This is a genomic window from Hungatella sp. SL.1.14, assembly GCF_024460495.1.
Taxonomy (GTDB): domain Bacteria; phylum Bacillota; class Clostridia; order Lachnospirales; family Lachnospiraceae; genus Hungatella; species Hungatella hathewayi.
Window position 1 is genome coordinate 173,015 of record NZ_JANFYJ010000003.1, and the last position, 57,671, is coordinate 230,685.

At 48.1% G+C, this 57,671-nt stretch carries 51 protein-coding genes and 1 riboswitch (2 of these 52 running past the window's edge); of the genes, 42 read left to right on the forward strand and 9 right to left on the reverse strand.

What is annotated here, in order from left to right:
* The 15 genes from NE473_RS04705 to NE473_RS04775 all read left to right on the forward strand — a co-directional run.
* On the forward strand, positions 1 to 195 hold the final stretch of the coding sequence (locus tag NE473_RS04705; RefSeq protein ID WP_118076704.1) for a carbohydrate ABC transporter permease. It extends 663 nt beyond the left edge of the window; 195 of the gene's 858 nt are visible here — the last part of the coding sequence; the start codon falls outside the window, past its left edge; the stop codon is at positions 193 to 195.
* 14 nt (positions 196 to 209) lie between these two features.
* Positions 210 to 1,493: an L-cysteine desulfidase family protein gene (locus NE473_RS04710; RefSeq protein ID WP_055649323.1), complete on the forward strand. Its 1,284-nt coding sequence runs from the start codon at positions 210 to 212 to the stop codon at positions 1,491 to 1,493.
* Positions 1,494 to 1,502: 9 nt separating this feature from the next.
* Entirely contained in the window at positions 1,503 to 2,681 is a 1,179-nt protein-coding gene (locus tag NE473_RS04715; protein ID WP_006774296.1) for a metal-dependent hydrolase family protein, read from the forward strand.
* Positions 2,682 to 2,744: 63 nt separating this feature from the next.
* The gene (locus tag NE473_RS04720; protein WP_039891871.1) at positions 2,745 to 3,401 is read left to right on the forward strand and encodes a GntR family transcriptional regulator; all 657 of its coding nucleotides are present in this window, start codon (positions 2,745 to 2,747) and stop codon (positions 3,399 to 3,401) included.
* Positions 3,402 to 3,426: 25 nt separating this feature from the next.
* Positions 3,427 to 4,404 carry a uroporphyrinogen decarboxylase family protein gene (locus tag NE473_RS04725; RefSeq protein WP_055649324.1) on the forward strand — a complete coding sequence of 326 codons (978 nt, stop codon included), beginning with the start codon at positions 3,427 to 3,429 and terminating at the stop codon, positions 4,402 to 4,404.
* On the forward strand, positions 4,394 to 5,809 hold the full coding sequence (locus NE473_RS04730) for a family 4 glycosyl hydrolase (protein WP_055649325.1): 1,416 nt from the start codon (positions 4,394 to 4,396) through the stop codon (positions 5,807 to 5,809). Before NE473_RS04725 ends, NE473_RS04730 begins: the two co-directional genes overlap by 11 nt.
* Positions 5,810 to 6,125: 316 nt before the next feature.
* Entirely contained in the window at positions 6,126 to 7,016 is an 891-nt protein-coding gene (locus NE473_RS04735) for a sugar phosphate isomerase/epimerase family protein (protein WP_055649326.1), read from the forward strand.
* Between the two features lie 4 nt (positions 7,017 to 7,020).
* On the forward strand, positions 7,021 to 7,791 hold the full coding sequence (locus tag NE473_RS04740; protein WP_055649327.1) for an SDR family oxidoreductase: 771 nt from the start codon (positions 7,021 to 7,023) through the stop codon (positions 7,789 to 7,791).
* A gap of 11 nt (positions 7,792 to 7,802) precedes the next feature.
* A complete protein-coding gene (locus NE473_RS04745) occupies positions 7,803 to 9,203 on the forward strand; it encodes an ABC transporter substrate-binding protein (RefSeq protein WP_055649328.1) in 1,401 nt (466 codons plus the stop codon).
* Positions 9,204 to 9,266: 63 nt separating this feature from the next.
* Positions 9,267 to 10,175, forward strand: coding sequence for a carbohydrate ABC transporter permease (locus NE473_RS04750; protein WP_055649329.1), 909 nt, complete (start codon positions 9,267 to 9,269; stop codon positions 10,173 to 10,175).
* A 10-nt stretch (positions 10,176 to 10,185) separates the two neighbouring features.
* The gene (locus NE473_RS04755) at positions 10,186 to 11,010 is read left to right on the forward strand and encodes a carbohydrate ABC transporter permease (RefSeq protein ID WP_055649330.1); all 825 of its coding nucleotides are present in this window, start codon (positions 10,186 to 10,188) and stop codon (positions 11,008 to 11,010) included.
* A 40-nt stretch (positions 11,011 to 11,050) separates the two neighbouring features.
* Positions 11,051 to 12,103, forward strand: a complete 1,053-nt coding sequence (locus NE473_RS04760) for a glycoside hydrolase family 130 protein (protein WP_055649331.1) — start codon at positions 11,051 to 11,053, stop codon at positions 12,101 to 12,103.
* Positions 12,104 to 12,125: 22 nt separating this feature from the next.
* Positions 12,126 to 13,898 (forward strand): sensor histidine kinase, encoded by a 1,773-nt coding sequence (locus NE473_RS04765; protein WP_055649332.1) that lies wholly within the window; start codon positions 12,126 to 12,128, stop codon positions 13,896 to 13,898.
* Positions 13,885 to 14,706, forward strand: coding sequence for a response regulator transcription factor (locus NE473_RS04770; RefSeq protein WP_006774309.1), 822 nt, complete (start codon positions 13,885 to 13,887; stop codon positions 14,704 to 14,706). Before NE473_RS04765 ends, NE473_RS04770 begins: the two co-directional genes overlap by 14 nt.
* On the forward strand, positions 14,707 to 16,641 hold the full coding sequence (locus tag NE473_RS04775; protein ID WP_055649333.1) for a glycoside hydrolase family 127 protein: 1,935 nt from the start codon (positions 14,707 to 14,709) through the stop codon (positions 16,639 to 16,641).
* A 63-nt stretch (positions 16,642 to 16,704) separates the two neighbouring features.
* On the opposite strand, the gene thiT is transcribed toward NE473_RS04775, so the two are convergent.
* Positions 16,705 to 17,376: an energy-coupled thiamine transporter ThiT gene (gene thiT / locus NE473_RS04780; RefSeq protein ID WP_055649334.1), complete on the reverse strand. Its 672-nt coding sequence runs from the start codon at positions 17,374 to 17,376 to the stop codon at positions 16,705 to 16,707.
* Between the two features lie 49 nt (positions 17,377 to 17,425).
* A riboswitch (TPP riboswitch) is annotated at positions 17,426 to 17,528 on the reverse strand.
* A gap of 138 nt (positions 17,529 to 17,666) precedes the next feature.
* Between thiT and NE473_RS04785 the strand changes: the two genes are divergently transcribed.
* From NE473_RS04785 to rlmH, 7 genes are all read left to right on the forward strand, one after another.
* Entirely contained in the window at positions 17,667 to 18,092 is a 426-nt protein-coding gene (locus NE473_RS04785) for a DMT family transporter (protein ID WP_022033606.1), read from the forward strand.
* 255 nt (positions 18,093 to 18,347) lie between these two features.
* Positions 18,348 to 19,115, forward strand: coding sequence for a helix-hairpin-helix domain-containing protein (locus NE473_RS04790; protein WP_055649335.1), 768 nt, complete (start codon positions 18,348 to 18,350; stop codon positions 19,113 to 19,115).
* Positions 19,116 to 19,135: 20 nt separating this feature from the next.
* The gene (locus NE473_RS04795; RefSeq protein ID WP_006774316.1) at positions 19,136 to 19,840 is read left to right on the forward strand and encodes a response regulator transcription factor; all 705 of its coding nucleotides are present in this window, start codon (positions 19,136 to 19,138) and stop codon (positions 19,838 to 19,840) included.
* A 162-nt stretch (positions 19,841 to 20,002) separates the two neighbouring features.
* Positions 20,003 to 20,494, forward strand: coding sequence for a GNAT family N-acetyltransferase (locus tag NE473_RS04800; RefSeq protein ID WP_256265168.1), 492 nt, complete (start codon positions 20,003 to 20,005; stop codon positions 20,492 to 20,494).
* Positions 20,495 to 20,560: 66 nt separating this feature from the next.
* Entirely contained in the window at positions 20,561 to 22,417 is a 1,857-nt protein-coding gene (locus NE473_RS04805) for a DUF6320 domain-containing protein (RefSeq protein WP_006774318.1), read from the forward strand.
* Between the two features lie 82 nt (positions 22,418 to 22,499).
* The gene (locus NE473_RS04810) at positions 22,500 to 23,531 is read left to right on the forward strand and encodes an alpha/beta hydrolase (RefSeq protein WP_022033603.1); all 1,032 of its coding nucleotides are present in this window, start codon (positions 22,500 to 22,502) and stop codon (positions 23,529 to 23,531) included.
* A gap of 11 nt (positions 23,532 to 23,542) precedes the next feature.
* Entirely contained in the window at positions 23,543 to 24,022 is a 480-nt protein-coding gene (gene rlmH / locus NE473_RS04815) for a 23S rRNA (pseudouridine(1915)-N(3))-methyltransferase RlmH (RefSeq protein ID WP_006776113.1), read from the forward strand.
* Positions 24,023 to 24,164: 142 nt separating this feature from the next.
* On the opposite strand, the gene NE473_RS04820 is transcribed toward rlmH, so the two are convergent.
* Complete coding sequence (locus NE473_RS04820) at positions 24,165 to 25,283, reverse strand: M14 family zinc carboxypeptidase (protein WP_055649337.1); 1,119 nt, start codon at positions 25,281 to 25,283, stop codon at positions 24,165 to 24,167.
* A gap of 169 nt (positions 25,284 to 25,452) precedes the next feature.
* Positions 25,453 to 27,567, reverse strand: a complete 2,115-nt coding sequence (locus tag NE473_RS04825) for a PTS sugar transporter subunit IIC/EAL domain-containing protein (protein WP_055649338.1) — start codon at positions 27,565 to 27,567, stop codon at positions 25,453 to 25,455.
* Between the two features lie 218 nt (positions 27,568 to 27,785).
* On the opposite strand from NE473_RS04825, the gene NE473_RS04830 reads away from it, so the two are divergent.
* On the forward strand, positions 27,786 to 29,240 hold the full coding sequence (locus NE473_RS04830; RefSeq protein WP_055649339.1) for a DUF362 domain-containing protein: 1,455 nt from the start codon (positions 27,786 to 27,788) through the stop codon (positions 29,238 to 29,240).
* A gap of 30 nt (positions 29,241 to 29,270) precedes the next feature.
* Here NE473_RS04830 and NE473_RS04835 read toward each other — a convergent pair whose 3' ends face one another.
* On the reverse strand, positions 29,271 to 29,495 hold the full coding sequence (locus NE473_RS04835; protein WP_055649340.1) for a hypothetical protein: 225 nt from the start codon (positions 29,493 to 29,495) through the stop codon (positions 29,271 to 29,273).
* A 192-nt stretch (positions 29,496 to 29,687) separates the two neighbouring features.
* Here NE473_RS04835 and NE473_RS04840 point away from each other — a divergent pair, with 192 nt between their 5' ends.
* The 5 genes from NE473_RS04840 (at position 29,688) to NE473_RS04860 (ending at position 33,691) form a co-directional block, all read left to right on the forward strand.
* The gene (locus NE473_RS04840; protein ID WP_022033599.1) at positions 29,688 to 30,710 is read left to right on the forward strand and encodes an aromatic acid exporter family protein; all 1,023 of its coding nucleotides are present in this window, start codon (positions 29,688 to 29,690) and stop codon (positions 30,708 to 30,710) included.
* 157 nt (positions 30,711 to 30,867) lie between these two features.
* Complete coding sequence (locus NE473_RS04845) at positions 30,868 to 31,521, forward strand: class I SAM-dependent methyltransferase (RefSeq protein ID WP_055649341.1); 654 nt, start codon at positions 30,868 to 30,870, stop codon at positions 31,519 to 31,521.
* Positions 31,522 to 31,651: 130 nt separating this feature from the next.
* On the forward strand, positions 31,652 to 31,930 hold the full coding sequence (locus tag NE473_RS04850; RefSeq protein ID WP_006776122.1) for a CD3324 family protein: 279 nt from the start codon (positions 31,652 to 31,654) through the stop codon (positions 31,928 to 31,930).
* A gap of 161 nt (positions 31,931 to 32,091) precedes the next feature.
* Positions 32,092 to 32,808, forward strand: coding sequence for a DUF1062 domain-containing protein (locus tag NE473_RS04855; RefSeq protein WP_055649342.1), 717 nt, complete (start codon positions 32,092 to 32,094; stop codon positions 32,806 to 32,808).
* 103 nt (positions 32,809 to 32,911) lie between these two features.
* Positions 32,912 to 33,691, forward strand: a complete 780-nt coding sequence (locus NE473_RS04860) for a Uma2 family endonuclease (protein ID WP_006775706.1) — start codon at positions 32,912 to 32,914, stop codon at positions 33,689 to 33,691.
* A gap of 81 nt (positions 33,692 to 33,772) precedes the next feature.
* On the opposite strand, the gene NE473_RS04865 is transcribed toward NE473_RS04860, so the two are convergent.
* Positions 33,773 to 35,380, reverse strand: a complete 1,608-nt coding sequence (locus tag NE473_RS04865; RefSeq protein WP_055649343.1) for a response regulator transcription factor — start codon at positions 35,378 to 35,380, stop codon at positions 33,773 to 33,775.
* Positions 35,377 to 37,251, reverse strand: a complete 1,875-nt coding sequence (locus tag NE473_RS04870; protein ID WP_022033594.1) for a sensor histidine kinase — start codon at positions 37,249 to 37,251, stop codon at positions 35,377 to 35,379. Before NE473_RS04870 ends, NE473_RS04865 begins: the two co-directional genes overlap by 4 nt.
* 201 nt (positions 37,252 to 37,452) lie before the next feature.
* Between NE473_RS04870 and NE473_RS04875 the strand changes: the two genes are divergently transcribed.
* From NE473_RS04875 to NE473_RS04900, 6 genes are all read left to right on the forward strand, one after another.
* Positions 37,453 to 38,385 carry an ABC transporter permease subunit gene (locus NE473_RS04875; RefSeq protein WP_070102759.1) on the forward strand — a complete coding sequence of 311 codons (933 nt, stop codon included), beginning with the start codon at positions 37,453 to 37,455 and terminating at the stop codon, positions 38,383 to 38,385.
* Between the two features lie 15 nt (positions 38,386 to 38,400).
* A complete protein-coding gene (locus NE473_RS04880) occupies positions 38,401 to 39,294 on the forward strand; it encodes a carbohydrate ABC transporter permease (protein ID WP_055649345.1) in 894 nt (297 codons plus the stop codon).
* Between the two features lie 94 nt (positions 39,295 to 39,388).
* Positions 39,389 to 41,116, forward strand: a complete 1,728-nt coding sequence (locus NE473_RS04885; RefSeq protein ID WP_039892612.1) for an extracellular solute-binding protein — start codon at positions 39,389 to 39,391, stop codon at positions 41,114 to 41,116.
* Positions 41,117 to 41,140: 24 nt separating this feature from the next.
* On the forward strand, positions 41,141 to 42,925 hold the full coding sequence (locus NE473_RS04890) for a glucosidase family protein (RefSeq protein ID WP_006775699.1): 1,785 nt from the start codon (positions 41,141 to 41,143) through the stop codon (positions 42,923 to 42,925).
* An 82-nt stretch (positions 42,926 to 43,007) separates the two neighbouring features.
* Positions 43,008 to 45,407 (forward strand): glycoside hydrolase family 31 protein, encoded by a 2,400-nt coding sequence (locus tag NE473_RS04895; protein WP_055649346.1) that lies wholly within the window; start codon positions 43,008 to 43,010, stop codon positions 45,405 to 45,407.
* 70 nt (positions 45,408 to 45,477) lie between these two features.
* The gene (locus NE473_RS04900; RefSeq protein ID WP_148509368.1) at positions 45,478 to 47,247 is read left to right on the forward strand and encodes a glycoside hydrolase family 36 protein; all 1,770 of its coding nucleotides are present in this window, start codon (positions 45,478 to 45,480) and stop codon (positions 47,245 to 47,247) included.
* A 14-nt stretch (positions 47,248 to 47,261) separates the two neighbouring features.
* Here the strand turns inward: NE473_RS04900 and NE473_RS04905 are convergent, their stop codons facing one another.
* Together NE473_RS04905 and NE473_RS04910 are read right to left on the reverse strand one after the other, a co-directional pair.
* Complete coding sequence (locus NE473_RS04905; RefSeq protein WP_006773492.1) at positions 47,262 to 48,140, reverse strand: AraC family transcriptional regulator; 879 nt, start codon at positions 48,138 to 48,140, stop codon at positions 47,262 to 47,264.
* A gap of 64 nt (positions 48,141 to 48,204) precedes the next feature.
* Entirely contained in the window at positions 48,205 to 49,329 is a 1,125-nt protein-coding gene (locus tag NE473_RS04910) for a C45 family autoproteolytic acyltransferase/hydrolase (RefSeq protein WP_055649348.1), read from the reverse strand.
* Positions 49,330 to 49,507: 178 nt separating this feature from the next.
* Here NE473_RS04910 and NE473_RS04915 point away from each other — a divergent pair, with 178 nt between their 5' ends.
* Together NE473_RS04915 and NE473_RS04920 are read left to right on the forward strand one after the other, a co-directional pair.
* Positions 49,508 to 50,167 (forward strand): pentapeptide repeat-containing protein, encoded by a 660-nt coding sequence (locus NE473_RS04915; RefSeq protein ID WP_055649349.1) that lies wholly within the window; start codon positions 49,508 to 49,510, stop codon positions 50,165 to 50,167.
* A 71-nt stretch (positions 50,168 to 50,238) separates the two neighbouring features.
* Complete coding sequence (locus NE473_RS04920; protein ID WP_242866077.1) at positions 50,239 to 51,183, forward strand: AraC family transcriptional regulator; 945 nt, start codon at positions 50,239 to 50,241, stop codon at positions 51,181 to 51,183.
* A 163-nt stretch (positions 51,184 to 51,346) separates the two neighbouring features.
* On the opposite strand, the gene NE473_RS04925 is transcribed toward NE473_RS04920, so the two are convergent.
* The gene (locus tag NE473_RS04925; protein WP_022033584.1) at positions 51,347 to 52,042 is read right to left on the reverse strand and encodes a GntR family transcriptional regulator; all 696 of its coding nucleotides are present in this window, start codon (positions 52,040 to 52,042) and stop codon (positions 51,347 to 51,349) included.
* Positions 52,043 to 52,427: 385 nt separating this feature from the next.
* Between NE473_RS04925 and NE473_RS04930 the strand changes: the two genes are divergently transcribed.
* The 6 genes from NE473_RS04930 to NE473_RS04955 all read left to right on the forward strand — a co-directional run.
* Positions 52,428 to 52,778, forward strand: coding sequence for a cupin domain-containing protein (locus tag NE473_RS04930; protein ID WP_022033583.1), 351 nt, complete (start codon positions 52,428 to 52,430; stop codon positions 52,776 to 52,778).
* 21 nt (positions 52,779 to 52,799) lie between these two features.
* Positions 52,800 to 53,723: an isocitrate lyase/phosphoenolpyruvate mutase family protein gene (locus tag NE473_RS04935; RefSeq protein ID WP_006773500.1), complete on the forward strand. Its 924-nt coding sequence runs from the start codon at positions 52,800 to 52,802 to the stop codon at positions 53,721 to 53,723.
* A complete protein-coding gene (locus NE473_RS04940; RefSeq protein WP_006773501.1) occupies positions 53,720 to 54,619 on the forward strand; it encodes an isocitrate lyase/PEP mutase family protein in 900 nt (299 codons plus the stop codon). Before NE473_RS04935 ends, NE473_RS04940 begins: the two co-directional genes overlap by 4 nt.
* 60 nt (positions 54,620 to 54,679) lie before the next feature.
* Positions 54,680 to 56,311 (forward strand): ABC transporter substrate-binding protein, encoded by a 1,632-nt coding sequence (locus NE473_RS04945; RefSeq protein WP_022033582.1) that lies wholly within the window; start codon positions 54,680 to 54,682, stop codon positions 56,309 to 56,311.
* 85 nt (positions 56,312 to 56,396) lie between these two features.
* Positions 56,397 to 57,347 (forward strand): ABC transporter permease, encoded by a 951-nt coding sequence (locus NE473_RS04950; protein WP_039891595.1) that lies wholly within the window; start codon positions 56,397 to 56,399, stop codon positions 57,345 to 57,347.
* Positions 57,348 to 57,352: 5 nt separating this feature from the next.
* A protein-coding gene (locus tag NE473_RS04955; protein WP_006773504.1) for an ABC transporter permease crosses the window boundary here: on the forward strand, positions 57,353 to 57,671 show its beginning. 554 nt of this gene lie beyond the right edge of the window; only the first 319 of its 873 coding nucleotides appear in the window; the start codon lies at positions 57,353 to 57,355; the stop codon falls past the right edge of the window.

Sequence of the window (57,671 nt, forward strand, 5' to 3'; positions counted from 1 at the left end):
CTGATCTTCTTAAATAATCCCCTTCAGTATCCAGTGGCTTACGCCCTGAAGCTGTTTGCAGATCCGACGGCAGGATCAGACTGGGGTGCAATGTTTGCCATGGCTACACTGTCACTGGTCCCCATATTTATTATTTTTCTGACAATGCAGAAATATTTGGTGGAGGGGATTGCATCCACTGGAATTAAGGGGTAAGAGGAGAAGATACAATGAAACGTTATGAAGAGTTATACGACGTCCTGAATAAGGAATTACAGCCTGCTCTGGGCTGCACAGAACCGGCGGCTGTTACATATGCCTGTGCGGTGGCAGCAAAAGCACTGGGTGTGCCTGCAGAAAAAGTGGAGATCGCAGCCAGTAAAAATATTCTCAAGAATGTTATGGGGGTGGGGATTCCCAATACGGACAGCTATGGAATCACTGCCGCGGCGGCTATGGGCGTACAGCTTACAGATATTGATAAAAAACTGATGATTTTAAATGATGCTACCCCCGATGTCTGTAAAAAGGCCGGGCTGATGATGAGGCAGAACCGGATTGAAGTCTGTGAAGCCAAACACAGCAGCAGAATTCATATCGAGGTAATCTGCCGTGGCGGAGGCCATGAATCTAAGGTTATCGTGGATGGACTGCATACAAACATTGTTTCTGTCATGAGAGATGGAGCGGAACTGAAGGTGCCCGGGCAGGAAAAAGGTTCTGCAGATGAATCGGTGAAGACAGATTTGAGAGGGTATACCATTCAGGATTTTTGTGAATTTGCCTCTGTGGCTGATGCCAGACGTCTGGCATCCACCAGGAAAGCAGTAGAACTGTCTAAGAAGCTCTCTGATGAAGGACTGAAGGGGAAGTATGGACTGGGTGTCGGGAAGGCTTTAAAAGAAATGGCGGTACAGGGAGAACACGGTCTTGTCAATGAGGTAAAATATATTACTGCAGCCGCAGCGGATGCCAGAATGGCGGGGTGTGAACTTCCCATGATGTCGCTCTGCGGAAGCGGTAACCAGTGTATCGAAGCGACGCTGCCGGTGGCCGCCGCGGCTGTAAGAAGTGGCGCTTCTGAGGAGAAGATGATTTGCGCAGCTGCACTGAGCCAGCTGATTACCGTGTATACCAAGCAGTATACCGGGCGTTTATCACCGATCTGCGGCTGTGGATTGGCGGCGGCTATTGGAGCGGCAGCCGGCATTACATGGATGAATCATGGAACTGTTCCGATGGTAGAAGCAGCTATAAAAAATGTGGCAGCAGATCTTTCCGGTATGATCTGTGATGGTGCAAAACCCGGTTGTTCTTTAAAACTGGCTACAGCTGCGGGGACTGCAGTTCAGTCGGCTATGCTGGCTCTTAAAGGAATATCTGCCACTGACCGGGATGGAATAGTGGAACAGTCGGCGGAAAAGACCATCCAAAATCTGGGGATTCTGGATAAAGACGGGATGAACTGTACCGATCAGGTGATTTTAGATCTGATGCTGGGACAGTATGCATAGGAGGTAAGGATGATTACATTATTTAAAAATGGAATGGTGTGGGAGGAAGACCATTTCTGCCGGAAAGATATAGCTGTGGAGGCGGAGCGGATTACCATGACAGGGACTGCACCGGAAGGCTTTGTGTGTGACAGAACCTTTGATGTAGAGGGAAAATACCTGGTCCCGGGGGTTATAGACTGCCACGCGCATGTTACAATGGTAGGCGGAGATCATCATATGGCGGTTTTCTTTCAGGAGAATACAGCGGAGCTGACAATGGAGGGAGTAATAAATTGTGAGCGGATGGTTTCTCATGGGATTACGACAGCCAGAGACTGCGGCGGAAAGTATATGGAAACACTGGCTATCCGGGATTTTATCAGGAAGGGAAAGATTAAGGGGCCAAGACTTTTGTGCAGTGGGACTCCGCTTAAAGTGGTAGGTGGCCATGAACCAGGCTTTGATATTACAGGACCTATAGAAGCAAGGAAGGCGGTGCGTCAGTTTCTGTTCGAAGGTGTTGATTTTATCAAGGCCATGGTAACCGGAGGTTTGGGAAAGGCTGGAGAAGATCCGGGGGCTGTGGAACTGGAGCTTAATGAACTGGCGGCCATGGTGTCTGAAGCCGCCAAACACGGAAAAAAAGTGGCCTGCCACTGTCACAGCAGGGCAGGAATGGAAATTCTGCTTAAGGCGGGTGCTGCCTCTATCGAGCATGCCACTTATTTAGATCCGGAGATTAATGAGCAGATTATCAGACAGGGCGTTTATGTAGTTCCAACGTTTACGCCCTATGAGATTGCTGCAGCCAGTGAAGTGGGATGTGGAATTGTTCCGGACGCTATCTTTGCTTCCCGCGCTATGATAGGCGATAAGAGGAAGCGTTTTAAAGAGGCGTATGATCAGGGGGTATTGATTGCATTTGGGCGTGACAGCGGCGGGTTCTTTATGGATCAGGGGGAGTTTGCCGACGAGATGCTCTATATGGAACATGCCGGCATGGCAAGAAAAGATATTATTAAAAGTGCTACGGAACATGCCGCCAGGCTTTTAGGAATATGGGGAGAGACAGGCAGCCTCGAAGAAGGCAAATGTGCTGATATTCTGTTCCTGAATTCTAACCCGCTGGAGAACCTGGCAGCATATCGAAACGACTTGCAAGAAGTTTGTGCGAATGGTACACTAATACTTAATAAATTAGGTTAGTTTTATTAATTAAGAACGGAAAAATGGCGGGATAAAGAAATAGATATTCGGAGGAAAATGGTTATGGCAGCTAAAAAAATGAGTTTAAAAGAACAGGTATATACGAAAATTTTTAATGATTTGGTTGTTGAGCGTTTTCCACCCGATGAGTTCCTCACAGAGAAGCAGTTTATAGAATTATATGGAGTAAGCAAGGCTCCAGTGCGGGAGGCCTTAATAGAACTCTGCAATGAGGGAATTTTGCGCAGCATTCCCCGCCTGGGATACCAGATTATCCCTGTGACCCAAAAGGATATTACGAATTCTACGGAACTGAGACTTTTAATCGAGATGAATGCATTCCGGAAGATGTCAGAGTCTTTTAATGAAGAAATGCTTGAAAAAATACGGACGCTGAATAAAAACTGGATGGAAGATGTGATTACGGGCAATATTGACGTACAGAAGCGTTGGATGCATAATACACTGTTTCACACTACAATGTGCTCTTTTGGCGGAAATGACCTTGCTGTGGACGTAATCGCCAAGCTGATTAAGCTGGAATGGCGTGCCTATGCCCACATGCTCAGTACGCCGGAAAAACAGGATAAATTTTTTAATAATTCTGAGAAGAAATATCATATCGAAATTGAGCATGCGCTGATGGAACGCAACTTTGAAAAAGCGGAACAGCTGCTGCACGATGACATTGCCACGATTGGGAAGGAGCTGTTTCTTTAACCGACGCCTTTGGAAAGGACAGGTTATGAACCGCAGAGAACGGATAACAGCAGTATTTAAGGGAGAAAAGCCAGACAGGACGCCGATGGGCTTCTGGATGCATTTTCCCACGGAGCAGCATCATGGGGAGGAGGCCCTTGCTGCACATTTAAAATATTTTGAAGAAACAAAAACTGATATTTGTAAGGTTATGAATGAAAATTTATACCCCGTCCAACACCCAATTATGGAGGCTGCGGACTGGGCTGATGTGAAAGCGTGTGGAAGAAACCATCCGTTTATCCGTTCTCAGGTGGAACTGGTTAAAAGGATCGTAGACAGTACCGCAGACGATACGCCTGTGATTGCCACGGTACACGGGATCGTGGCATCGGCTTCCCATGCGCTGATGCAGTGTTCCAGATATGATAAGGTGGGGCGTTACGCCCAGCTGTATCATCTGCGTACAAATCCCGACAGTGTATACAGTGCTTATCAGGCGATTGCCGAGTCTCTGACGATTCTGGCAGAAGAGTGTATTGCAGCGGGGGCTGACGGGATCTACTATGCCGCTCTGGGCGGAGAACGTGATGGATTTACCGCCGAAGAGCATGCACGTTATATAGCGCCCCTGGAAGAGCAGTTGATGAGAGAGATTGACCATGCGCCTATCGGTAATATTCTGCACATGTGCAAACCGCTTGTAGATTTAGAACGCTACGTGGATTATCCGTGTGAAGCGGTAAACTGGGGAATATTGGAGAGCGGTGTGAAGCTTTTTGAGGGAAGAAAGCTGTTTCCGGGGAAGGTGATCATGGGAGGCATGGATGACGGCAGCCAGATCCTGATTTCCGGAAGCCCGGAAGAACTGGAACGGGAAGTCCATAATATCCTGGCGGAAAATGATTATCCGGGTTTTATTCTGGCCAGTGACTGTACACTGCCCGGTAATCTGCCCTATGAGAGGATACGTATGATGGAAAAAGCCTGTGAGACGTATAGAGGAGGCAGTTATGAATTATGATGAGAAGCAGAATGCGGTTTCAGATCTTCAGATCGCATATATAGGAGGGGGCTCCAGAGGCTGGGCATGGACATTTATGACAGACCTGGCTATGGAAAAAAATATGTCCGGTACAATCCGGCTGTATGACATTGACATGGAAGCGGCCGGCCATAATGAAAGAATCGGCAATGATTTAAGTACAAGAGAGGACGCATCCGGCAAATGGAATTATGAGACATACAGCAGTCTGGAGTCTGCTCTTACGGGTGCTGACTTTGTAGTGATTTCTATTCTGCCGGGAACGTTCGATGAGATGGCTGTGGATGTACATACACCGGAACGTCTGGGAATCTGGCAGTCAGTGGGGGATACGGCAGGGCCGGGAGGAATTATGAGGTCTTTGAGAACCCTGCCGATGTTTGTTGAGATTGGTGAGGCAATTAAAAAATATTCTCCGGACGCATGGGTAATCAATTATACCAATCCAATGACGCTGTGTGTGAAGGTGCTTTATTGCGTATTTCCTGAAATTAAGGCCTTTGGATGCTGCCATGAAGTGTTTGGCACTCAGCGTGTCTTAAAGGGTATTACAGAACAGATGCTTGGCCTGAAGGATATTGAGAGAAGCGATATTCATGTCAACGTATTGGGGATCAATCATTTTACATGGTTTGACTATGCGTCATACAGAGGAATTGACTTATTTCCTGTATACAGAGATTATATTGACAGTCATTTTGAGGAAGGGTTCCAGGAAAAGGATAGAAGCTGGATGAATTCTGCGTTTCACTGCGCTCACCGGGTGAAATTTGACTTATTTAAGAAGTATGGTATGATAGCGGCCGCAGGTGACCGCCATCTGGCTGAGTTTATGCCTGGCGATCTCTATTTGAAGGATCCGGAGACGGTAAAGTCGTGGAAATTTGGCCTGACCACAGTGGACTGGAGAAAGAATGATTTAAAAGAACGACTGGAAAAGAGCCGGAAGCTGTTTGAACGGGAGGAGCAGGTGGAACTGAAACCGACAGGAGAAGAGGGAATTCTGCTGATCAAGGCGCTGTGCGGTTTGGGACGAATGGTCTCGAATGTTAATATACCCAATACAGACGGACAGATCAGTAATCTGCCGGTCGATGAGGTGGTGGAGACGAATGCCATTTTTGACAGGAACAGTATCCGGCCGATTATGGCGGGAAGTCTTCCTCAGCCGGTCTTAGACCTGATAATGCCTCACGTTCGTGTACATGATAAGACGATGAGAGCGGCTCTCAGCCCGGATTTAGAACTGGTTGTTGAGGCTTTTCTGGAAGATCCGAATGTGAAAGCGAAAAAGCCATCTGAAAAAGATGTGCGCTCGCTGGTGATCGATATGCTTAAGGGAACAAAGGCGTATCTGCCGAAAGAATGGGAACATTGGATTTAAAGATACATAAGAATGAAATACGCAGGAGGATGCAATATCTTTCTGCGTATTTTTTATTGCAGAAAAGGGCTCCTATAATATAAAAATTGCAGCATAACACCTAAAATAAAATCAAAAACCGAAGAAAACTATATAAATATGATATATTTTGGATTTAGTATCCCGATACCGTTGTATATAATAAATATAAAGGCGGCGGATATCAATGATTGGTTTGGATAAGAATATCCGCGCGGCCAAAGACGATATTCCGGAAACGTCGTCAGGAATCTGATTATGAAGCTGAAATTGAGTATGAGAGGTGGTTTTAACTGATATGAAGTATGGAATACATTTTGGACACTTGGGAAGCTGGTATGATGAACTGGGGGTGCGGGAGTGTTTAAAGCAGGCAAAGGAAGCCGGTTCTGATGTATTTGAATTTTTTCCTACGAAAGAGATGTTTGACATGGAAAAGGATAAAATTCGAGAACTTAAAATGTATATGGAAGAGATTGGGATTGAACCGGCCTTTACGTTCGGCTATCCTGCAGGCTGGGATATGGCTGGCGAAGATGAGGCGAACAGAGAAAAGGCAGTAGAGCATTTGAAACGGATTATTGAGAGTATGGGGGTGCTTGGAGCAACCGGGATTGGCGGAATTGTATATTCCAACTGGCCTGCCGATTATTCGTTACAGGTGATTGAGCCTGATGATAAAAAGAGGAGAAAGGACAACTGTATTGCCGGCTTAAGAAAGGTGATGAAGACGGCGGAAGATAACAATGTAACCGTAAATCTGGAAATTGTCAACCGGTTCGAGCATTATCTTATGAATACAGCGGCAGAAGGAATAGAGGTCTGTAAGGCAGTGGGAAGCCCAAACTGTAAGCTGCTGTTAGACTGCTTCCATATGAATATTGAGGAAGACAGTTTACCTGAAGCCATACGTAGCGCCAGGGGCTATCTTGGACATTTTCATGTGAGTGAGCCTAACAGGAAGGTTCCCTATCATACAGACAGAATTCCATGGAATGAGGTGGGACAGGCACTTCGGGACATTGGCTATGACAAAGCTGTAATTGTAGAGTCTTTTTATAAATTCGGCGGCGTTCAGGGACATAATATGAGGATGTGGCGTGATCTCGATCCGGATCTGTCACTGGAATCCCGTCTCAAGCTGGCCCGCCAGGGAATTGAATATATTCGCGGACAATTTGGAGGTTGAGAGAATGATTTTAGAAGAAATGAGGCTATGCGGTAAAACCGCTCTTGTGACAGGTGCGGCCCATGGAATCGGAAAGGCTTGTGCTCTCGCTTTAGCGGAGGCCGGCGCTGATGTTGCGGTCGTTGATTTAAAAGATGAGGTATTTCAGACTGCAGAAGAGATCAGGAAGACAGGGAAACATGCCCTGGCGTTTCAGGCAGATATTACGGCAGAGGAAGAGATTCTGGCTGTGGTTGAAAACGTGGCGGCTGAATGGGGAAAACTGGATATCTGCTTCTGTAATGCCGGTACGTTCCAGGATATTCCGGCAGAGGACATGCCGTTAAAAGAATTCAAACGGGTGATAGAGGTAAATCTGACAGGAGCCTTTATAACTGCAAGAGCAGCAGGACGCAGTATGATAGAAAATCATATTTCAGGTTCCATAATTCTGACTGCTTCCATGTCAGGGCATATCGCGAATATCCCACAGTGCCAATGCGCGTATAATTCTTCCAAGGCAGGGGTGATTATGCTGGGGAAGAGTCTGGCTGTGGAGTGGGCCAGACATGGAATACGGGTCAATACCGTAAGTCCCGGCTATATCAGGACGTGGAGTGATACACCGTTAAAGCCGGAGGAAGTGGGACAATCCAATTTCGAACAGTGGACACCTCTGCGCCGTTTCGGTCAGGCCGATGAACTTAAGGCTCTTATTGTATACTTGGCAGGAGATGCATCAGGTTTTGTAACCGGATCAGACTATGTAATTGATGGCGGATATACCGCGTTTTAAGGAGGAAACTTATGAGAAAAACAGGAAAAAAGGTATTGGGTATTGTTTTATGTGCAGCCATAGCCGGCAGTCTGCTTGCAGGATGTGGGAAAAAGCAGGGAACGGAAGCTGTCGGCGGTGGTCAGGAAACTACTGCAGCTGCCCGGGAACAATCGACAGAACAGGAAAAAACAGCCCAGAAAGGGAACGTTCCAACGATACGCCTGGTCAGCTGGCAGACACCTTCTGATCCAAAGACAAAACCGGTTTATGATGCCATAGACCAGTTTGCCAAAGAACATGCATCTGAATTTAAACTGGAGCACGAGAATATTCTGGGTGATGAATTAAAAGCTAAGATAAAGACTGACGTGGCCAGCAATACGGTACCGGATGTATTTCTTTACTGGGGAAGCGGCGGCAATTCCGCCATGCTTCTGGATGCAGACGTCATCATTCCCTTTGACGAGTATCTGGATGCATCCCAGAACATCAAGAGGGAACTCTTTCCGCAGGATTCCTTTGACAGAACGTCAGCCAATGGAACTCTGGCTACCATTACCCTTGGACTGGAGTACGGGGTATGGTTCTGCAATCAGGAGTTATTTGATCAATATGGTCTGGAACTGCCGAAAACGCTTGATGATATGATTGCAGTGGGAAAGGTATTTAATGAAAACGGTATTGTTCCTTTTGCCATGGGGTCTAAGGGCGGAAATCCTGCTCATGAGTTTGTTGCCGAAATATTAGGACAGATGCCTGACTGTCAGGAAGATTTCAGAAAGATAAATGAAGAGTATACTGTAGATACACCGAATATCAGAAAGACTCTTGAAATCATTGAGACTATGAGGGAGAATAAGCTGTTCCCGTCTGATACGATTTCCATTGGAGACTGGAACCAGCATTTTGCCATGTATAACGAAGGAAAAGCAGCCATGATCTATGCGTGGACATGGCAGTTGTCCAATATGTCTAAGGAGATGGCAGATAAGACTGTTATTATTCCGGCCCCGGGTATGCCGGGCGGAACAAGGGATACGTCGAATTTTGCACGGTCAGGAGGAGACATGGGGTATGTAATTTCCAGAAGTGCATGGGAGGATCCGGATAAAAAAGATGCGGTGATCGAACTGATGGATTATCTTTATTCACGCGAAATTCAGGAACTTACTCTCTACAGCGGCGGAGGTATCCCTTCCAGACTGGATATAGAAGTCGATGCGGATAAGGTTGAAAAACAGAAACTGGCTGAAGTGATTGAATTTGCAAGAGGAAAAGAATCCTGTCCCAACCTTCCGCAGGCGTGTCCAAAAACGGAGTGCTGGACTGACTTTGCTGATGGAATTGATGAATTAATGGCGGGAATCAGCACGCCGGATCAGGTGATTGAAAATATCAACAAGTCTCTGACAGCGGCAAAGGAAAATTAACAACTGAAAGATCCGGGAATCTTTGCATCCTGATTCCCGGATCTTCTGTGAAAGGGGGTTGCCATGGAACTTAGAATGAAGAAAAAAAATAATATAAAGAAGGGAAAATGGATTTTTTCTATCTGTTTCCATATTCCATCGTTTGTCTTATACACAATATTTTTAATTGTCCCCATGATTACATCGTTGTATTTTTCCCTTTTAAAATGGGATGGCGTTACTCAGTCAAAATTTATCGGGATGGCTAATTTTGTGGATCTGTTTACCAACGACAGATACTTTAAGAAAGTAATTTTCAATACTTTAAAAAGCATGGCGGCTGGTGTCTGCATTCAGCTTCCTCTGGCTCTGATTCTGGCATACCTTGTGTACCGCACAGTTCGTGGCTTCCATTTTTTCCAGTCCGTGTATTTTGTGCCTGTGGTTATCTCGGCTACCGTAATCGGTCTTATGTTTTCTCTGTTTTTTAACCCGGCCTTTGGCCCGGTAAATGCATTTTTTGAAGCGATGGGCTGGAAGGGTATGATTAAAAACTGGCTTACTGATCCAGGGGTGGTATTATTTTCCGTTATTATGCCTGGAATCTGGCAGTACATCGGTTACCATTTTATCATTCTTCTGGCTGGAATGCAGTCTGTTCCCAAAGAATTAATCGAGAGCGCTTACATAGACGGAGCCAATACCGTTGATATATTTTTCCGTATTATGATTCCCAATATTAAGGCAATGATCCAGGTATGTGTTGTTATCTGCCTGACAGGTTCCATTAAGACTTTTGATATTCCTTACCTTATGACCCAGGGAGGACCGGGGGCGGAGAGTACATTTCTCTCTATCTACATGTATAAGGAGGCTTTCGTGGATTCCTCGATCGGGAGGGGAACTGCGGTAGCTGTCTGCATGCTGATTCTGGCGCTGGCCGTTACAATGATTGTAAACCGTATCTTTGCATTCATAAACAGAAATGATTAGGAGGCCGGTTATGCATAAAAAATTAAATCCTTTTAGAATACTGCGATATGCAGTACTTGTCTTTATGACGTTTATCACACTCTATCCCCTGTTCTGGATTGGTTTATGTTCTCTTAAATCGAGCGAGGAAATCTATGGATCGCCCTTTGGGATACCGAGACAGCCAGAGTGGGAAAATTATGCGGAAGCCTGGCAGGTGGCAGATATTCCGGTTCATCTGTTAAACAGTATTTTATATGCCGCCGCTGCCGTGACCGTTGTAGTGATCTTAAGCGCCATGAGTGCGTACATTATTGCCAAGGTATGGAAGAACAGGGGACTGTATCATTATTATTCCCTGGGAATTATGATTCCGATTAATGCCATTATTATCCCTTTTATTCTGATCTTCCGCAGAGTAGGGATATTAAATACCAGAGTGGGTGTCATACTGGCGTTTATTGTCACGAATTTAGCTTTCAGCATCTTTATTCTGGTCCCGTTTATGATGGGGCTGCCGGATGAACTGGAGGATGCGGCGAGAATTGATGGCTGCAACAGACTGCAGACTTTTTTAAAGATTATGCTGCCGCTATCGAAAGCAGGGCTGGCCACAGTGGGAACCTTTGTACTCATTAATTGCTGGAATGATCTTTTTTTAAGCCTTCTTATCATATCCAGACAGAATCTGATTACTCTAAACCAGGTCTGTTATAATATGAGGTCTCAGTATGCGGCCGATTACGGGTTGATTACGGCTACGGTTATGATCATGGTGATTCCTGTCATCATCTGTTACGCCATGTTCCAGAAACAGATTGTAAAAGGAATGACGGCCGGTTCCATCAAGGGCTGAATGCAGCCTGACAGAAAAAGAAAAATAGAGGAGGATACTTATGCTGAAGTACAGCGAAGAATTAGCAAAGAGTGGTTTTTATGTAACCAGATACGAGGATCGTTTTTTCTGGGATACGCCGGAAAATCTGGCGGTTTACCCATATGGAACCAGTGATGGGTGGAGAAAATATGAGAAAAACCCGGTGCTGGGCGGAGAATATGGAACGTGTTTCGATTTATCGGTTCTTCACGAGGACGGAATTTACAGGATGTGGTTTTCCTGGCGCCCGCACGAGTGCATTGCCTATACGGAAAGTGAAGACGGGCTGAACTGGAAAGAACCGGTGGAAGTTTTAAGGCCGAATCCGGAATCACTGTGGGATGCGGATGAACTGAACCGGCCCAGTGTGATAAAAAGAGACGGCATTTATGAAATGTGGTATTCCGGACAGATGAAGCCATATACGAATGAAGGCCGTTCCTGTATCGGGTACGCCTCCAGCAGGGATGGAATTCACTGGGAACGGTTTAACACCCCGGTTCTTGTGCCGGATCAGCCATGGGAGCAGAAGGCAGTCATGTGTCCCCATGTGATATATGAGGAGGAGACGGGAGTATATAAGATGTGGTACAGCGGAGGCGGAAACCATGAACCGGACGCCGTTGGATATGCCTGGAGCCGTGATGGAAGAAACTGGGAGAAAGAGGTGTCAAATCCTGTTCTTCGTAAGGAAGAGAAGAATCCATGGGAAAGAGAGAAGGTAGCAGCCTGTCAGGTACTGAAATGGAAGGATTACTATTATATGTTCTATATCGGTTTTATCCATGTGGACCGGGCAGCCATCGGACTGGCCAGATCAAAGGACGGGATCAGCGGCTGGGAGCGGTATCCGGCCAATCCTATAATTGCTCCGGATGTGGATGGCTTTGATGAAAAAGCCGTCTATAAGCCGTATGTTCTTAAGGTGCAGAATGGGTGGATGATGTGGTATAATGGTGCAAAATATATTCCGGATAAAGAAAATCTGGTGATCGAACAGATTGGCGCAGCATTCCTGGACCGGGAAGAATTTTGGGTTGAACAAGAGGAATCATATACAGCAGCAGAATAGAAGATGACAGGAGGGCCGCTTTATGCAGAAAACAATCAGATCCGATATGATCCGTTCCAACGTGATATTGATACTGCTTGTTACAGTCTGTTTAAGCGGTCTTCATCTTTATCAGATCTACCGATATACGATCCTGCAGAATCAGGAAGAGATCATAAAAATGTCGGAACAGGCCAGGAACAGCTTAAATAATATGTTAAATCAGCTGGACGTGCTGCAGTACCAGATTGTGGACAGTCTGACCCAATCCGAGGAATATGATCGAATCCGTCCGGTCTGGACAAAAGAGGGGATTGACTTTTTCAAAAACACGGAGAACCAGTTTCAGACGTTTCGCAGGGCCGTTCCTTTTGTCACCAATATCTACTGGCTGGATAATTATGACCGGCTTTATACAACGGATTCTAATGTGAGCCGGGAACATTTCTATGGAAACAGCAGGATATCCCTTTTGGAAGAGAGCGGTGGTGATGACTGCTATGTGCCGCCCTCTGTACCGGAATACCAACTGGTTCCCGATTCGGATGAGGTATTTTCCTATCTGAAAAATGTCTACCGTCTGAGACAGGGAAAGGAGCGCAGAGGCGTTCTTCAGATTGATATGCGGGCATCTTATATGGAAGAAATATTAAAGATGATTAATTTAGACCGATACTGTCTGGCCTATGTGACGGCCGGAGACGAAACTATATTCTGGTTTCCGGACCGCTCTTTTATTGGAGAAAAAACGGACCGCATTGTTTATAAGAATTTTGGCTTTGGCGATATGGATTCCGGTTACCATCTGGTCTATCCGTTAAATAACGGCTGGAATCTCCAGGTCAGATACAGCAACGCGTTTGCCTTAAAAAGCTTAAAGGACAATCTGACCTCCTCCATCATTCTTTTGCTGATTATCATGCCGGTATCGGTTTGGAGTGTATATAAGTATGCAGGCTATTTAACCGGGCCGCTGCAGAAGCTGACGGGAAGAATGAAGCGGCTGGAATCAGGGGAACTGGTGGAGATTCACACCATCAGCCAGTTTGAAGAGATACGTATTCTGGAACAGGGATATAATTCCATGATCTCAAAAATGGATGATATGATGACAAAGATGACTGAGATCAGAACCGAAAACATCAATGCAAAACTCCTGGCGCTTCAGGCTCAGATTAATCCCCATTTTCTGGCTAATTCCTTTGAACTGATCCGGGGGCTTGCTATTCGGGAACATAATGGAGATATAGAAAGCATTGCGGAAGCCCTGGGGATGATGTACCGGTATATTTTAAGTGACGGTAAGGAGAAAGTGACGCTGGAGGAAGAACTGACCTATGTGAAAAACTACATCCGGATACAGGAATATCGTTTTCAGCGGTCTATTCAGGTGCTTTATAACATCGACCCGCGTTCCAGGGAATGCAGAATGGCCCGCCTGCTGATTCAGCCTCTGGTAGAAAACGCCTTTATCCATGGCCTTGAACTGAAAAATGGATTAAAATGGATTATGATTACCTGTTCGGTAAACGGCGAGACGCTTTACGTAGAAGTGAAGGACAACGGGCTGGGAATCGAGGCGGAACGGCTGAAAGAGCTTTCCGGGGATATCATGGATTTTGCCACGAAGGAAATTGGAACGGAGAAAAGTGGGAGGGGAAGTGGGAAAAGCATTGGTCTAAAGAATGTGAATAAGCGGCTTTTCTTAAGCTACGGAGCATCCGGCTGCTTACAAATCATAAGTGAACCGGGGAAAGGAACCAGTGTGTCTTTCCGCATTGAGATAGAAAAGGAGGAAGGAGATGGGGGATTTTAAAGCCGTACTCGTGGATGATGAGGAGAATGTCCGCTATTTGCTGGCAGATTTATTAGAATCGTTTCATCTGGGGATTGAAGTGACGGGGCAGGCAGGAGATGGGGAGGAAGCATTAAAGCTTTGCAGAAGTTTAAAACCTGATCTTGTTATATCGGATATCAAGATGCCCGGATTGGACGGGATTCATATGCTGGAGGCAGTAAAAAAGATCAGTCCCGAAATTATCTGTGTTTTTGTCAGTGCCTATACGGATTTTGAATACGCGAAGGCAGCCATTGCCAATGGAGCCAGAGGCTATATCTTAAAGCCTGTGGAACCGGAGGAGATGTATCAGCTTCTAAAGACGGTGAAGGCGGAATGGATGCAGAGCCAGAAGCATCGCAAAAAGGTACAGCTGATGGAGACGGAGATACGGAAGCTGAAGGCAGAGCACTTAACGGATGATATGCCTGTGGATTCTAACGGATGCAGCCGGGTGATCCGTAAGGCGCTCAATTACATGGAGGACCATTACCACGAGGATATTTCCTTAGAATCCATCAGTGAGGTGGTGTTTCTCAATAAAAACTATTTTTCAGAGCTGTTTAAGAAAGAGACTGGGAAATCATTTGTCCAGTATCTTACGGAATACCGTCTGGAAAAGGCGAAGCTTCTGCTGGCGATCAGTGGTTTTAAAGGGAGTGAAGTGGCAGATATGACGGGATTTCAGAATAACAGCTATTTTATTTCAGTGTTCAAGAAATATGTGGGCTGTACACCGAAGGAGTACAGCGAATCTCTGCATCAGGCAGAAAAGGAGGATAAATAGATGGACTGCATGATCAAATCACCCTTTTGGGACCGGTATTTAAAGCTTGTCAGGGAGCAGCTGATTCCCTACCAATGGGGGATTTTAACGGACCGGATCCCATGCGAAACGGAAAGTCACGCGGTGAGAAACTTTCAGATAGCTGCAGGCGTGAAAGAAGGGGAATTTTCCGGTTTTGTTTTTCAGGACAGTGATCTGTATAAATGGATTGAAGCGGTGGGAGATATCCTGCAGTACGGAAGAGATGAAGATCTGGAACAAAAGGCGGATGAAATTATTGGCTATATTGTATCGGCCCAGCAGGAAGACGGTTACTTAAATACCTATTATCAATTGAAGGAACCTGACCGGAAATGGACCAATCTGTTGGAGTGCCATGAACTTTACTGTGCAGGCCATCTCATAGAGGCCGCTGTGGCCTATCACAAAGGGACCGGTAAAGACGGTCTCCTCAAGGCGGCCTGCCGGCTGGCCGACTGTGTTGACAGGACATTTGGCCCGGAGGAGGGGAAACTCCACGGCTATCCGGGACATCAGGAGATCGAACTGGCGCTGTTAAAGCTGTACGATGTTACAGGCGAAGAACGGTATTTGAACTTGTCTTCCTATTTTCTGGAAGCGCGTGGAAACAACCGGTTTTTCGAGGAAGAGTTTGAGCGGAGGGGACGGATAAGCCACTGGACCAGAGGCCAGGTAGATGAACCTAACCGGGAATACAATCAGTATCCCTATGCGTATTATAATCAGTTCCATGCTCCGGTGCGGCAGCAGAAGAAAGCGGTTGGCCATGCCGTAAGAGCCGTTTATATGTATGCAGCCATGGCGCGCATGGCGGGCTGCTGCCGTGATGAGAAGCTTCTCGATACCTGCAGGGAACTCTGGAAAAATATAACCGGAACACAGATGTATATAACCGGAAGCATCGGTTCGACACCGTCCGGGGAAGCATTTACCAGGGCGTATGATCTGCCTAACGACACGAATTACAGTGAGACATGCGCCTCGGTGGGGCTGATTCGTTTTGCTATGGAGATGCTTCTTAACGAAGCGGATTCAAGTTATGCGGATGTGATTGAGAAGGCTCTTTATAATGCGGTGCTTTCAGGGATGTCACTGGATGGCAGACACTTTTTTTATGTCAACCCGTTGGAGGCCGTGCCAGAGGTCTGCGAAGCTAATCCTGAGCGGCATCATGTAAAAACCGTACGTCAGGCCTGGTATGCCTGTGCCTGCTGTCCGCCCAATATTGCCCGGACAATAGCGGATTTACAGAGCCTGATTTATTCTGTAGACGGAGAACGGTTTTATGTTCATCAATATATTGGAAGTAAACGGGAGGTGACGCTGCCATCCGGAACCTTCCGATTGATACAGGAGTCAGAACTCCCGTGGAAGGGCAGATCTGTTTTTCGATTTGAAAGCGAGAACCCGGTATCCGGAGAGCTTGCTTTGCGGATTCCGCAGTGGTGCGTCCGCTATTCTCTGACCATGAATCAGCATAGTGTGACGGACTTCTCTGTGGAGAGAGGATATCTGGTGGTAAAACGGGAATGGAAGGATGGGGATGTTCTGGAATGGATTCTGGAAATGGAGCCTTCTTTTTGTCAGGCAGATCGGCGGATATTCTATGATGCGGGCAAAGCAGCCTTAATCCGGGGACCTCTGGTTTACTGTCTGGAAGAGGCCGATAACGGACCGTATCTTCATGAATGCCGGGTGGATGTACAGGGAGAACCGGAACTTTACTGGGAAGAAACATTGGGCGGTTATTATGGAATAACAGTTCCTGGAGTGCGTTACAGCGGCAGAAGGCAGGAATGCTTATATGAGAAGGCTTTCGTGGAAAAACAGGCGGTGAAACTAAAGGCAGTTCCCTATTTTCTGTGGAATAACAGGGGGGAAGGAGAGATGATTACCTGGATCGACATCATGTAGAATAGCAGTCAGGGGCTGTACCAAGCGGTACAGCCCCTCCTTCCACTTATCTGATCGGCCCTGCTACGAACTGATCGCCTGCTTTTTTACCTGGGCAATTGCCTTTGCCACAGGCGGCAGGCTGAAGACGATAACAGTTGCGATTGCCTCCGGTACGATGTAGGTCGCATTATAACCGAGTGTGTAGAAAAACGGATTCATGCCTTCCGGTGCATAAGCGGCAAAGAATATGTAGCCGGATAACACATGACAGATATAACGGCCGAAGATGCCCACGAGGTAGCCGATAATCAGGCCGTGCTTTTTCGAACTGAAGAATCCGGCCAGTCCCAGTCCGGCGAATGCCAGCGGATAGTCGAGAAGCACCTGAAGCGGGGCGTAGATATACGGTTCTACGATGAACTGCAGGATGCCGTAGGCCAGGCCGGTGATCAGTCCGGTTCTGGCTCCATAGATGTAGCCGATCAGGCAGATGAACATCATGGAAAATAATGTGATGGAACCGCCGAAGGGCAGGGACGCCACTTTGATGAAGGAAGTCACGACTGCAAGAGCCATGGCGGCGGAACAGTAAACGAGCTGTTTCGTCTGCATCTGCTGCGTCTTAAGCGATGCTTTACCCAGTCTGTAGATGACAAACAGCAGCGCGGCCAGTAATACGATAAGCAGGCCATAACCGGCGGGCTTCAGTATATACTCTTCGCTGTCCGCCGCATAGGTTAAGAAAAATGACATAAAAAAATCCTCCTTTGTTTGCACACAGGAGGGGACTACTTTTCATGAAGTATGGATCATACTGCTTCCTTACGCCGGCATTATCCGGTTCAAGTAGTGAGGGTCATGTAAATAATACCATTCTCAGCCAAACGGCTCCCCTAGCGTGTCTTTTTCTGTTTTCTTTTCCGTGTGTGAGTATATCGCAAAAACAGTACGGTGTCAAGATGATATGTGGATGAATAGAAGTTCCAATTCTGCGCATGATAAGGGAAAGATTAGAAATGCATGACGGATTTGGAGGTTATTCTATGACAGGCTTTATCATAGCATTGATTTCAGGAGCGCTGATGAGCATCCAGGGAGTTTTGAATACTGGGGTTACGAAGCAGACCAGCATATGGGTATCTGCCGGCTGGGTGCAGCTTACTGCATTTATCACCTGTGTTGTCATCTGGTACTTTTCAGGAAGGGAAAATATTTCGGGGATTCTCCAGGTGGAGCCGAAATACATGCTTCTGGGCGGAATTATCGGCGCCTTTATCACATATACCGTAGTGCGCAGTATGGGGTCACTGGGGCCTGCGAAGGCGGCGCTTATCATCGTTATATCCCAGATCATCGTGGCATACGGAATCGAACTGTTTGGACTGTTCGGTGTGGAAAAAGCCGGATTTGAATGGAAAAAGCTGATTGGCGCGGTGGTAGCTGTGATCGGTATTATCATATTTAATTAACAAAGTTACGCAGAAAAACCGTCCGGCACCTCTGGCTGTCAGACGGTTTTTCTGCTGTCCGCGGGCTTCTGCTCAAAAAACTCCGATATGCCCGTCCCGCCCTCTGGCGTGTGCTACTGTCCCGTGCCTCTTCCTGCCCGGCGGAACCTTTCTCTTAAACTTGGAAATAGTGCTTGTATTTACTGGTATCTTTTTGTAGAATAGTATCATAGGCTGAAGATGGTATCCATTCCCTGAGAAAAGAGGAGGGATATCATGAAATATAGATATCAGGCAGTAAAAACGGCTGTCATACTCATATGCGTGTTGGCTGCATGCATATGCTGCAGCTGTGATGGACGACAGGGCGGATGGGAATCCGGAGAACTGTCGGTTTTGAGCGGCTCCGGTGACACAGAGATGAGCCGGGGAGAAGAGATGCCGGAGGAAAAAAGCGAGCCGGATGATAAAGGATCCGGTGAGGCATCAGAGACGTCAGAAGTATTACAGACTCCGGTTTCTGAAAGTACAACGGCAGCGGTCTGCTACGTACATATCTGCGGGGAAGTCCTTTTGCCGGGCGTCTATGAGATGGAAGAGGGAAGCAGAATTTTCCAGGTTGTGGAGCGGGCCGGCGGATTTACGGAACGCGCGGCACAGCAGTATTTGAACATGGCACAGATTGTCAGTGACGGCATGAAGATTGTGGTTCCGGATGGAGAATCCATGGAAGGGGCGGAACGCTACGGGATTGATTCCGTCAGCGGAAGCGGCAGCATGGGCGGCGGCGTTATGGTACCGGGCACGGCCGCAGCCGGATCCGGAAGTGAGCCGGGCGGCAGCGCGGCAAAAGAGAAAGTGAATTTGAATACGGCCACCAGGGAAGAACTGATGACCTTAAAGGGGATCGGAGAAGCAAAAGCCGATGATATCATCGCTTATCGGGAAAGCCATGGCGGGTTTCAGAAGATTGAGGATATCAAGAAGATATCCGGTATTAAGAATGCAGCATTTGAAAAGATTAAAGATGACATAACAGTGTGAGTGGAAGACAGAGGTGTGACATGGCTCGTATTTTAGTAGTGGATGATGAGAAACTGATTGTGAAGGGAATCCGGTTCAGTCTGGAGCAGGACAACATGGAGGTGGACTGCGCCTATGACGGAGAGGAAGCCATCAATTTAGCAAAGCAGAAGGAGTATGATGTGGTGCTTCTCGATGTGATGCTGCCGAAGTTTGACGGTTACGAGGTCTGCCAGGCCATACGGGAGTTTTCCGAGATGCCGATTATCATGCTGACGGCAAAGGGCAACGACATGGATAAGATTCTGGGGCTGGAATACGGCGCCGATGACTATATTACGAAACCGTTTAATATCCTGGAAGTTAAGGCCAGAATTAAGGCAATTATGCGTCGGAATACGAAGAAGAACAGGCGGGAGAGCCGGGCCGGGTCCAATGTGGTGACTTCCGGCGATTTAAAGCTGGACCGGGACAGCAGGCGTGTATTTATCGGCGAAAAAGAGATCAATTTAACAGCAAAGGAATTCGATCTGCTGGAGCTTCTGGCCTGTAATCCGAATAAGGTTTACAGCCGGGAACAGCTGCTTACGTATGTGTGGGGGAACAAGGCCATGGATTCCGGTGATGTCAGAACCGTGGATGTCCATGTCAGACGTCTTCGTGAGAAGATAGAGCCGAGCCCCAGCGATCCAAAATATGTTCATACGAAATGGGGGGTCGGATACTATTTCCGCGCCCAGTCATAGAGGAGACGATGGAAGAGGAGGATATCTGCGGGTCTGACGCCGCAGATTCCGCCTTTTCTTTTATCTGCCGGCAGTCGCCAAATGGACGCGCCAGCGCGTCCGGCTCGTTGCCAGCGGGAATAAAACAGTGATAAAAACGAATGATAAGAAGGGATCAGACAGATGGATTACACGATCAGAAACGTTAAAATAGAAGACTTAGATCAGGTGACAGAAGTGGAAGCGCTGTGTTTTCCGGCAGCGGAGGCAGCGGTGGAAGCGTCCTTTCGGCAGCGGATCGAGACATTTCCGGACAGCTTTTTTGTAGCAGAGGATGAGAACGGCAGAATCATCGGCTTTATTAACGGCTGTGTGACTGATGAGAGAACCATCCGGGATGAGATGTTCGAGGACAGCGGGCTCCACCGCCCGGAGGGGCTGTATCAGAGTGTTTTCGGACTCGATGTGATACCGGAGTTCCGGAGGCAGGGGGTCGCGGCGGATCTGATGAACCGCTTGATGCAGGAGGCGAAAGCGCAGGGGAAAAAGGGGATGATTCTGACCTGTAAGGACCGTCTGATCCATTACTATGAGAAATTCGGCTATCGGAATCTGGGGCTGTCGGCATCGGTTCACGGCGGGGCTGTCTGGTATGATATGCTCCTGGAATTTTAGGGAACGGAGCCGTTTTGCCTTTGAGGTTCAGGAGAGTGCGGCAGTTGGAAAGGATGGAGTTTTGCGATGAAGAAGAGTCCACAGGGGGAGAGATGGAGACGTCTTGACAATACGGCGAAAATATTTCCTGTCATTGCCAATGAGCATTTAAGTAATGTATACAGAATATCGGCAACACTAAAGGAAGAGGTGGTTCCGGGAACGCTTCAGCGGGCGCTGGAGGAGATACTGCCTCAGTTTGAAGGCTTTGCCGTGAGACTGAGACGCGGGTTTTTCTGGTATTATTTTGAGTCGAATAAACGGATGCCTGTTATTGAGCGGGAAACTGCGTATCCATGTAAATATATCGATCCGCGAACCAGTCCATACTATCTGTTCCGGGTCAGCTATTATGAGAAACGGATCAATCTGGAGGTATTTCATGCGGTAACGGATGGGCTGGGGGCAGTCAACTTTCTGAAAGCACTGGTTTACCGGTATCTGGATTTAACCCGCGACGGCAGGACCGGTCATCCGGCTCCGCAGAAGATATCCTCTGATGTATCCATGAACGTGGAAGACAGCTACGTACGCAATTATAAAGAGGTTGCCCGCAGAAAATACAGCACCAGGAAGGCGTTTCACATAAGCGGAGAACCGCTGCCCCTCGATGAGGAAAGCGTGCTGCACGGTTATGTAAATCTGGCAGAGTTAAAAAAGGTCGGAAAGTCTTACGGCGTAAGCATCACAAAATTTCTTGCCGCCGCCCTGATCTGGGCCATTTATCAGGAATATGAAGAAGCGGGGACCGGGGACCGGTCGATCGGGATCAGTCTGCCCATTAATCTGCGGGCATTTTTCGATTCCGAGACCATGGCCAACTTCTTTGCGGTTACGCTGCTGGAATTTCTGGCAGATGGGAAAGAGCATGAGTTTTCCGAAGCAGTGGAGGCAGTAAGCCGCCAGATGGATGAGAATATTACGAGGGAAAAGCTGGAGGAGACGATCTCCTATAATGTTTCCAATGAAAAGAAATGGTATTTGAGAATCGCTCCGCTCTTCATGAAATGGGGTGCCCTGAATGTGATTTTCCGCAGAAACGACCGGGCATATACCATGACGCTTTCCAATATTGGTCCGATTAAAGTAGAAGAAGAGTATGAGGCTGAGATTGAGCGGTTCCATCTCATGATCGGTGTCTCAAAGCGTCAGCCCATGAAGTGTGCCGTGTGCGCGTACGGCGAGCATGTGGTGGTTACCTTCACCTCGGTATTTCAGGATACGAGACTGCAGGACCGCTTTTTCGGCTTTTTAAAAGAACTGGGAGTCTCTGTGGAGACGGAGAGCAACGGTGTGCCGGATTCCCGTGACGACAAGGCAATGTACCCAAGGATCCAGTACGATCCGAAACGGTGGAAGGAAGTAGTCAACACCTTTTACGGCATCCTTTTTGCCGTGGCCGCCATACTGGGAGTGGTCAATTTTGCCACATACTCAGGATCCATGTGGTCAGTCATCGCCATCGGCTGTATCATCTATGTGGCGCTGACATTACGATACTCCATCATGCGGCATGCGAATCTGGCATCCAAAGTTGTGATACAGACCATTGCGGCGGAGGTGCTTCTGGTGATGATCGATCATGTGACGGGGTATACAGGCTGGTCAGTCAATTTCGGCATACCGAGTACCCTGCTGTTTGCAGACCTTGCGGTGGTATTTTTGATTATCGTAAACCGTTTGAACTGGCAGAGTTATTTTATGTATCAGATTGCCATCACGATCTTCAGCTTTATTCCCGTCATTCTGTGGGCGGCCGGGCTGGTGACACGTCCGCTGATGACACTCGTAACCGTGGTGGTCACGGTTCTGATTCTATTTGTCACCATTAAGTGGGGTGACAGAAGTGTGAAGACGGAATTGAAGCGGAGATTTCATCTGTAAAGCGGGATGGAATGACGGCAGGGCGCAGGCAGATGGAACAGAATGGCGGAGCCGCAGACGGCTGGAAAGAAAGGGAAAACAGATGAGAGATAAACGAGTGAGTGTCCGCGGTAATCTTGTGCGCGACATGATGCAGAACGTGATGGAGACTTCCTTAAAGCAGCCCATACAGAGCGGTGAACTGAGAAAAAATCCGGTGGAGCCGGCGTGGATCTGTCCGGCCGGTTATGAGTACGAAATTGTGGAAACGGAGCAGTTTCCGATGGAATACTTACGTCCGGAGGGGATCTTTACGGGACGTGTGATTCTGCAGCTGCATGGAGGCGGTTACATCGGCCCCATGAAGAATATTTACCGGAAATTCGCAGTCCGGTATTCCAAGCTGAGTTTTGGCGGAGATGTGCTCACGATTGATTACCGGGTGGCTCCGGAGTATCCGTATCCGGCGGCCCTGGAGGATGCAGTCTATGCGTATAAGTGGCTGATTCAGGAAAAGGAGTACGAGCCGGACCATATCATCATAGCGGGAGATTCCGCAGGCGGCGGGCTGGCTCTGGCTCTCGTCATGTATCTGCGGGATCACAGGCTTGCCATGCCGGGAGGTATTATTACCATGTCGCCCTGGACTGATTTGACCAACAGCGGCGCCAGCTACACGGATAATTATGAGACGGATCCCCTTTTCGGGAACTCCACCGACAACATGCTTTTTCATTCCTCCTATATCGGAGAGGCTGATCCGAAGGAGCCGTATCTGTCGCCGCTGTTTGGGGATTATCACGGGTTTCCGCCGGTGCTCATGCAGGTGGGAAGCTATGAGGTGCTGCTAAGCGATACCCTGGAGGTGGCGGAGAAACTGAAGCGGGCGGGAGTGCGCCGCCGTTTATCTGTCTACGAAGGGATGTTTCATGTCTTCCAGATGGGGATGGACTTAATTCCGGAGAGCCGGGAAGCCTGGGAGGAAGTAGAAGAATTTTTGCGGATTACCTGCGGAATCAGCCGGAAACCGGATGGAAAAGTGGTAAAAAGGGTCAAGACGCGGCGAAAGAAAACCGCAGCCCAGGTGGCAGGCCGGGTGCTGGAATCGATGAAGAAGAACCTGCCGGTAAGATAAGAGGAATTTACATGAAGATAACGCTCATAACCGTTGGAAAAATAAAAGAGAAATTTTACACTGCTGCGATTGAAGAATACAGCAAGCGGCTGAGCCGGTACTGTAAACTGGAGATTATCCAGGTGGCAGACGAAAAGACACCGGATCATGCCGGAGAGGCGCTGGAAACTCAGATCAGGGAGAAGGAGGGAGAACGGATTCTGGCCGGCATCAGGGAGGGCGCCTATGTGATCGCTCTGGCCATTGAGGGAAAGATGCTGGATTCCGTGGAACTGTCAGAAAAGATTGCCGCTCTGGGCGTGTCGGGCACGAGCCAGATTATCTTTATCATAGGAGGCTCCTTAGGGCTCTCAAAACAGGTCCTCGACCGGGCGGATTATCTGCTGAGTTTTTCCAGGATGACGTTTCCGCACCAGCTGATGCGGGTGATTCTGCTGGAACAGATCTACAGAGGGTACCGGATTATGAATGGGCAGGCGTACCATAAATAGCCAGGTTAAAATAGCGTGGAAAAAGAATACGTTTCACTTATAAAGACGGCGGAACTCATATGACATTGTGTCATAAGGGCTCCGCCGCTGCTGTTTAATTTGTGATGGTCAGAGGTAAATCTGCTGCAGGGACACTTTTTCTTTAGATCCGGCGCACGACATAATCGAGAACCTGTACCCAGACTCCCTTATTCTGCCTCCAGACCTCAGGAAACTCTGCGAATGGGACAGGGCAGGGCGTTTTCCCGACTTCCAGTGTTACTCCGGGGACTGCTCCGCTTCTGGACTGCATCCAGTCTTTGAAGCCACCTTTGCCGTCACTGTTATCCATCCGGTAACCGGTCATTACCGAGACTGCTTCCGCCAGCGTATTGGAAGCCAGCTCCGCCCCATTGCTGCTCGTAGTCCAGTAGATGACCTGGCCCTGGGAATGGTAGCTCACGGTGACGGCCCACGGATACTGGTCCACCAGTGTTCTCAGTGCCTGGCTTTCCGGTTCCGAGAAGGGAGCAGGGCCTTTATAGCTGGCAGAGGATGGCTCAGTCAGCTTCGTGGCCAGTTCATCCCAGCCATATGGAAAATTATAATTTAAGTCTACGCCGGCGGCATTCGCCTTCCACTTAGTCAGATAAGTTTCGAAGGAATCCGCGGTTCTTTTTAAAGTTACATCCCGTGTATAGCAGTCCCGGATACCCTGCTTTAAGCTGTCCGAGCGTATGGCATCAATTCCAAACTGGCTTAAGATTACGCCGTCTGGATTCGTCATGGGGACGAAATGGATGGCTACTTTCTTAAGCATATCCTTTACAGACTTGTAGTTATAGTGCCCGGTATCGTAAAAGGCCAGGGCATACTCCAGCTGGCTCATCATCACAAGAGGCGTCATATACTCCCTGGCATGGATGGCGCCCTGCATGAGGATCTGTGATTTCGCCTCCGGATTGCCAAGGATGATATCATAAATATTCCTTCCGTCCAGAGAAGTACCGATGACATTGACGGTAATCTTATCTCCGTAGGTATTCTTGAGAGACTGGATATCGGCTTCCATCTGCTCGTACGAGTACTTATCTGCCGGCTTTACAATGGGGTTCGGAACCTCCTGATCCAGAAAATCATTGAGGCCGACTGCAGCTTTAATACCAGGCCCTACGGCATTGGCCTCTGCATAGGTGGGGGCCCCGTAACTGACCATTTCCCCATAACCGGCATTTCCTAAAATTAGTATGCCGCTTAATACGGCACAAACCATTCGTTTCATATTCGTTCCTCTTTCTGCCTCCTGCTCAACAGTTGATTGTCCGGCTTTTAAATCCATATGCTTTTAATCTACTACAAATAACGGATTCATTCAAATAAAGTTTTCTTACGTTTTTATGCCGATTTTCTAACTGTGCAGGCCATTCCCGTTGGAAGCAGGCCGCTTATCATCAGGAACCATGTCCTTTTTCAGGCAGTCTGCTGATATAATCCATGAATTCCTCCAAAGGCAGAGGGCGGCAGTAATAATAGCCCTGATAGATGGAACAGCCAAGCTCTGAGAGAACATTGCGCAGTTCTGCGGTTTCCACAAACTCCGCTACGATCCGGCAGTTTAAATTCCGGGACATTTGAATGATACTGGAGACGATTTCGCGGGATCGTTTATTCGTGAGAAGCTGGGAGACCAGATTGCCGTCCAATTTTACTTCATCGAAGGCATCTTCCTGCAGCTGAAGAAGGGAATTGTGCCCCATTCCAAAGTCATCCAGACTGAATTCCACACCCTGGCTGCGAAGATGCTCCATTTCTATTTTTAAGTGATCCGATATCTCAAGTGCCGCCCGTTCTGTGATTTCGAATACGGGGTGGATATGCTCCGCGGGATACTGCTTAATCAGGGAAAGAGCCATATCGAAAAAACCATCGCTTTTTATCTGCATGGAGGAAACATTGACGGACAGATATGCGTCTTTCTTTAAAAGCCTCTCCATGGTCTGGGCGTCCAGGCAGGCGCGTCTGATCAGATAGCTGCCGAGTTCATCCAAAAATCCATGTTCATAGGCCAGACCTGCCAAAACCGGCGGCGCGATAAATCCTGTGACCGGATGCTTCCAGCGCATGAGGGCCTCCATGCCGTGCAAAGTTCCGTCATGGGATAACTGCGCCTGATAGTATAACTGTACCTGGCCGCGTTTGATGGCATTCTGTAAATCCATGGCGAGGGTTTTGGCGTAGTAATAGCATGGATATTCCGGGGTTAAAAAGCGGGGCGGATTTCCCTGCTTTTCGCCGGAGGCCATATCCGCCTCCATCTGTCGGATCGCCTGCGTAAATTTGCCGGCCTCCAGTTTTTCACTTCGCCGGATAAACGGGATATAGATCATCGTTCCGATGATGAGGTTAAACAGCTGCAGCAGGCTGCCGGCAATGGAACCGGTGGATTTATATCCGCTGAGCAGTACGGGGACAGTCCAATCTACAGACTGAGTCACCGCAGGCACCAGACCGAGGTGGATGGCCAGAGCACTGGTAACCGTCAGCACAACCGGGGTGATGATGAAGGGAACCGCCATAGTAAAGTTAAAGATAATCGGGAAACCGAAGACAGCGATTTCACTGATATTAAACAGTACCGAGGGGAGCGCCACGTGAGCGATCTTCCTGTTGTGACTCTGTCCTGAAGCGATGCAGAGCGCTATGACAAAGCTTAAGGCGGTGCCGCAGCCCCCCAGGAAGACGAAGGTGTCAAGAAACGTCTTCGAAAAGATCTCCGTGGGAAGACTGCCGGCCGTCATCAGGGCCTGATTGATCTCCACATTCTGTTCAAACAACTGTCTGGAAACGGCTTCCAGCGTGTTTGTTCCGTGAATCCCCAAGAACCACAGGACGTGCGTGATAACCACATAAAGCAGGATGCCGAATAAATTCCCGCTGATTCCGTTAAAGAGTTTCAGAAAGAGATAGGAGCCGAAATTCGTAATGTTGCTGTCACTCCAGGTGATGCGGACAAGATACCCTGTTATCGTAAAAAACAGAGTGATAACGATGACGGGGACCAGGCTCTGGATAGAGATATTAAACAGATAATCAGCCCCTGTCGTGTGAAGCCTCTCAAAGCGGCGGCCAAACCTTAAGAGCCGCTGAAACAGGACACAGGCCAGCATGGTAATGCACATGGCTGTAAAGACCCATTCTGCGCTGAAGATATATTCCGTCTGATCCTTAATGCCGCCGCAGAAGGCCAGATAGGAACAGACCGAAACCACAGGATAAAGCAGAAACTGGTCCGTCTCGGCCAGCTGTCCGTAGGAGATGCTGATGGTGACGGTAAGAACCAGGGCCAGAGATCCGAGGCTGATGGTGTAAATGGTATTTAAGAGCTGGGCAGCAGTGCCGTGAAGCCAGGATGTAAGAAAAACCTGATAACTGTCAATGGGAAAATTATTCAGAAGCAGAGAAAAGGATCCCATAATCAGGAATGGGATGGCAAGCGTCAGCCCGTGGCGTATGGAACGGGCAAAGATAGAAATCTGAAACCGTGATAGTATTTTTCGAAAACTCATGGTAACTCCTTAAAGCCGGAGGCGGTAATGGAATCCAATGGTTGTAGTTGCTGTTTCCTACATTATACACGAATCAGTTTGAGAAGTCATTCCAAAATTACGGCGGTTTTGATTAAAATAATCGGATGATGCAACTTTGATGCATACCCACTGTAGAATCGATACTGACACATTTCGACAAAACAGGGAAATGCAGCATAGAGAAAAGGGGATCATCGATGAAGAAACTATGGATCTATATGGCAATGCCAATGACACTTTTAAACGGCTGCCAGATTCACCCGGCAGAAGCAGTCCCCGCGGTGAATACGGTGGCAGAACGAAAATCAGAGCAGGGGCAGATGGTGCATTTAGAGCAGACCGTGCCGGGGTACCAGCCGGATACAGCTGTGCAAACCGTCAAAGAAGCCGTTTTTCATGGTTCCACCGTCACGATTGCCAAATCGCAGAAAGCAAAAGCGGCCGATCTTACGGAATCAGAAATCGAGGCTATGGTGAGGACGGCTGCATCCGATTTAAAAGACATTGTCAAAAACGGACAGACCGTGGTACTGAAGCCCAATCTGGTTCAGATGATTGTGGATTCCACAGGGGAACTGCTGGATCAGGAGGTCAATGGGGTTACGGCGGACTGGCGCGTTACAAAGGCTGTCTTAAAAATGGTAAGGGAGTTCAATCCGGATGGAAAGGTCTATATCATGGAGGGCTCGGCGACAGGGCCGACCCGAGAGGTTATGAATTATTTCCATTATACGCCGGATTATATGGAAGGTGTGGATTCGTTTATCTGCCTGGAGGAAGACTGCGGGGCATGGCAGGATTTTGATGCGCCGGAGGTAGTAAAGGTGGAACTTCCGGAGGGCCTGCTTCATAAATCCTATTACTTTAACCGGATTCTGTATGAGGCGGACGTTGTCATCAGTATTCCTGCGCTTAAGACTTCTTCGGGAGTGGTAGTGACGGGCGGAATCAAAAATGTGAGTATTGGTACTCCGCCGGGAAATCTGTACGGTATGGCGCCTGACAATCCCAGCAAGGCGGCTATGGTCTCCCACAAGATCACGGACGGTGAGCTGGACCGATGGATTTACGACTATTATATGGCCAGACCGGTGGACTATGTGATTGTGGATGGCCTTCAGGGCTTTCAGAGCGGTCCGGTCCCCATGTCTCACGAGCGGAAAGAGACCGATAAAATGAACATGGGCGTTATCATGGGAGGAAGCGATGCGGTGGCGGTCGATACCATCTGTTCTCTGGTAACCGGCTGGGATCCTGAGAGCGTCGGTTATCTGAATCTTCTGCGGGAACATACGGAAGCGGGGGAACTGGAAAATATCCGGGTAAAGGGAGCATACGTCGATGAACTGAGAAAGAAATTTACAATCAGGAAGCCGGAGCTGGGCGGTATACAGCTGGAAGCCGGAACTGGGCCGTCTCTGGAGGCCCGAGCGGAAAAGAACGGAGACCAGCTGGAGCTTCACTATAAGACAGGGGAAAATGCCTGCAAGGCAGAACTCTTTGTGGATGGGCTCTTTCAGTATTCCGAAGAAGCGGTCTCTGACGGCAGAATCCAGTTAAACATCCCCGGACTGTCTGCCGGAACACATGAGGTGCAGATCGTCGTTTACGACCGTTTCCTGAATAAGACATCGAAGGCGATGGAATTATAGGATCACGGCCTCAGCGAGGCTCAAAATGTATCAGATCAGTTCGTGAATCCGGCGGATCAGTTCCAAATCCTCTTTTTTCAGCTTCAGGTTGGAGTTCAGTACCGTTCCATCCGGAGCGGTCACGCGGATATCGATTACAGTGCCCTCGGTCAGAGCACGTCCACGGACTGCCTTTAAGAAGGCGGGGAATTTGGGGTGGCGTATTTTAAATGAAGTCCATTCTTCCTTCAACTGCATAAGTGCTGCGAAATTCATGGGAGTTTCAGTTCCTTTCTGATGTTGTCAGTAGCTTTGGCATAAATTTTACAGAGAAAATCCTAACACAGAAAAAAAGTTCGGTCAAGGAGAACTTTTGGTGAAACAAACCTTGTATTTATTTCCGTGATCGGTAATAATGATAGGAAATGGAACCGAAACTGATTCACACCGTCAGGAGGAAATGTATTTGTGAAGAAACCGGATTATGGAAAGGTTATGAAAATTGCCGCAGGCGCAGGCCTGGCTATGATTCTGGCAGAGCGTCTGGGATTGAATTACAGCGCGTCCGCCGGAGTTATCACACTTTTGAGCATTCAGGACACAAAGAAGGAGACCATCCGGGTAGTGGTCCGGCGGCTTCTGTCGTTTGTCCTGGCAATGGTTATTTCTGCGGCATGCTTTTCCGCTTTTGGCTACGGACCGGCAGCTGTCTCTGTCTTTCTGCTGATGTTTTCCACGGTCTGCATGGCGTTTGGGATGCAGGAGGGAATTTCTGTAAACACTGTTTTGATGACGCATTTTCTGGCAGAGCGTTCGATGAATGCGGTGAATATTGGGAACGAGCTGGGCCTTCTGGTTACAGGAGCCGGGATCGGAGTGCTGCTCAATCTCTATATTCCGGGAAAAGAGCGCGTGATCCGAATGAGCCAGCGCCAGATCGAGGGCCGTATGAAGGAGATTCTGTGGAATATGGCAAAACAGCTGACTGCTGCGGATCAGGAAAGGTCAAACATGCCTTCAGATCAGCCGCCGCTGACTTCCCGTCTGACGGAGCTTGATGAAACCCTGAAACAGGGGGAGAAAAGTGCATACGAGGATATGGAGAATAAGCTTCTCAGCGATACGAGGTATTATCTCCGTTATATGAACATGAGAAGAACCCAGGCGTTTGTACTGGGACGGATTGAGGCGGAGATGAGCCATCTGAAGGAACTGCCCTCCCAGGCGCGTCCCATTGCGGAATTGATGGAGCGGATCAGTGTAAGCTTTCATGAGTATAACAACGCGGTAGAACTGCTTGCCTCACTGGACCGTGTAACGTGCTCCATGCGGGAGCAGCCCCTTCCGGAGTCCCGGGAAGAATTTGAAAGCCGCGCGGTATTATTTCAGATTCTGCTGGAGCTGGAGCAGTTTCTGGAAATAAAGAAAAAATTTGTGGAGGAGCTGTCGGCAGAGGAGATAGGAAAATTTTGGAAGGAGAACGCCTGTTGACACCGGAATCAAATTTCTGTATACTCGACACAGCGGCCCGGTGTTAATGCCGGGCTTAAAGTTGTTTCTGCCGGAAACTTGAGGTTTTTTTCCAGCGCGCTTCAGAGTATACTGGAGAAGAAGACGGCACGGAAGCCGGCGCCGGGAGGTGGACAACATGGACCGATTGGAGAAGATGGCGGATTTCTTTACAGCCAGGATCGACAGCTATGACAATCATATGATCAATGAGGTGGAAGGGTGCAGAGAAGGCTATTTGAAAATGGCAGAACTCATACCGGATGAGACGGAGACGCTTCTCGATTTGGGGTGCGGAACCGGACTGGAGTTAGAGGCAATATGGACCAGAAAACCGGAGATTTCCGTTACCGGAATTGATCTGACTCCTGCGATGTTGGACAGACTGAAGAAAAAATATTCCAACCGGGACGTAACTTTGATTGAGGCTGACTACATGGCATATGAACTGGGAACGGAGCGGTATGACGCCGCTGTTTCTTTTCAGACCCTGCATCACTTTACCCATGAGGAGAAACTGGCTCTGTACAGGAAACTGCGTAAGGCATTGAAAGCCGGCGGCTGTTATATTGAGTGTGACTACATGGCAGAAACACAGGAGCAGGAGGACTATTTCTTTGCGGAGAAAGAGCGTCTGGAGAAAGAACAGAACCTTGTGAAAGGGGAGTATTACCACTTTGACACGCCGTGTACGATGGATCATCAGAAACGTCTGTTAAAGCAGGCTGGTTTTTCAAGTGTGGAAGTGGTATGGAGACAGGAGAACACAACCATCCTGTATGCAAAAAGATAGAGAGGAGGCCGGTTCTTTATGATGAAAGAGGTTAAGACTGCATAGCAACAGGTCTATGCAGTGAAAGAAAATATGAGTAATTGTATAGCCTTTGCTATTCCTGACAGTAAATTATGTTTAGGAGGCAGCGATGCGCTATCGGAAAGCAACGGAGATTCTGCCGGAGGAACTGGTGGAAGCAATCCAGAAATATATGGATGGTGGATACGTCTATATCCCCAGAAAAGAAGAGAATAAGAAAAAGTGGGGCGAGGAGACCTCCTTTCGGAGAGAACTCAAGACCCGCAACGAAGAGATTTATCGCAGATATCTGGATGGATTCGGTGTAAAGACGCTGGCGGAGGAGTACTTCCTTTCGGAAAAGAGCATTCAGAGAATTATCTTGTCAGAGAAAAATAAAATAAAATAATGATAGAAAAGCGATGTGCCGGATTATGGCATATCGTTTTTTTTGCGTCCTGTCTATATGCCGCATCCTTTCGGCAGAACCGTTGATGAGGTATGCCTTTGTCCACAACCATGCTAGTATTGCCTTGCATAAAGATTAGAGTGGTTTCTGGAGGCAATGTGATGCGAGACAATATTAAAAACATAAATAATTCAAACACAGGTTTAGAAACAATCAGAAAAGAACGCTGGAGAATTACTCCGGAGGCCGTTCCCACCGTAAGACGAAATTGTTCTAAATGCAAAGAAAAACGTGAATTTATAAACAGTATGAAATTCCGTGTAAATACAAATGGAAAGAATGTGGATGTATGGCTGATCTATCGCTGTGAAAAATGCAGTACTACCTGGAATATGAGTATATACGAACGGACTCCGGTGAGTTCGGTTTTGCAGGAAGAGTATGCCGGATTCCTTGAGAATGACCGCACGCTGGCAGAAGCTTACGGACGGAGAATGGATTTGTTTGTGAAGAACAGAGCGGAAGCTGTGATACCGGAGGGCGGATACCGGACAGAGGTGGAAGCGGACGGTAATGCGGATGAGAACAGTGAGGTGGTTAAGAACGGCTTCCGGCTGATTGAACTGGTGGTTCCGTTTCCTGTGACGCTTAGGCTGGACGGTCTGATCGCTGATCGTCTGGGCGTATCGAGAAGCATGGTGAAACGGTGGTGCAGTCAGGGAATTATGGTGAAACTGGATGAACATGAGATGGTATGGAAAAAAGAAGAGAAACTCTGCAGAGAAAAGGTCAGGAATGGAATGCGGATCGGAATCGGGACTGACCTGCCGGTTTCAGAGACAGGGGCTGTGCCGCAGGCGGTGAAAGATTCAATATGATAAAATATGGGGGAATAAAATTACCGTATTATATTAGATGAATTGACCATAAAAGGTAATTGTGGTATAATGGAGGAAACAAAACTGCGAAAGGAGAACAGCCATGATGGATCTGGAAAAGATGAAAAAGAGAAAGAAAGAGCTGGGAATAACAAATCAGGAACTTTCTGAGCGGTCCGGTGTGCCGCTGGGGACCGTGAATAAGATATTCAGCGGTGCCACGAAGTCGCCGCAGTACGATACGATTCTTGCTCTGGAGACAGTTTTGGGGATGACATTTTACCGCGATGAGGATGGCCCTTATGTCAGCAGCGTGCATGAGGAGGCCCTGGAGTATTCGGTTCATGGCCGATATACCCTGGAGGACTACTATGCGCTTCCGGATCATGTCAGAGCCGAGCTGATTGACGGAACGTTCTATTATATGTCATCTCCAGGCCTTGTTCATCAGAAGCTTATTGGAGAACTGTATTTTCAATTCAAAGAGTATATCAGGCGAAAGGCCGGACCCTGTGAGGTATTTCTGTCCCCGTTTGATGTGTTTCTGGACTCGGATGATAAGACTGTGGTGCAGCCGGATCTGATGATTATCTGCGACCAGACCCGTGTGGAATCGAAAGGTGTAGCCGGAGCCCCTGATTTCGTCATGGAAATCATATCCCAGAGCACGGGAAAAAAAGATTATTCTATCAAGTTAAATAAATACTGGTCCGCCGGAGTGCGTGAATACTGGATCGTTGATCCGTTAAAGGGACGCATCCTGACATACTGTTTTAACGATGGGGATATGGATATGAAGATATATGGGATGCACGATACGGTTCCGGTGGGAATTTATGAAGATTTGTCGATTGATTTTGGAGAATTTTCTTTTTTGGTGTAATTTGGTTTTAGGCGCGGCGGGAGATCCCCTGGGCCGGGTTCTGAAGGATACCGCCGCGCGGAGTGCGTGTGTGAACGCCTTCTAAAAAGAATGTTCATGTTTCCGAAACTCTGAGGGAGTGACACCTGTGTAGTCTTTAAAAAGTTTGCAGAAGTATTTTACGTTGGGTATCCCCACAGCTTCTGATATTTCGTACAGCTTCTGATTGGAATTCAACAGAAGCTGTTTCGATTTTTCAATCCGCACATTTTGAAGATAATTGATCAGATTCATGCCAGTCTTCTTTTTAAACAGAGAACTGAAATAGCTGCTGTTCATGGAGATGAGGTCGGAGATCATACTTAAGTCCAGATCCAGGTAATAATTTTGCTCCATATAGGCGATAGCCTGGTCCACCGGAGAGGAAGCCATGTGGGCGGCGGGGGCGGTTCCTTCTTTTTTCAGTTTCCAGTAATCCAACAGCCGGGCATAAAACATATCCGTTAAGTCTTCCAGGGAACTGCACACTGTCATGGACTCGGAAACGGAGAAGGCGATCCGGTAAGCGGTGTCCGGTTCGAGGCCGTCTTTGGCAGACTGAACGGCAAAGAATTCCTCCAGCCTGTCGAGACATTCGCAGACATAGCCGGGAGAGGAGTCCTCTATATGTGTAATGTGGTGGATAAAGCTGTAAAAGTTCTGGCGCAGATCAAACTGGCTGTTTCCAATGAAGTAGTGATACAGGGTTTCAATCATAGTCAGGGGAACTGCAGGAATTTTTGTCTCCGCAGCTCTCTGGCATTTCGGATCGAATATCACAGCTTCAGGCTGAAAGAGACGGCAGTGCAGCAGCATACAGGCTTCCTGATACAGATCGGGAAGTGCTTCCTCTGAGACTTGTGCGCGGCTGATGGAGAGACAGATCCGCAGTCCGTGTTTCTGTCCGTATTCCCGGATCTCTGTTTCTGCTTTCTTCCATATCTTCTGACTGTAACCGGGCTCCATGCGGGAAAAGTTTATAAGCAGACATTTATAAACAGATAAGATATCCGCCTGATAAACAGTGTAATACGGTGTAAACAGGGAGGCGATCCACATAAAATGGTTTTTATAGTCGATCGAGGGTTCGCCGGAAGAAACAGCAGACGTAATCCTGATGCAGAGAACTTCCATATATTCTTCCGGAAATACGATTGAGTAGTGGGAGAGATAACGTCCGATCTCTCCGGCCGGATAACGTCCGGACAGGATGTTTCCCAGCAGCAGTTCCTGGAAACGGTCCAGCTTTTTTTCATAGGTGTGAATCCGTTCCGTCAGCTCCAGACGGAGTGACTGCTGCTCTTTCAGCTGTTCCACTACCCGGGTGAGCACTTCTTTTATCTCATTTTTGGTACTGGGTTTTAATAAATAGTCTTTGACACCGTATTTCAGGGCCGTTCGGGCGTACTCAAAGTCGCTGTAGCCGCTCAGAATGATAAATTGCCCTTCCGGCAGCAGTTTCTGACTCTCACGGATAAACGTCAGGCCATCCATAAGAGGCATTTTAATATCTGTCATGATGATGTCGGGAGTGTATTCCCGGCAGAGACGCAGCCCCTCTTCTCCGTCGCCGGCTTCATAGATGTGTTCAAAATCCATCTCCAGCTTTCGCAGTGTGACGATCAGTCCTTTTCTTATGATATCTTCATCTTCTACGATTAATAGTGTCATAACATACTCCGTTCCTTAAGAAAATTTTCTTCCTGCTCCTTCGTCGGAATCGAGACGGGCAGGGAAATCGTGTTACAGGCACCGCCTAAGTCCGAAGCGGAAAAGGTGAAGGAATAGCGGTCCCTGTAAAGCAGAAACAGCCGCAGATTCACGTTGAGAAGGCCAATACTTTTTCCGGAACGGGAAGTCTCCCCTTCCCTGAATGGGTCCGGGGCCGGTCCGATCTCCAGTGTTTCCGTGGACTTTTTCATGGCGTCAGTGAGCGCCTGCTGCTGTTCCCCGCTGATTCCCATTCCGTTGTCCTCGATCTGAATGATGATGTTTGAGCCGTCCCTGTAGATGGAAACCTTTATGATCAGCTCATTCAGCTTATTTTCGAATCCGTGGACGAAGGAATTTTCAATAATGGGCTGAATAATAAAATTGGGAATTTCAAAGCGAAGCAGATCGTCAGGGACCGTTAAAAGCAGGGTGACGCGGTTGTTCAGCAGTAAATTCTGGATATTGATATAGTCGTGTATGATCTGCAGTTCGTGTTCCAGCGTGCATCGATAGCTGGCAGGGGAAATATTATAACGCATCAGATTGCCCAGGGCGGCAATGCTGTCGGAAAAATCGTCCAGGTCGTGGATGATGGCGATCATTTTGAACGTATCCAGGATATTGAATAAAAAATGAGGATTGATCTGAGCCTGGAGGGCAGACAGTTCCGTCTCCTTCTGGAGCATCCGGGCCTTGTATACACGGTTGATCAGTTCGTTTATCTTGTATGACATATAGTTAATGTCAGTAGCCAGCTGATCGATCTCATCTTCCCCGTTTACCGGGATGGAGACGTGGAAATCGCCTTCCTGAATCTTATGTACGGCGTCAATAATTGTGTTGATTTTCCGGATCAGCAGTGTGGATAAAAGGTAGGAGAGCAGTACGATGCCGATGGCCGCTGCTAAGATTACCAGTGCAAAAGACTGCTGCGCTTTTAAAACCGGCCCGACGATCTCAGCATTGGGAACAGCGCAGAGAATCCAGCTGTCCAGAGCATCGATTTTCCGAAGCGACAGCAGATACTCAGTCTGTTCCAGAGAGACGAGGACAGGGCTGTCGGCAGGGCCGGACAGATAGCCGCCTTCTGTAAGACTCTGTTCCAGAGCTTCGCGGAAAGCGGCGGTAACCGTTGACGGAAGGTCGGAGATAACTTTTCCATCTCTGTTGACGGCTGCCACAAAACCGGACTCCATGGCCGGTATGGCTTTCATGTCTTCGAAAAATACAGAGGGCTTTATGCAGACCTCAAGAAAGTTATTGGCAGTCAGAAGAGGGTAGAACAGGGAATAGACCATCTGATCTTCCACGCCGTATCCAAAACTGTAGCTGCGGTTTTGATGATATGGCTCCAGATAATAGCCCTTATCAAAAACAGACTGCTCCATCTCCTGCATCCACGGCTCTGAACGGTAATCATCATAGTGGTGGAGATACTGGGTATCCGGAATCGAAGGATTGTTCGTGAAAAAGTGGTAATAGGATACTTCCGGGCTGGAGGCCTCCAGCCATGAGAGCAGGGGAGAAATATCGTTGTTCAAAATCTCGATTAATTCCAGGTCACCGTAAAATTTGGGTACGAAAAACTTGTTGATGACCGTGTTGGTGGAGACTAAATAAGAGACATTTCTTATTTTTTCAATTTTGGAATTGATGGTACTCAGTTCCTGCTCCAGTCTCTGATCGATGGCGCTCACCGCATTTTCCCGGACTGGCTTAACGATAGATTGATACAGAAGGATAAGACAGAGGATAAGCGGGAAGGAGACAAGGACAAGATAACAGAGAATCAGCTTTGATTTATAATGCATTTTTTTGATTATTTCCATTTGTAAGACCTCCAGAGTACGGTTGGTGTGTGAAAACAACTATATTTATTGTACTATTTCCAAAAAACGTGTACTTATTTCATAAATTCCATGTGATATACTGTATTTGCAAACGGAAATGTTCCCAGTAATCAATTATATAGCGTTTTTTTAGTTTTGCAAAGGGAAAAACAACAGGTGGAGGAGGTTTGGTATGTGTCTATGAAAAAGTTACCGAAAAAAAAGAGATGGGGAAAGAGGCAGTTTCAGCTGCAGTTGATGGTGATACCTGCCATGATATTCTTTTTTATTTTTTCCTATATCCCTGTGATGGGACTGGGAAATGCCTTTTTGGATTATTCGCTGACCGATGGATTTTTCGGCCATGCATTTGCCGGAATGAAGTATTTTAAGGAACTGTTCTCCAGCGAGAGCTTTTATCTCGCCATGAAAAACACTCTGGGAATGAGCTTTTTAAAATTCTTCTTTACCTTTACATCGCCGCTTCTGCTGGCTCTCATTATCAATGAGGTACCGTTCAAGTGGCTGAAGAAGGCGACCCAGACAGGAAGCTATTTACCGCATTTTTTGTCCTATGTCATAGTAGCGACTCTCTGGATCGTGTTTCTGGACAGTAAGGGGCTGATCAATGATATTCTGATGAGACTGCATATCACAGATATGCCCATCGAATTTCTGGCAGATTCCAAGTATTTCTGGTGGATCGGCGTGTGGATCGACTGCTGGCAGGAGAGCGGCTGGAATGCGATTATTTATCTGGCGGCCATTGCGGGCATTAACCAGGATATTTATGAGGCGGCAGCTGTGGACGGCGCCGGCCGTTTGAAACGGATCACACAGATCACGCTGCCGTCTATCGCATGGACGGCAGGGGTCCTTTTCGTTATGAACTGCGGAAACTTACTGAGCGGCGGGCCGGTGGCTTCCAACTTCAACCAGTCGTATCTGCTGGGAAACGCCTTTAATTATTCGAAATCCTATGTAATACAGAAATTCATAGTCGATGAAGGTTTAAACCAGCTGAGATTTTCCTTTGCGGCAGCCGGGAATCTGATCCTTTCTGTGCTCTCGGTAACGCTTCTTCTGACCGCCAACAAAATATCAAAAAAAGTATTTGGAAAGAGCGTCTTTTAACGGGAGGGTGATGATATGCTACGTATGAAATTAGGAAGATCAAGAGAGGACAGAATCATTAATGTCGTTACCGCCGTATTATGTATTCTTGTTCTGATTGTGACGGTATATCCGGTTTATTACTGTCTGATCTATTCATTTAACGATGGCAGGGATGCGGCCAGGCAGGCGCTTTACTTCTGGCCCAGGAAGTTCTCTCTGGAAAATTACAAGATTGTTTTCCAGAATAAGGCGATCTATCCTGCCTTCCTTATGACAATGCTCAGGAGTATTGTAGGAACGGTTCTGGCTGTTTTTTGTATGGCGATGGCTGCTTACGGATTGTCAAAGGATCATTTAAAGGGGCGGAAGGTCTATATGATTATGGGTGTCATAACGCTGTACTTTTCAGCCGGAGTGGTGCAGTCCTATCTCCTTTACCGGGAGATGCATCTGCTGGATTCCTTCTGGGTCTATATCCTGCCTAATATTTTTCAGTTTTATTATATTATTCTGTTTATATCGTTTTTTAAGGAACTGCCGGCGGCTCTGGAAGAGTCCGCACAGATGGACGGAGCGGGATATTTTACGATTCTGTTTAAGATTATAATTCCGCTGTCAACGCCGGTTATCGCCACGGTATCGCTGTTCGTAGGGGTATGGCACTGGAATGATTGGTTCCACCCTGCATTCTTTATTCAGAATGAGAGCCTGATGACACTTCCGGCTGTTCTGATGCGTGCCATGTCTCTGGCTGAGGCACAGCAGACTTTGCAGAAGATGATCGCAGTGCCGTCGGAGAGCAGTACCACCATGGAATCGGTCCGTTACGCGATGCTGATCGTATCGATTCTGCCGGTAACCATTATTTATCCGTTTGTTCAGAAGTTCTTCCTGAAAGGAATGATGCTGGGAGCGGTGAAAGAATAAGCGTACCCATTCAGCAGCACGAAAACAAGAAGAAGCACGAAAACAAGAAGATGCGCGGCTGAAGAGCTGCGAATAAAAAAAGGAGAGAGGGAATATGAGAAAGTTCAGACGTGTATTATCATGCATGGTATGCTCCGCTATGATTGCGGGTATGCTGGGAGGCTGCGGGGGCGGCCAGAGTACGGTGAAGGAGACCACAGGGGAGACTGCTGCGGAAACAGAAAAGGCGGAATCAGAGCCGCAGACACAGGCGCCGGAGGCAGCCGTGTCAGATTTCCAGTCTGAGATGGACTGGGAAAGGATCGGCTGGCAGGCGGATCCGGAGGATCTGGAATGGAAGGAAGACACCTCGCCCATAGAATTAGGGTATTACGCCAACTTTTCCTGGTTTTCACTGGACTGGAATGATGCTACGGCAGAGCGTGTGACCGCCAAGACCGGTGTTGATTTAAACTTTATGAAACCGGTTGTAGACGACGGACAGAAGTTAAATATGATGATTGCCGGCAATCAGCTGCCTGATATTCTGACACTGGATAAAAATGATGCAGCTTTAAAGAAAATGGCCGAAGCGGGGATGCTGTGGTCACTCGACGAGCTGATTGATCAGTATGCGCCGAAAATGCGTGAAATTCTGCCAAAGGAGATCTTAAGCAATTATCAGATGGCGGATGGAAAGACGTATCAGTTTACGACATGGATTCAGGGTGAGGCATGGCAGAAGGCCGCAAGAGAGTACGATCAGATTGTGGGTACCAACCAGCCGGTCATGACGGTCAGAAAAGACTATTATGATGAGATTGGCCGTCCGGAGATTAAGAATATGGCCGACTTTATCGCTGCCGTTAAGCAGATGAAGGAAAACCACCCGGATAAAATAGGCTTTTATCCCGCTGACGGAAGTATGTCCGCCGATGAGTTCGGAAAGAGCGCGAAGCTTTCCCACTATGGTATCCAGATGGGATTGAGCACCGACTTTGCAGAGAAGGACGGGGGGATCCAGTGGGTGGTTCGTGACGACAAGTTTAAGGAACCGATGAAGTATTTAAACGAGATGTATCTCGAAGGTATTCTGACAAAAGATCCCTTTATTGACACAAAGGATGTGGGAAAAGCTAAAATTGAGCAGGGCGATGTGATCTCCTACTGCTGGACGATCTCCGACGGCGAGAAGGTACCTGGAGACAACCCGGAAACTACTTATGAGATTCTGCCTCCCTTCGAGACATACGGACAGATCAGAACGGGAGCCGGCTGGCTGGCGACCGTGATTCCGAAGACCTGCAAGAACCCTGAGAGAGCGATCCGTTTCCTGGAATATCTGGCCTCTGTAGAGGGACACAGCGATGTATCATGGGGAATTGAAGGCGATACCTATCAGGATCCGGTGGCAGGCGCGCAATGGCATATGGTAGACGGGAAACCGGTTCTGCTGGAAGAGTATGTGAAGGATAAAAATGCGGACTGGGGCGGCGTTGCCTCCAGAAACGGCCTGGGTGAGTACTGGATTGCCTGCAATGAGCTGTTGTGGAATCTGCCATGGTGGAACGATCAGGATGAGAGAATGAATAAATTCAACGAACAGTTCGGAAAGTATGTGGAATTCCGTCCGGAACTGGACATTCAGGATCCGTCTCCGGAATCGGAAGAGGGAATTATCAGACAGAAAGCATTCAGCCTCCTTCAGCAGTATTCTGTGAAGATGATTTTTACAGAGGACTTCGAGTCGGTTTATCAGGAATTTATTCAGAAGATCGATGAGCTTGGCATGAATAAGGTGGAAGCTTACTGGACAGAAGAATACAAGAATAAGACGAAATAAGAATAAGACAAAATAAGAGGGATTATGACAGAGAAAAAAATTTCGTACGGCGGAATCAGACCAATTGTTTACTGCGTCAGCAGAGAAGAGGGAGAGCCGTATCTGATACATAATTATGACGGTGCGGTGGAATTTCCGCCTGTTGCCCGGTGCTTTATCCTGCCCTTAAACGGGCAGGGGGAGTACCGGTCTTATGAGGCAGAAGCATCCGAGGCGTTTTTTATCCGCATAAGCGCAGATGAGACGGAGGTAACTGTTTCGGCGGGGGAAGGCGGCGCATTTTCTGAACCGGTATGGAAGGAATTTGACGGCCCGCCGCGCTGTGATGTCATGGGCAATACCATGGAGCTGGACTTTGAGAACGGAGGCATTTTCCTGGATACCTATTACCATTTCTACTGGGAAACACTTCTGCCCTCCGTGGTGGAACGGACGAGAGCAAAATCATATTCCGACAGCGACGGCTACGTGGTGAGTACGCTTCAGAAAGGCGCTTACGCGGGAACCTACCCGGATGTAGACCATGAGTTCCAGATTAAGGGACGCCTTGCCATGGCCGATGAACTGGATCTGGCAGTGGTAAAGCGGATGATGGAGCTGCAGCTTAAGATGATGGCGGAGGATCCGGAGCAGGCGTTTCGTGATCCCTGCGCCATCCAGCCGAACGGGGCCAGAGAGTATCATGTCAGGCGGAACAGCCTGGACAATTCGGAGAACGCGGAAATGTTCCTTGTAACCGGGAACATCGAAATTATTGAATCAGCTTTCTTTTATTACTCAGCCGTGAGAGACCGGGCCTGGCTTGGCGATCATATGGAGGGGCTGGAACAATCACTCTCTCTTGTGGAGAGCTGTATTGACCGTCAGGGAAGGCTGTGGTCCGACGTTTATTACGAGGATCAGGTGATCAAGGATGGCCGGGAATGCATGGCTCAGGCGCTGGCGGCCAGGTCCTTTGAACTCATGGCTCAGCTGGAGGAGGTCTTAAAGCGGGATCGGCAGGCGGAGCATTACCGGACGGTATCGAAGATACTCGGGAAGGCGCTTGTGGAATCGCTTCCGGCCGGTTTCTGGGATGCTTCGAAGAACCGGTTTGTCGACTGGGTAGACAGAAACTCAGTACCCCATGACCATATCCATCTTCTGGCTAATGAGCTTCCCTCGCTGTTCCATTATACGAAACCGGAACAGGAGGACGGCGTGGACCGTCTGATGGAGGAATGCTTCCTGGAGTTTCAGCGTTTTCCCAGCTTTGTATCCGCTCAAATTGCAGATTATACGGAGGCAGAGATCGGTTCGGGAGGACCGTATGATCTCTGTGCGGCGGGAAGATACTGGTGCTGGGATTTCGAATACTGGAGAGAGAAGGGAAGAAGCGATATTCTGGAACAGCAGCTGTTAGCGGTCTGCCGTCAGGCCAGGACAGACGAATACCGGATGGGGGAACGGTATGATATGAATTACGTTTACTATCTCAGTGAGAAGAACTGGCATGGCGCGGCCCATTATTATGAATATCCATGCGTGTTTATCTGGAATCTGATCGCCGGATACGCGGGAGTGCGGTTTGGCCTTCAGGCCGATCTGGAGATAGAACCGATGCTTGCCGGAGACGGAAGAGTGAGGCTTGAAAATCCACAGTACGCTATCGAATATGAAGTGGGAGAAAATACCATTTTCGTGAAAAATCTGCTTGCTCAGGAACGGCTGCTGCTGGTAAAATGGAGAGGTGAGGAACGGCTGGTGAAAATCAAGGAAAATGGAACCTGGTCATATACGTGCGGCGATGGGAACAATCCTGAATCATAGCAGTACTGCATCAGGTATAATAAAAGGATAGAAGGAAAGCTGTACAGATGTCTGTACGGCTTTTCTGAAATAAGGAGATCACATGGTAAGAGATATAAAAAGATATGGAAATCCGGCAGGCAGGGAGAGTGCCTTCATACAGGGACCGGACTATCGTTTCACCGTATTGACATCCTCTCTGATTCGTATGGAATACAACGAAAAGGGGAACTTTGAAGACCGGGCCACACAGATTGTAATGAACCGGGATTTTCAGGTCCCGGAATTTGATGTTATAAAGGAGAATGGTATCCTTACGATTACTACGGAATTTTTACAGGTGAAGTACCGGGGAGGGAAATTTGCTGAAGAGGGATTAAGTATTCGTACGATTTTAAATCAGGAGACGGGGGAAAACCGTTTATGGCGCTGGGGCGATGAGATTAAGGATCTGGGAGGAACCGCGCGCACTCTGGACGAGGTGGATGGCGCGATTTCGCTGGAACACGGAATGATTTCTAAAGACGGCTGTACTCTGATTGATGACAGCGCTTCCATGGTCATTACAGAGGACGGCTGGGTCACTCCGCGCGGGGGAGACGGACTGGATGTCTACTTCTTCGGATACGGCCGCCGTTACCAGGAATGTATCCGCGATTTTTACAGGCTGTGTGGAAATATGCCTCTGCTTCCGCGGTGGGCTCTTGGAAACTGGTGGAGCCGATACCATAAATATACAGAAGAAGAATATAAGAGACTGATGGTACGCTTTCAACGGGAGAGGATACCTTTTTCCGTGGCAGTCATCGATATGGACTGGCATCTGGTGGATATTCCGGCGAAATACGGTTCCGGGTGGACTGGATATACCTGGAATAAGGAGCTGTTCCCTGATCCGCCTGAATTTCTGGCGTGGCTCCATGAACAGGGACTTAAGGTAACGTTAAACGTCCATCCGGCGGATGGAGTGCGGGCTCATGAGGAGGCATATCCGAGAATGGCCGAAGCTCTGGGAATCGATCCGGACAGCGAAAAAACGGTGGAGTTCGATGTGACTGACCGCAGGTTTCTGGAGGCCTATTTCGATGTACTGCATCATCCAATGGAAGGGGAAGGCGTCGATTTCTGGTGGGTGGACTGGCAACAGGGAAAGAAAACCAGAATTCCCGGCCTGGATCCCCTATGGATGCTGAACCATTACCACTATCTGGACAGTACGCAGAAGGGAGGGGCCGGTCTTACATTTTCCCGGTATGCGGGAATTGGGAGTCACCGGTACCCGGTTGGTTTTTCGGGAGACACCATCATAAGCTGGGAAAGTCTTCGGTTTCAGCCGTATTTTACGGCCTCGGCAAGCAATGTGGGGTATGGCTGGTGGAGTCATGATATCGGAGGGCACATGATGGGGGCCAGGGACGATGAACTGGCAGTGCGCTGGGTACAGCTCGGTGTATTTTCACCAATTAACCGGCTTCACAGTACCTCCAATCCATTCAGCGGAAAGGAGCCCTGGAATTTCAATAAGAGGGCCGAGATGATTATGAAAGACTTTTTGCGGCTGCGCCATGAACTTATTCCCTATCTCCATACGGCGAACCGCCGGGCCAGTTTAGAGGGCTGTCCTCTGATTCGGCCTCTGTACTGGGAGGAGCCGGAACAGAAGGAGGCATATGAGTTTCCTAATGAATACTATTTTGGCTCGGAGCTGTTAGTCATCCCCATCACGGAGAGGCTGGATCGCGAGGCGGATTTAGCGGGAGCGAAGGCCTGGATTCCGGAGGGGCTCTGGTTTGATTACCAGAATTCACGGATCTATCAGGGTGGGAAACAGATGACTCTCTACCGTACCCTGGAACAGATGCCGGTGCTTGCAAAAGCCGGTGCCATCATCCCCAGAAGCCTTGACGGGAAGGGCAGTACAGAAAACCCGGACTGTATGGCGGTCGATATATTTCCGGGTGCAGACGGCTGTTTTACTATATGGGAGGATGACGGAAGGACAGACGGGGATACGGTTGAAAGATGGGTATCTACGCGTCTTGTTCTGGAGTGGGGCTCCTCTGTCCGTTTCGCAGTCAGCGGCGCCGAAGGAAATCGGAGCGCAATTCCACAACGGCGTTCATGGAAGCTGAATTTCCGCAATGTGGAATTTGCAGATTCAGGATTTGCCGTTCCGGCAGTGATAATCGGAGGATCGCGGACGGATGCGGCCCTGTCCTATGATGAGGCAAGCAAAATTCTGACGCTGGAGCTTTCAGAGATTCCAACTGAAAAAAACATAGAAGTGTGCTTTGAAACCGGCATGCGGGTCGCTGCTGCAGACCGGGGGGCTCAGGCCTATGAAATTTTAAACAGAGCACAGATTTCTTATGATAAGAAGGAAGCAATGTTCGAAGCAGTTAAGAAACAGAGAGGGGACGCGCTGCTGACAATTCTGAGTATGGAGGAAAATACGACGCTGACAGGGGCGCTGGCAGAAATTATGTCTGATCCGCTTCCGTGAGGAACCAGTGTCTCCAGGCTGAATGTGTTCTGTACAGATATGAAATAAGCGAACCGAAAGGAGAAGAAAAATGGAGCGTATTTTAAACTACGGTGAATATGAGGTGTTTTCAGAGGCGGCGGCTTCCTGTACCGCGTCGGTAATGGAAAAGGGAGAGGGACGGGCCGTCACGGAGTTTTGTTTCCGGTCGGATTGTGTTTCGGAAAAGGGGAGTGCCGTAGAAATCCGTTATTCCTTTCCAATTCTCGATATCTGCGGACGGTGGCATCCCAACTGCCGCGCCGACCGGGCGCTGAAGGCGGACTGGGAACTGCCGGCGGCGTCCATGACGGCCGTGTCTGCCCCGGTCGTATGTTTTTTCAATTCGGAAAGCAGGAACAGGCACACGATCGCAGCTTCGGAGCTGTGCCAGGAAGTGGATATAAATGCCGGAGTGCACGAGGAAGATGGACGGATGGCGGTTAAAATCCAGTTCGTACTGAGTGCGCAGAAGATGAGTGAGGGATATTCTTTCCGGCTGTGGGAGTCACAGGAAAATATTCCATACTGGGATACGCTGAATCAGGTGAGACAGTGGTGGGAAGATGGGATGCCCCCTGTCATGGAAGTGCCGGAAGAAGCCAGAGAGCCGGTGTACTCGTTCTGGTATTCCTGGCATCAGGATATTAACGCATCGGTTGTCGAGGAGGAAGCCGCGCGAGCGGCAGAAATGGGATTTGATACAATCATCGTGGACGACGGCTGGCAGACCGGGGATAATAACCGCGGATACGCATTCTGCGGGGACTGGGCTCCTGAGCCGGGAAAATTTCCGGATTTTCCGGAGCACATACGGCGGGTTCACGCTATGGGCATAAAGTACATGCTGTGGTTTTCCGTGCCGTTTGTGGGAAAGAACACTGGCTGCTGGGACCGCTTCTCCGATAAACTGCTCTGTTACGATGAGCGGCAGAGGGCCGGGGTACTGGATCTTCGTTATCAAGAGGTGCGGGAGTATTTACTGGCAGTCTATATAAAAGCTGTCCGGGAATGGGATTTGGATGGACTGAAACTGGATTTCATCGATGAGTTCTATATGAGAGAGGAAACTCCCGTGTGGCGGGCTGGTATGGACTACAGGGATATCCAGGAGGCGCTGGACGTGTTTATGACCGCTGTCAGGGAGACGCTGCGAAGGGAAAAGGAGAGTCTTCTGATTGAATTCCGGCAGCGTTATATCGGGCCGAACATGCGCCGGTATGGAAACATGTTCCGTGTGGCGGACTGTCCGTGTTCCCCGGTGACTAACCGGGTTGGCTGTGTGGATTTGCGGCTTCTGTGCGGAGACAGCGCAGTCCATTCGGATATGCTGATGTGGAACCGGGGAGAGCGGCCGGAGGAGGCCGCCATGCAGGTGTTAAGCTGTCTGTTCGGCGTTCCGCAGATATCGGTCCGCCTGGCGGATATAGATGACGGAATGGCAGAGATGCTCCGGTTCTGGCTGAATTTCATGAGACAGCACAGAACACTGCTCCAGATGACCGTGATCCGTGCGAAAGAGCCGGAAAACCTCTATCCGGAGGTGAGTGTGGAAAATGAGACGGAGGAGATTCTGGTTCACTATTCCGCGGGAAGGGTAATCCGGCCAGCAAAAGGAAAGAAAATCTGCAGCTGCGTAAACGCCCTGCACGCACAGGAACAGATCCTCATCCTGGATCCGGTCAGGCCGGTAACCATTACGGTTAAGGACTGCCGTGGGAATACAGTGGAGTCTATGGAACTGAATGGGACAGATAACAGGATACAGGATCTCATCCGCCTCTCCATGCCTGCCTGCGGCCTGTGTGAGCTGCGCTGGTAACTGGTGCAGCCGCCCTAACGGATGGGGATATAGAGATCGATCTGGGACTCTGGATGGTCGTATCCTAAAAAACGCTGATCGTACAATTCAAAATCTTCTCGTGCATCCAGCTTCTCGTTTGTTCCGAGAAACCAGGTTCCCCAGATATAAGAGTAGCTGTCCTGAAGGAGGGAGAGACTGCCGGTGTGAGTGAATACCGCGTAGCGCCCTCCTTTTATGATCTTTGGGATAAATTGATCAGGGAGGCCGTTAAAGCTGCTCACCTCGACAGCAGCAACCTCTGAAAAGAGGACATCTCCGTTCATATTGTAGAGTGTATTGCCCTCTTCACAGGCCTCGCAGATCCCGAACCCTCTCCCGCAGGGGAGCTGGTTGGGAATCTGAGGAGACAGTTCCATGAAGGCGGCCCAGAGGCCGGGTAGAACATTATCGTTCAGCGTGGTGCTGCCGCGCAGCCCTGCGGCCATAATATCAGGCAGTTCCACGATGGCGGGATGGACTGTCAGATTCTTTGTGATGTGCGTGAGGCGTTCCCCCTCCAGCTGCGGTTTGGAACCGATGAATAAATCGAGCCGGTTCTTCCGGTAGGAGGCCGGGCTGGTGAGATACAGCGTTTTGAAGGCCCGGCTGAAGCTTTCCGCAGACTCGAAACCGCAGTCCAGGGCGATATCAAGGATCCGCCTGTCCGTATAGAGCAGTTCCTTGGCAGCCTTGGCGATCCTCCGCTTCCTGATATAGCTGCCTACACTTTCGCCCAACAGAGCGTTAAACTGCCGGGTAAAGTGATAGTAGGAGTATCCGGCCGCGGCTGCCGCATCTTCGACTTTGATGTCTTCACCCAGATGATGTTCGATGTAGAGGATGGCGCGCTCCAGCGCTTTTAAATAGTCCATGGTCAGTCTCCTTATTTCTTTTATAGGATTCGGCCGGATCACCGGTCATTTCAGTTTCATGGGGCTATGCGAACGGATTTGGATCGAAACGAAACATGGTGGGAGCAGCGGGCTCACAGGTGATGGATACGTCGTGTTCCCTGGTGGGGAGCGGTTCGCTTATCCGATACGCATGCCACCCGTTTTCCGCCCGTCCGCCCCAGCATAAATCTATTATACCATCCACCGGATCAATGATCATGCTTTTTGTTGTACCAAAGAAATCTTTATAGCAGTGACAGCAGAGGCCATCCGGATAGGGAGACAGAAGCATGTCTTTTAACTGGTTTACAGTCAGGGTTTCCGAATGGTCTGCCACATTTTTTATGTACTCATACCGTTTCAGGGAGTGTACCATGGCCTCCGGCTCCCGGGAAGCCAGTTCCCGGATTACAGCGTGGTTGGTGGCATGGGTATAGGGAACCGGGGAGGTTTCATTAAGCATACGGACTGCCATGGATCCATCCAGTGTTTCGACGAGTGCGCCGTTACCGGAACGGTCCAGAAGGATCAGATTGATATTATAGGCGATGGGCATGCCCTTTAAAAAGAGGAGTGCTTCTCTGGTATCACGGCAGTTTTCCAGAATCGACCGGATGACAGCCCAATACTGGAGGCCTTTAAGCGCGGGCCGGCGCATACAGTGATCGGCTCCGACCGGAAATCCACAGGAGCTCATGGTGACTGCAAGGCCGTGCTCATTGAAGCCATCCTCGCGTCCAAAGCTTAAGACGCTGGTGCCCATGTGGGTATACCTTCCTTTTACACTGGTTCTGATCAGCTGGAAATCCTCCAGTTCGTCGTTAAATTCATAGTTGCGGGCAATGAGCGGGTGGCCGCCTGCGGTTTTGGAGGGCAGCAGGGCCAGATGGCTGCAGCTGGGCCTTAAGTATGTCATGGCATAGTAGACAACGGATTTCATGGGAACTGCCAGCTCTCCGGCAAAACCGGCGAGTTCCTCGTTCAGCCCCGGACACCACTCGTTAAACATTTTTTCGGCCTCCTGTACTTCATTTTCACCGAAGTTTTCGTATCCTGCAGTGTAGAACTTCTTCATCCTGGGATTTGAGGCGGCCATGCGTCCCAGTGCCTGTCCGATTTCGTAACTGGTGCCGCTGAGCTCCAGCGTTCGCGCCGTAATTGTTTTCATAAGAAAAATCCTCCTGTTGACTGTTTGATGAACTGCAATGCTATCTTAACGTAAAGAGGAAATTTAATCTTGACATTTTCTGCGGGAATCGATGCATGATCTTTTGACCTTTTTCCTGGTATATGGCATAATGGAAGCATCGTGCATTTGATCATGTATCAGAAAGGAAAAGGAACGTATGGCTGGAATAAAACTGGCAGAGCCGTGGCTGCCTGAAGTATATGAACTTGTAACGGGGGAGACGGAGCTTCTTCATCAGTGCAGGGAAGAGGACGAGCGGATTCAGAATGCATATTTAAAGAATATGGAGGCACAGGAGGAAGATTTTTCCGGACTCTGTTTTTCAAGGGTAAAGTTTGAAAACTGCAGTTTTGAGGGATGTAATTTTGAAAAGGCGGAATTCAGCGATGTGATGTTTGTCTCCTGTAACTTTTCCAACTGTCTGTTCCGCGACAGCTTTCTCAGACGGGTGTCATTTCAGCGGTCAAAGGGGACAGGGGCCAGGATGACAGAGAGCAGCTTAAAGGATGTGTCGATCATGGAATGCAGTATGCAGTATTTGAATTTAGACGACTCGAAGCTGGAATCTTTCCGGGTGGAAGACAGCGATTTAGAAAATGGTAATTTCGCGCAGTGCAGGTGCAAAGGCGTTACGTTCAGTCAGGTCAGTCTTCAGAATGCCAGCTTTTTTAAGACTCCGCTTAAGGGAATGGACTTTACCACCTGCGACATCAAGGGGCTGGTGCTTTCCGATGAGTGTTCTGAGGTGCGGGGCGCGGTCATGGATCTATATCAGGCGGCGGAACTGGCGAAGCGGCTGGGGATAGTCATTAAGTGACATAATCTGTACGCGAAATGAAAAGAAAGCGGCCGGTAAATTTGATAATATATGGAGTGACGGAGGTAATTATGAACAGCAGCAAAACATTCAATGACGTAATCCTGTATTTGGAAAAAATAATTCCTGATGGCTGTGAAATCGATTATCATGAAATATCCAGAATAGCCATGAGTCCGGCCGCATTGTTTCAGCGTATTTTCAATTTTATCTCGGGGATCAGCATTTCTGATTATGTAAGAAAACGTAGATTGACACTGGCCGGCTATGAGCTTAAAAATACGGATATTTCTGTTCTCGACGCAGCGGTAAAATACGGTTTTCAGTCTCATTCTTCTTTTTCCCGGGCCTTTAAGGAACATCACGGGATAACGCCTTCACAGGCCAGAATGAAAAATGCCCGGCTAAATGATTACCTTCCGATCAATTTTTCAGATATGAGATTTGTAGGAGGAAAACGTATTATGGCTGAAATGAAACGCATCATTTATAAGGATACACCCGAACGGCTCATGGCGGGGCTGCCCCGGGAAACCAGCTTTACCGACGCCGGCTTTGTGTGGCAGGAATTTTTTCAGGGAGATACCATTGAAAAACTGGACAGGCTGGAGGACGTCAAATGCTGTGATGACATAGACGAAAATGACGGAATTGGTTTCATGTACGACTTTAGTGACAGAATGAATTTTAAGATAGTGATAGGCGACTTTGTCCGGATGCAGACGGAAATACCGGAGGGACTGTTCGTAAAACACATACCCAAAGGCCGGGCGGCTTATGTTCAGATTGAGGGCAGCAATGTGGCGGAAATCCTTGATTCCGCTTACCTGCTGATTACGGAAGCGATTGAGAAAACAGGCGGAACCATAGACTTCGACAACTTTTACTGGTGTGAGATTTATACCCATGAGCGTTATTCGGAACCGTTTGCAAGGGGAGAAAAAGTCGTGATTGATTATATGATGCCGGTGAAGGCGGATGCGGAGACAACCGGGGAATGTCCGGAAGTGAAGTAAGGGGGATTGGGAAATAACTATCATATTTGATATAATTCGTATGGAAAGGAAGAACGGACGGCAATATGCAGCCCGCTCTTCCTTTCCTGTTTTTTCGTATATACCGAGTCAAAGTCTCTTTTTCAAATCCTGTCAATCTCAGGTTTTTAACTGCGAAATGCTTTTAACTGCTCCAGTCTTTTAGCTGCTTCTTATAAGTCTCGGGCGGCGTCGTGTTATAAGCCTGAAGGGAATAGAAGTAATCGAGAGCTGCCCGCCGGCAGGATTCCACATGTGTTTTCATCAGGGCCTGCGCTTTATCCACGTCTTTTTCCAACAGCGCATCGAGAATTCCCATGTGCTCCGCTCTGGCATCGTGTATCTGTACCCGGTTCTGTTTGCTGGCGATAATGACTCTCGTATTATCATCAAAGACCCTGTGCATCATATCGATAATATAACGGTTTCCGCAGTACTCAATGATAAATAAATGCATGGCAGTGTCCAGACGGAAGCTGTTGGGAATATCCTCAAAGTCCTCCAGAAACTTTCCGCGGAACTGGATCAGTTCGCTTTCCGGCAGATAGGGGGCGGCCATGCGGAGCGCAACCGGCTCAATCTCTATTCTGGTCTGAAAAATCTGAAGTACATCGCTCAGTAAGATATCTGATACGTAAATTCCCTTCTTCGGCATGATCTTTACAAATCCATCGGATTCCAGCCTGCTGATGGCTTCACGGACAGGAGTGCGGCTGAATCCGAGATCTTCAGCCAGGCGCGCCTCGTTAAGAAGTGTCCCCGGCTCGTAAGTACAGTCCAGTAACCGCTCCTTTATTGTTTCATAAGCTTTATTTTTTAAATCCCGATTGTTTGCTGCCATGGTTTTACGCTCCTATTCTTTGGGTGTAAAGTATACAATAAGTATATTATACAACGGTTAAGACAAAACAACAAGTATAATTTTTCGTTATGATTTTACCAATCGAACATAGGATTCCCATATTTTTACAATTCAATTTCGAAAATTATCCATTATAATAAAGTTATGGAACTGCGTAAAATGATAAAAAAATAGATTGGTAAAACAGATATATGTAAAAAGTGCACAAAAAAACAGACGGGATATCTCTGATTTGTTGATTGAAAATGAGATAATCTTGTTGTATACTATAGATACATATCAAGTATGCATTAATGCGGAAAACGCGGAGATATGAATTTGCAGCTCGTTGGAAACGAGAAAAGAAAGGGGGGACCAGCTGAAAATGATTAAGAGAGCGGAAGAATTAGTGACAGAACACAAGCCCAGCCCGTTTAACGGACCGGGAACCATTTCCTGTAAGGAGCTGCTGAAGGTACCGGAGGAAATGTACAATAAGGGCCGCTTCTTCGGGCATACCACGGTAATGCCTGGATCAGGAATTGGCTATCATGTCCACGAGAAGGAGTCAGAGACCTACTATATTTTAAAAGGAACAGGACGGTTTAATGACAACGGTACGATCCAGACCGTGAAGCCGGGAGATGTGACATTTACCGGCGCAGGAGAAGGACACGGTCTGGAGGCGGTGGGGGAAGAACCGCTGGAAGTGATTGCGCTTATTTTGTTTCAGTAAAGATACAGGAGGAGGATAAAAATGAATATTCCTACACTGCAGTCAGTTTTGGCTGAAGGTCAACTGATTGCTCCGGATACATTTGATGGAATTTCCACCCGGGCAGCAGAGTATATGGGCTGTAAGGGCGCTTTGCTCAGTGCATCGGCATTAACTCATACCGTACATGGGACGCCGGATGAGGGTACCTTAAGCACATCAGAAATGGTGTGGTCCCTGACTCGTTTTGTAGAAGACAACTGCAGTATTCCTCTGATTGTTGAGGTACGCAGCGGTTTCAGTGATAACCTTCGTATCATGCCCTATGATTTGGAACGTATTGTAAAGGCAGGAGCAGCGGCCATGCTGTTGGATGACCGCACTTTTGGCTGCGGAAGCGATTCCCCTGAGATTACTTTGGTAAGTCCTGAGGTATTTGCCAGGAAAGTTGCCATTGCTGTAGAGGCTGCTTCTAATACGGATTGCATGGTGCTGGCCCGCAGCTACGCTGCAGATCAGGCAGATGCCATTGCCAGGTGCAAAGCAGCGCAGGCTGCAGGGGCACAGATGGTAGGAGCCGTGTGTATGCATACGGAGGACGATGCCAGAGAGTTTGCCGGGGCGATTGCCGGTTCTAAGCTTTGGAGTGATTTAACCGTAAAAGATGGAAGCCCGGAGGTGTCGGCAGAGACACTGATGGAACTTGGGTATGGACTGGTTTTCATCACGTTTATGGAAAAAGCCTCATGGTTCGGCGATATAGATTTTGGAACCAAAAACTGGGCTAATAAGAATACCGTATATGCCGATCTACATGATTTTGATGGTTATCTGCTGGATGAGGAAGGAAATTTGAGAGACTATCATTATATATTCAGTTACTGGAAAAAATGGATGCCTCTTGAGAAAAAATTTGAAGATTTAAGTGAGCTGGGAAAAGAAGCGTTCCAGGAGGTGAAGAAATGAAAAAGAAAATAACCGGAATGGAGCTTTTTGAAAAAGGAGAGCAGGTATTTGCTCCCTGTGTATATGACTGTATGACTGCCATGGCTGCAGAGAGAAGCGGATATCCATGTATGATGTTAAGCGGCGGAGCCATTGCATACAGTATGGATGGCCAGCCCGATATGGCTTTTGGGACTTTGGATGAGGTTATCACAATTGTGGAAGCGATTACCAATTGTACTGATATACCATTACTGGTGGATTTTGATGATGGCTATGGAGAAAGTCCGGCAGTTATTTACCGGAATGTAAAAAGGCTGATTCGTGCGGGCGCCGCAGGCTTTACATTAGATGACAGTACAGGCCATCGTGGTTTTGAGCGTATGGAGTATTACAATGCCAATCCGGACGAAGTAAATCCTGCTTTATTGGATCCTTCCTACAAGACCATCAGAAGGGATCACTGGCTGTCTAAAATCAAAGCCGCAGTAGCTGCCTGTGAAGGGACTGGCTGTGTGTGTATCGCCCGTACAGAATCGGGACCATCCTACGGGATGGATGAGGCGATTACCCGCTGTGTTCTTGCTAAGAAACTGGGAGCACCTATGACTACCGTATGTGGCGGAATGAATGACCTGGCCATGGGAACCAGGGTTGCACAAAAGGATTTGGGCTGGAAAATGTGGCCTGACGTTATTGTGGTAAATGGTAAGCCGTGTGTTGAACTGGAAGATATTAAAAAGCTGGATTTCAATCTGGTGACCATGCATGTGTTTGAAAAAGCCGCGTTGTACGGCATGATTAAATACGGCATGGAGGATTTAAGAGAAAAAAACGTAGTATACAGCACCGGACACGCCATGGGAGGCCTGACAGATGACGAGCAAAAAAAGATTATTTCCATGCGCAGAATGTAAGAAAATTGTACTGGGTACATCAATTATAGTATCAGATAATAATACGAGGGAGGAAGCAAAATGAAAAAATTGATTGCAGTGGTGTTGGCAGTTACCATGAGCATGTCTTTGGCAGCATGTGGAAGCAAAAGTGCCAGTGAGACAATGGCTGGTGAGAGCAAGGCGAATGAAAGTGAGGTTACCACAAGTAAGGAAGCTGGGGAGGAAAGTACTGCGGCCCCTGCTGCAGAAAGCGGTGAACCTGTTTCTGGAGGAACGGTTAATATTCCTATTACAGATGATCCGACTACCCTGCAGGGCTGGATGCTGCGCAACTCGAATGAATCCGTTCTTGCACCTGCCATATATGAAACTTTGCTGCAATATGACGAAACCGGTAAACCGCAGCCATATCTGGTAGAATCCTTTGAAGGAGATCCGGAGGCACTGACCTACACAATGGTAGTAAAGGATGGAATTACCTTCCAGGATGGGACTCCGCTGGATGCGGAAGCGATAAAGTGGAATCTGGATTACTATAAGGAAAATGGTGTTTTGACAGGATCTTACTTTAATTATGTGGACAGTGTTGAAGTGGTTGACGAAAAAACAGTTGTAGTACATATGTCAAAATGGGATGCACTGTTTGATTACGGTCTGGCCCGTACCTGCTATATCTGCAGCCCTTCTGCAGTGGAATCCCTTGGGGTAGATGGGTTTAACGAGACACCTGTCGGAACCGGTGCATTTAAGGTGACGAAATGGGTGCATGGAGAAGGCATCTATACAGAAAGATATGATGGATATTGGCGTGGAACACCTTACTTAGACGGTGTCAACTTTAAGATTTATGCTTCCACAGCGACGCAGCAGGCGGCCTTGGAAGTAGGAGATCTCGATATTATGAATCTGTCAGGTGATGCGATCACAGCTGATGCATTAAAGGCTAAGGGATATTCACTGACCAATGCCGCTATTCCTTCTACTGGTTACACTCTTTGCTTTAACAGCCAGGCAGATGGTCCGTTAAAGGATCTGCGTGTACGTCAGGCGATTGCATATGCTGTAGATTCAGATGCAATCTGCGAATCTCTCCTGGGGAACGGTGCTTATGGAACAGCATCTACCCAGTGGGCCGTTTCCAGTTCAGCAGAATATAACAGTGAAGTTACAGGCTATGGATACGATGTGGAAAAGGCTAAGGCTCTTCTGAAAGAAGCAGGATATGATAATGGTTTTGAACTGACAATTAATTTCCAGGTAGGGGATTTTGCAAAGAGTGTCTGCCAGATTATTCAGGCGGAACTTCAACAGGTCGGCATAACTGTAACATTAAATCAGATTGAAGTTGCCAATTATGCAAACTATCTTGGAGAATGGGACGGCATTTTATTCCATCCCATGGGTCTGGGAAATGGTCAGTTCTCCCAGGTTGCAGCCAATATGATTCCAGGCGCCAGATTCGGCGGAGCTACATTCCTGCATGATGACAAATCGGTAAGCCTTATTAATGAAGCAATTGTATCTGATCAGGAAACTTTAAGCAAAAACTTAAAGGAAGCGGTCAAGATTCTGTTCCAGGATAATGTAGAGCTTTATACTGTATCAATAACCTATTCTACTGCAGTGACCAGTCCGAAACTTCATGGTGATTACGGAGCAGTTCAGCAGTATGTCGCTACATGGAATGAACTGTGGAAAGAGGCTGAATAATTTTTACTATTAGAAAATGGGCATGCGTTACCAGCCTGAGATGTGACGTATGCCCTGTTTTGTGCAGGAAAAGGTGGTGATTATTATGGGTCGATATATTTTAAAGAGATTAGGAATATCTGTTGCAGTCATATTTTTGGTCTCTGTAATTTCTTTTACATTGGTTCATATGCTTCCCGGAGATCCGGCTGTTCTGGCTCTCGGCTCGGAAGCATCAGAACAGGATATTGCAACCTTCCGCGAGAAATACTATCTGGATCGTCCCATAGTGGAACAGTATTTCATCTGGATTACAGATACACTCCGCGGAGATTTAGGCGATTCTATTACTTACAGCCGTCCGGTATTAACCTGTCTGGCTGAAAGACTGCCCCGTACCATATCCATAGGTCTGCCCGCTTTGATTCTTTCCAGTATCCTGGGGATCCTGTGTGGTATTATCAGTGCCATACGGCGTGGAAAATTTATTGATAACCTGATTACATTTGTCAGTACCATAGGACTCGGGGCGCCACAGTTCTGGCTTGGTATCGTGGGAATCTATATTTTCGGCATGAAGCTGGGCTGGCTGCCGCTGTCCGGATATGTATCGCCAGGTGAAAATTTCGGTCAATACATCTACTATGGAGTCATGCCGATTCTGATCCTTTCATTTAGTCTTCTGGCATCGGTCGCACGGCAGACACGGTCAAATATGCTGGAGGTCGTGAACCAGGATTATATCCGTACGGCACGTGCCAATGGGCTGGCTGAAAAAAGTGTTATTTACAAGCATGCGCTTAAAAATGCATTAATTCCTGTTATTACTACCATAGGCCTGCAGGTACGCGTTGTAGTAGGCGGTTCCCTGATGGTAGAGCAGGTGTTCAATATTGCCGGTATTGGTACTTTAATTGTAAGTGCGATTAACGGCAGAGACTATATGGTGGTACAGGGCTGTGTATTTGTGATTTCCGTGTTTACAGTTCTGGTTAACTTTTTGATTGATTTACTATATGGATTCGTGGACCCGCGTATCCGTAAGTCCTGGAGGTGAGCCGTATGTCAAAGAAAAATTCAAAACGTGCAGTTGGCATGAAACGCTTCTTCCGGATATTCTTCAGCCGGGGCTGGGTGACTAAGCTGTGTTTCGGTATCATCACAGCGTTTGTATTTATTGCTGTTTTTGCACCGGTTTTAACCCGGTATACTCCTTATGAACAGAATCTTCGCTATATTTTGGCCGGACCCAGCGGTGAGCATTTACTTGGCTGCGATAATATTGGACGGGATACTTTGACAAGACTTTTGTATGGTGCCAGAGTATCTCTGATTACAGGCCTGCTGTCCAGTATATGGGCGGCCATACTGGGAACCTCGA

Coding starts and splice junctions, on each gene's coding strand:
- NE473_RS04930 (WP_022033583.1), top strand. CDS start 52,428: ATGATTAAGAGAGCGGAAGAATTAGTGACAGAACACAAGCCCAGCCCG.
- NE473_RS04810 (WP_022033603.1), top strand. CDS start 22,500: ATGAGAGATAAACGAGTGAGTGTCCGCGGTAATCTTGTGCGCGACATG.
- NE473_RS04720 (WP_039891871.1), top strand. CDS start 2,745: ATGGCAGCTAAAAAAATGAGTTTAAAAGAACAGGTATATACGAAAATT.
- NE473_RS04920 (WP_242866077.1), top strand. CDS start 50,239: ATGAACAGCAGCAAAACATTCAATGACGTAATCCTGTATTTGGAAAAA.
- NE473_RS04835 (WP_055649340.1), bottom strand. CDS start 29,495: ATGAATTTCGCAGCACTTATGCAGTTGAAGGAAGAATGGACTTCATTT.
- NE473_RS04790 (WP_055649335.1), top strand. CDS start 18,348: ATGAAATATAGATATCAGGCAGTAAAAACGGCTGTCATACTCATATGC.
- NE473_RS04760 (WP_055649331.1), top strand. CDS start 11,051: ATGCTGAAGTACAGCGAAGAATTAGCAAAGAGTGGTTTTTATGTAACC.
- NE473_RS04745 (WP_055649328.1), top strand. CDS start 7,803: ATGAGAAAAACAGGAAAAAAGGTATTGGGTATTGTTTTATGTGCAGCC.
- NE473_RS04770 (WP_006774309.1), top strand. CDS start 13,885: ATGGGGGATTTTAAAGCCGTACTCGTGGATGATGAGGAGAATGTCCGC.
- NE473_RS04925 (WP_022033584.1), bottom strand. CDS start 52,042: ATGGCAGCAAACAATCGGGATTTAAAAAATAAAGCTTATGAAACAATA.
- NE473_RS04935 (WP_006773500.1), top strand. CDS start 52,800: ATGAATATTCCTACACTGCAGTCAGTTTTGGCTGAAGGTCAACTGATT.
- NE473_RS04830 (WP_055649339.1), top strand. CDS start 27,786: ATGAAGAAACTATGGATCTATATGGCAATGCCAATGACACTTTTAAAC.
- NE473_RS04900 (WP_148509368.1), top strand. CDS start 45,478: ATGGAGCGTATTTTAAACTACGGTGAATATGAGGTGTTTTCAGAGGCG.
- NE473_RS04740 (WP_055649327.1), top strand. CDS start 7,021: ATGATTTTAGAAGAAATGAGGCTATGCGGTAAAACCGCTCTTGTGACA.
- NE473_RS04755 (WP_055649330.1), top strand. CDS start 10,186: ATGCATAAAAAATTAAATCCTTTTAGAATACTGCGATATGCAGTACTT.
- NE473_RS04880 (WP_055649345.1), top strand. CDS start 38,401: ATGCTACGTATGAAATTAGGAAGATCAAGAGAGGACAGAATCATTAAT.
- NE473_RS04915 (WP_055649349.1), top strand. CDS start 49,508: ATGGCTGGAATAAAACTGGCAGAGCCGTGGCTGCCTGAAGTATATGAA.
- NE473_RS04865 (WP_055649343.1), bottom strand. CDS start 35,380: ATGACACTATTAATCGTAGAAGATGAAGATATCATAAGAAAAGGACTG.
- NE473_RS04910 (WP_055649348.1), bottom strand. CDS start 49,329: ATGAAAACAATTACGGCGCGAACGCTGGAGCTCAGCGGCACCAGTTAC.
- NE473_RS04800 (WP_256265168.1), top strand. CDS start 20,003: ATGGATTACACGATCAGAAACGTTAAAATAGAAGACTTAGATCAGGTG.
- NE473_RS04735 (WP_055649326.1), top strand. CDS start 6,126: ATGAAGTATGGAATACATTTTGGACACTTGGGAAGCTGGTATGATGAA.
- NE473_RS04820 (WP_055649337.1), bottom strand. CDS start 25,283: ATGAAACGAATGGTTTGTGCCGTATTAAGCGGCATACTAATTTTAGGA.
- NE473_RS04870 (WP_022033594.1), bottom strand. CDS start 37,251: ATGGAAATAATCAAAAAAATGCATTATAAATCAAAGCTGATTCTCTGT.
- NE473_RS04750 (WP_055649329.1), top strand. CDS start 9,267: ATGGAACTTAGAATGAAGAAAAAAAATAATATAAAGAAGGGAAAATGG.
- NE473_RS04850 (WP_006776122.1), top strand. CDS start 31,652: ATGCGCTATCGGAAAGCAACGGAGATTCTGCCGGAGGAACTGGTGGAA.
- NE473_RS04855 (WP_055649342.1), top strand. CDS start 32,092: ATGCGAGACAATATTAAAAACATAAATAATTCAAACACAGGTTTAGAA.
- NE473_RS04730 (WP_055649325.1), top strand. CDS start 4,394: ATGAATTATGATGAGAAGCAGAATGCGGTTTCAGATCTTCAGATCGCA.
- NE473_RS04885 (WP_039892612.1), top strand. CDS start 39,389: ATGAGAAAGTTCAGACGTGTATTATCATGCATGGTATGCTCCGCTATG.
- NE473_RS04715 (WP_006774296.1), top strand. CDS start 1,503: ATGATTACATTATTTAAAAATGGAATGGTGTGGGAGGAAGACCATTTC.
- NE473_RS04940 (WP_006773501.1), top strand. CDS start 53,720: ATGAAAAAGAAAATAACCGGAATGGAGCTTTTTGAAAAAGGAGAGCAG.
- NE473_RS04795 (WP_006774316.1), top strand. CDS start 19,136: ATGGCTCGTATTTTAGTAGTGGATGATGAGAAACTGATTGTGAAGGGA.
- NE473_RS04950 (WP_039891595.1), top strand. CDS start 56,397: ATGGGTCGATATATTTTAAAGAGATTAGGAATATCTGTTGCAGTCATA.
- NE473_RS04765 (WP_055649332.1), top strand. CDS start 12,126: ATGCAGAAAACAATCAGATCCGATATGATCCGTTCCAACGTGATATTG.
- NE473_RS04785 (WP_022033606.1), top strand. CDS start 17,667: ATGACAGGCTTTATCATAGCATTGATTTCAGGAGCGCTGATGAGCATC.
- rlmH (WP_006776113.1), top strand. CDS start 23,543: ATGAAGATAACGCTCATAACCGTTGGAAAAATAAAAGAGAAATTTTAC.
- NE473_RS04825 (WP_055649338.1), bottom strand. CDS start 27,567: ATGAGTTTTCGAAAAATACTATCACGGTTTCAGATTTCTATCTTTGCC.
- NE473_RS04710 (WP_055649323.1), top strand. CDS start 210: ATGAAACGTTATGAAGAGTTATACGACGTCCTGAATAAGGAATTACAG.
- NE473_RS04845 (WP_055649341.1), top strand. CDS start 30,868: ATGGACCGATTGGAGAAGATGGCGGATTTCTTTACAGCCAGGATCGAC.
- NE473_RS04895 (WP_055649346.1), top strand. CDS start 43,008: ATGGTAAGAGATATAAAAAGATATGGAAATCCGGCAGGCAGGGAGAGT.
- NE473_RS04775 (WP_055649333.1), top strand. CDS start 14,707: ATGGACTGCATGATCAAATCACCCTTTTGGGACCGGTATTTAAAGCTT.
- NE473_RS04875 (WP_070102759.1), top strand. CDS start 37,453: ATGAAAAAGTTACCGAAAAAAAAGAGATGGGGAAAGAGGCAGTTTCAG.
- NE473_RS04805 (WP_006774318.1), top strand. CDS start 20,561: ATGAAGAAGAGTCCACAGGGGGAGAGATGGAGACGTCTTGACAATACG.
- thiT (WP_055649334.1), bottom strand. CDS start 17,376: ATGTCATTTTTCTTAACCTATGCGGCGGACAGCGAAGAGTATATACTG.
- NE473_RS04945 (WP_022033582.1), top strand. CDS start 54,680: ATGAAAAAATTGATTGCAGTGGTGTTGGCAGTTACCATGAGCATGTCT.
- NE473_RS04905 (WP_006773492.1), bottom strand. CDS start 48,140: ATGGACTATTTAAAAGCGCTGGAGCGCGCCATCCTCTACATCGAACAT.
- NE473_RS04725 (WP_055649324.1), top strand. CDS start 3,427: ATGAACCGCAGAGAACGGATAACAGCAGTATTTAAGGGAGAAAAGCCA.
- NE473_RS04890 (WP_006775699.1), top strand. CDS start 41,141: ATGACAGAGAAAAAAATTTCGTACGGCGGAATCAGACCAATTGTTTAC.
- NE473_RS04860 (WP_006775706.1), top strand. CDS start 32,912: ATGATGGATCTGGAAAAGATGAAAAAGAGAAAGAAAGAGCTGGGAATA.